This is a genomic window from Kibdelosporangium aridum (genome assembly GCF_900176515.1).
Taxonomy (GTDB): Bacteria; Actinomycetota; Actinomycetes; order Mycobacteriales; family Pseudonocardiaceae; genus Kibdelosporangium; species Kibdelosporangium aridum.
This window is the reverse complement of record NZ_FWXV01000001.1, coordinates 1,315,283-1,372,463: the sequence shown is the minus strand read 5'-3', so window position 1 is coordinate 1,372,463 and position 57,181 is coordinate 1,315,283. Positions and strand designations below refer to the sequence as shown.

53 protein-coding genes and 5 tRNA genes (2 of these 58 cut by a window edge) are annotated in these 57,181 nt (G+C 66.5%); 33 read left to right on the top strand and 25 right to left on the bottom strand.

Annotated elements, in window-relative coordinates; genetic code table 11:
- The 3 genes from B9C43_RS05785 to B9C43_RS05775 form a co-directional block, all read left to right on the top strand.
- Positions 1-249: the 3' end of a lytic polysaccharide monooxygenase auxiliary activity family 9 protein gene (locus B9C43_RS05785; RefSeq protein WP_033385286.1), read on the top strand. The gene continues 408 nt to the left of window position 1, outside the view; 249 of the gene's 657 nt are visible here — the last part of the coding sequence; the start codon falls outside the window, past its left edge; the stop codon is at positions 247-249.
- Between the two features lie 225 nt (positions 250-474).
- On the top strand, positions 475-1,875 hold the full coding sequence (locus B9C43_RS05780) for a beta-propeller fold lactonase family protein (protein WP_160096345.1): 1,401 nt from the start codon (positions 475-477) through the stop codon (positions 1,873-1,875).
- A gap of 67 nt (positions 1,876-1,942) precedes the next feature.
- Positions 1,943-2,836 carry a shikimate dehydrogenase gene (locus B9C43_RS05775; protein ID WP_084425608.1) on the top strand — a complete coding sequence of 298 codons (894 nt, stop codon included), beginning with the start codon at positions 1,943-1,945 and terminating at the stop codon, positions 2,834-2,836.
- Here the strand turns inward: B9C43_RS05775 and B9C43_RS05770 are convergent.
- On the bottom strand, positions 2,817-4,604 hold the full coding sequence (locus B9C43_RS05770; protein ID WP_084424965.1) for a bifunctional sugar phosphate isomerase/epimerase/4-hydroxyphenylpyruvate dioxygenase family protein: 1,788 nt from the start codon (positions 4,602-4,604) through the stop codon (positions 2,817-2,819). The two genes, B9C43_RS05775 and B9C43_RS05770, sit on opposite strands and share 20 nt — an antisense overlap.
- Before the next feature lie 102 nt (positions 4,605-4,706).
- Between B9C43_RS05770 and B9C43_RS05765 the strand changes: the two genes are divergently transcribed.
- A complete protein-coding gene (locus B9C43_RS05765) occupies positions 4,707-5,339 on the top strand; it encodes a TetR/AcrR family transcriptional regulator (RefSeq protein ID WP_033385293.1) in 633 nt (210 codons plus the stop codon).
- A 256-nt stretch (positions 5,340-5,595) separates the two neighbouring features.
- Entirely contained in the window at positions 5,596-6,921 is a 1,326-nt protein-coding gene (locus B9C43_RS05760) for an MFS transporter (RefSeq protein WP_084424964.1), read from the top strand.
- Between the two features lies 1 nt (position 6,922).
- Here B9C43_RS05760 and B9C43_RS05755 read toward each other — a convergent pair whose 3' ends face one another.
- Positions 6,923-7,813 (bottom strand): LysR family transcriptional regulator, encoded by an 891-nt coding sequence (locus tag B9C43_RS05755; RefSeq protein WP_084424963.1) that lies wholly within the window; start codon positions 7,811-7,813, stop codon positions 6,923-6,925.
- An 80-nt stretch (positions 7,814-7,893) separates the two neighbouring features.
- Here B9C43_RS05755 and B9C43_RS05750 point away from each other — a divergent pair, with 80 nt between their 5' ends.
- Positions 7,894-8,955: an alpha/beta fold hydrolase gene (locus tag B9C43_RS05750; RefSeq protein ID WP_084425607.1), complete on the top strand. Its 1,062-nt coding sequence runs from the start codon at positions 7,894-7,896 to the stop codon at positions 8,953-8,955.
- A 5-nt stretch (positions 8,956-8,960) separates the two neighbouring features.
- Here the strand turns inward: B9C43_RS05750 and B9C43_RS05745 are convergent, their stop codons facing one another.
- Both B9C43_RS05745 and B9C43_RS05740 read right to left on the bottom strand, forming a co-directional pair.
- Positions 8,961-9,836 carry a hypothetical protein gene (locus B9C43_RS05745; protein ID WP_033385319.1) on the bottom strand — a complete coding sequence of 292 codons (876 nt, stop codon included), beginning with the start codon at positions 9,834-9,836 and terminating at the stop codon, positions 8,961-8,963.
- A gap of 116 nt (positions 9,837-9,952) precedes the next feature.
- Positions 9,953-10,711, bottom strand: a complete 759-nt coding sequence (locus B9C43_RS05740) for a hypothetical protein (protein ID WP_084424962.1) — start codon at positions 10,709-10,711, stop codon at positions 9,953-9,955.
- 116 nt (positions 10,712-10,827) lie between these two features.
- Here B9C43_RS05740 and B9C43_RS05735 point away from each other — a divergent pair, with 116 nt between their 5' ends.
- Positions 10,828-11,145, top strand: coding sequence for an ArsR/SmtB family transcription factor (locus tag B9C43_RS05735; protein WP_033385302.1), 318 nt, complete (start codon positions 10,828-10,830; stop codon positions 11,143-11,145).
- Between the two features lie 103 nt (positions 11,146-11,248).
- Here B9C43_RS05735 and B9C43_RS05730 read toward each other — a convergent pair whose 3' ends face one another.
- From B9C43_RS05730 to B9C43_RS05715, 4 genes are all read right to left on the bottom strand, one after another.
- Positions 11,249-12,493, bottom strand: coding sequence for a vanadium-dependent haloperoxidase (locus B9C43_RS05730; RefSeq protein ID WP_200825430.1), 1,245 nt, complete (start codon positions 12,491-12,493; stop codon positions 11,249-11,251).
- A gap of 210 nt (positions 12,494-12,703) precedes the next feature.
- The gene (locus tag B9C43_RS05725) at positions 12,704-13,579 is read right to left on the bottom strand and encodes a universal stress protein (protein ID WP_235038445.1); all 876 of its coding nucleotides are present in this window, start codon (positions 13,577-13,579) and stop codon (positions 12,704-12,706) included.
- Positions 13,579-14,010, bottom strand: a complete 432-nt coding sequence (locus tag B9C43_RS05720; protein ID WP_084424961.1) for a YidB family protein — start codon at positions 14,008-14,010, stop codon at positions 13,579-13,581. The genes B9C43_RS05725 and B9C43_RS05720 overlap by 1 nt, the downstream gene beginning before the upstream one ends.
- A 37-nt stretch (positions 14,011-14,047) precedes the next feature.
- Entirely contained in the window at positions 14,048-15,229 is a 1,182-nt protein-coding gene (locus B9C43_RS05715; RefSeq protein WP_084424960.1) for an NAD(P)/FAD-dependent oxidoreductase, read from the bottom strand.
- Between the two features lie 126 nt (positions 15,230-15,355).
- On the opposite strand from B9C43_RS05715, the gene sigJ reads away from it, so the two are divergent.
- The 6 genes from sigJ (at position 15,356) to B9C43_RS05685 (ending at position 20,043) form a co-directional block, all read left to right on the top strand.
- Positions 15,356-16,294 (top strand): RNA polymerase sigma factor SigJ, encoded by a 939-nt coding sequence (sigJ, locus tag B9C43_RS05710; RefSeq protein ID WP_084424959.1) that lies wholly within the window; start codon positions 15,356-15,358, stop codon positions 16,292-16,294.
- Between the two features lie 322 nt (positions 16,295-16,616).
- A complete protein-coding gene (locus B9C43_RS05705; protein ID WP_051896170.1) occupies positions 16,617-17,567 on the top strand; it encodes an acyl-CoA desaturase in 951 nt (316 codons plus the stop codon).
- The gene (locus B9C43_RS05700; protein WP_033385344.1) at positions 17,567-17,746 is read left to right on the top strand and encodes a hypothetical protein; all 180 of its coding nucleotides are present in this window, start codon (positions 17,567-17,569) and stop codon (positions 17,744-17,746) included. The genes B9C43_RS05705 and B9C43_RS05700 overlap by 1 nt, the downstream gene beginning before the upstream one ends.
- Before the next feature lie 53 nt (positions 17,747-17,799).
- Entirely contained in the window at positions 17,800-18,825 is a 1,026-nt protein-coding gene (locus B9C43_RS05695; RefSeq protein ID WP_084424958.1) for a fatty acid desaturase family protein, read from the top strand.
- 159 nt (positions 18,826-18,984) lie between these two features.
- On the top strand, positions 18,985-19,542 hold the full coding sequence (locus B9C43_RS05690; RefSeq protein ID WP_407657080.1) for a hypothetical protein: 558 nt from the start codon (positions 18,985-18,987) through the stop codon (positions 19,540-19,542).
- Positions 19,543-19,560: 18 nt separating this feature from the next.
- Positions 19,561-20,043, top strand: coding sequence for a GNAT family N-acetyltransferase (locus B9C43_RS05685; RefSeq protein ID WP_051896172.1), 483 nt, complete (start codon positions 19,561-19,563; stop codon positions 20,041-20,043).
- A gap of 6 nt (positions 20,044-20,049) precedes the next feature.
- Here the strand turns inward: B9C43_RS05685 and B9C43_RS05680 are convergent, their stop codons facing one another.
- From B9C43_RS05680 to B9C43_RS05665, 4 genes are all read right to left on the bottom strand, one after another.
- Positions 20,050-20,448, bottom strand: a complete 399-nt coding sequence (locus B9C43_RS05680) for a hypothetical protein (RefSeq protein ID WP_143446138.1) — start codon at positions 20,446-20,448, stop codon at positions 20,050-20,052.
- 22 nt (positions 20,449-20,470) lie between these two features.
- Entirely contained in the window at positions 20,471-21,697 is a 1,227-nt protein-coding gene (locus B9C43_RS05675) for a kynureninase (protein WP_143446137.1), read from the bottom strand.
- A 70-nt stretch (positions 21,698-21,767) separates the two neighbouring features.
- Positions 21,768-22,592: a G1 family glutamic endopeptidase gene (locus tag B9C43_RS05670; protein ID WP_160096343.1), complete on the bottom strand. Its 825-nt coding sequence runs from the start codon at positions 22,590-22,592 to the stop codon at positions 21,768-21,770.
- Between the two features lie 137 nt (positions 22,593-22,729).
- Positions 22,730-23,890, bottom strand: a complete 1,161-nt coding sequence (locus tag B9C43_RS05665) for an oxygenase MpaB family protein (protein ID WP_084424953.1) — start codon at positions 23,888-23,890, stop codon at positions 22,730-22,732.
- Between the two features lie 121 nt (positions 23,891-24,011).
- Between B9C43_RS05665 and B9C43_RS05660 the strand changes: the two genes are divergently transcribed.
- The 9 genes from B9C43_RS05660 to B9C43_RS05620 all read left to right on the top strand — a co-directional run bounded on the left by B9C43_RS05660 (position 24,012) and on the right by B9C43_RS05620 (position 33,839).
- Complete coding sequence (locus B9C43_RS05660) at positions 24,012-24,653, top strand: TetR/AcrR family transcriptional regulator (protein ID WP_143446136.1); 642 nt, start codon at positions 24,012-24,014, stop codon at positions 24,651-24,653.
- 47 nt (positions 24,654-24,700) lie between these two features.
- Positions 24,701-26,686, top strand: a complete 1,986-nt coding sequence (gene ligA, locus B9C43_RS05655) for an NAD-dependent DNA ligase LigA (protein ID WP_084424951.1) — start codon at positions 24,701-24,703, stop codon at positions 26,684-26,686.
- Between the two features lie 220 nt (positions 26,687-26,906).
- Complete coding sequence (locus B9C43_RS05650; RefSeq protein ID WP_084424950.1) at positions 26,907-28,574, top strand: non-ribosomal peptide synthetase; 1,668 nt, start codon at positions 26,907-26,909, stop codon at positions 28,572-28,574.
- Positions 28,571-29,413 (top strand): 3-hydroxyacyl-CoA dehydrogenase family protein, encoded by an 843-nt coding sequence (locus B9C43_RS05645; protein WP_084424949.1) that lies wholly within the window; start codon positions 28,571-28,573, stop codon positions 29,411-29,413. The genes B9C43_RS05650 and B9C43_RS05645 overlap by 4 nt, the downstream gene beginning before the upstream one ends.
- Positions 29,410-29,661, top strand: coding sequence for an acyl carrier protein (locus B9C43_RS05640; protein ID WP_200825429.1), 252 nt, complete (start codon positions 29,410-29,412; stop codon positions 29,659-29,661). Before B9C43_RS05645 ends, B9C43_RS05640 begins: the two co-directional genes overlap by 4 nt.
- Positions 29,654-30,748: an acyl-CoA dehydrogenase family protein gene (locus B9C43_RS05635; protein ID WP_084424947.1), complete on the top strand. Its 1,095-nt coding sequence runs from the start codon at positions 29,654-29,656 to the stop codon at positions 30,746-30,748. The genes B9C43_RS05640 and B9C43_RS05635 overlap by 8 nt, the downstream gene beginning before the upstream one ends.
- Positions 30,745-31,707 carry a 3-oxoacyl-[acyl-carrier-protein] synthase III C-terminal domain-containing protein gene (locus B9C43_RS05630; protein WP_084425604.1) on the top strand — a complete coding sequence of 321 codons (963 nt, stop codon included), beginning with the start codon at positions 30,745-30,747 and terminating at the stop codon, positions 31,705-31,707. Before B9C43_RS05635 ends, B9C43_RS05630 begins: the two co-directional genes overlap by 4 nt.
- A complete protein-coding gene (locus B9C43_RS05625) occupies positions 31,707-32,795 on the top strand; it encodes an HAD-IIIC family phosphatase (RefSeq protein ID WP_084425603.1) in 1,089 nt (362 codons plus the stop codon). Before B9C43_RS05630 ends, B9C43_RS05625 begins: the two co-directional genes overlap by 1 nt.
- A gap of 192 nt (positions 32,796-32,987) precedes the next feature.
- Positions 32,988-33,839: a helix-turn-helix domain-containing protein gene (locus B9C43_RS05620; RefSeq protein ID WP_160096341.1), complete on the top strand. Its 852-nt coding sequence runs from the start codon at positions 32,988-32,990 to the stop codon at positions 33,837-33,839.
- A gap of 100 nt (positions 33,840-33,939) precedes the next feature.
- On the opposite strand, the gene B9C43_RS05615 is transcribed toward B9C43_RS05620, so the two are convergent.
- On the bottom strand, positions 33,940-34,458 hold the full coding sequence (locus B9C43_RS05615; RefSeq protein ID WP_084425602.1) for a pyridoxamine 5'-phosphate oxidase family protein: 519 nt from the start codon (positions 34,456-34,458) through the stop codon (positions 33,940-33,942).
- 80 nt (positions 34,459-34,538) lie between these two features.
- Here B9C43_RS05615 and B9C43_RS05610 point away from each other — a divergent pair, with 80 nt between their 5' ends.
- From B9C43_RS05610 to B9C43_RS05595, 4 genes are all read left to right on the top strand, one after another.
- The gene (locus B9C43_RS05610; RefSeq protein ID WP_200825428.1) at positions 34,539-35,210 is read left to right on the top strand and encodes an SDR family oxidoreductase; all 672 of its coding nucleotides are present in this window, start codon (positions 34,539-34,541) and stop codon (positions 35,208-35,210) included.
- Between the two features lie 46 nt (positions 35,211-35,256).
- Complete coding sequence (gene pip / locus B9C43_RS05605) at positions 35,257-36,240, top strand: prolyl aminopeptidase (protein ID WP_084424944.1); 984 nt, start codon at positions 35,257-35,259, stop codon at positions 36,238-36,240.
- A gap of 120 nt (positions 36,241-36,360) precedes the next feature.
- On the top strand, positions 36,361-38,328 hold the full coding sequence (gene ligD, locus B9C43_RS05600) for a DNA ligase D (protein ID WP_084424943.1): 1,968 nt from the start codon (positions 36,361-36,363) through the stop codon (positions 38,326-38,328).
- A 104-nt stretch (positions 38,329-38,432) separates the two neighbouring features.
- Positions 38,433-38,702 carry a hypothetical protein gene (locus tag B9C43_RS05595; RefSeq protein ID WP_084424942.1) on the top strand — a complete coding sequence of 90 codons (270 nt, stop codon included), beginning with the start codon at positions 38,433-38,435 and terminating at the stop codon, positions 38,700-38,702.
- 4 nt (positions 38,703-38,706) lie between these two features.
- On the opposite strand, the gene B9C43_RS05590 is transcribed toward B9C43_RS05595, so the two are convergent.
- The 3 genes from B9C43_RS05590 to B9C43_RS05580 are packed head-to-tail and all read right to left on the bottom strand — an operon-like array spanning position 38,707 to position 42,361.
- Positions 38,707-39,570: an amidohydrolase family protein gene (locus B9C43_RS05590; protein WP_084424941.1), complete on the bottom strand. Its 864-nt coding sequence runs from the start codon at positions 39,568-39,570 to the stop codon at positions 38,707-38,709.
- A 2-nt stretch (positions 39,571-39,572) separates the two neighbouring features.
- Complete coding sequence (locus B9C43_RS05585; RefSeq protein ID WP_084424940.1) at positions 39,573-41,483, bottom strand: acetoacetate--CoA ligase; 1,911 nt, start codon at positions 41,481-41,483, stop codon at positions 39,573-39,575.
- Positions 41,480-42,361: a polysaccharide deacetylase family protein gene (locus tag B9C43_RS05580; protein ID WP_084424939.1), complete on the bottom strand. Its 882-nt coding sequence runs from the start codon at positions 42,359-42,361 to the stop codon at positions 41,480-41,482. Before B9C43_RS05580 ends, B9C43_RS05585 begins: the two co-directional genes overlap by 4 nt.
- A 112-nt stretch (positions 42,362-42,473) precedes the next feature.
- Between B9C43_RS05580 and B9C43_RS05575 the strand changes: the two genes are divergently transcribed.
- Genes B9C43_RS05575 through B9C43_RS05565 form a run of 3 tightly spaced genes read left to right on the top strand, consistent with a single transcriptional unit; the run spans position 42,474 to position 44,867 of the window.
- Complete coding sequence (locus B9C43_RS05575) at positions 42,474-43,124, top strand: GOLPH3/VPS74 family protein (RefSeq protein ID WP_084424938.1); 651 nt, start codon at positions 42,474-42,476, stop codon at positions 43,122-43,124.
- Positions 43,125-43,141: 17 nt separating this feature from the next.
- On the top strand, positions 43,142-43,996 hold the full coding sequence (locus tag B9C43_RS05570) for an SCO6745 family protein (protein ID WP_084424937.1): 855 nt from the start codon (positions 43,142-43,144) through the stop codon (positions 43,994-43,996).
- Positions 43,997-44,045: 49 nt separating this feature from the next.
- Positions 44,046-44,867, top strand: a complete 822-nt coding sequence (locus B9C43_RS05565) for an SAM-dependent methyltransferase (RefSeq protein ID WP_084424936.1) — start codon at positions 44,046-44,048, stop codon at positions 44,865-44,867.
- A gap of 4 nt (positions 44,868-44,871) precedes the next feature.
- On the opposite strand, the gene B9C43_RS05560 is transcribed toward B9C43_RS05565, so the two are convergent.
- From B9C43_RS05560 to B9C43_RS56595, 5 genes are all read right to left on the bottom strand, one after another.
- A tRNA-His gene (locus B9C43_RS05560) sits at positions 44,872-44,949 on the bottom strand.
- Positions 44,950-44,951: 2 nt separating this feature from the next.
- Positions 44,952-45,025 (bottom strand) — tRNA-Val (locus tag B9C43_RS05555).
- Positions 45,026-45,098: 73 nt separating this feature from the next.
- A tRNA-Ile gene (locus tag B9C43_RS05550) sits at positions 45,099-45,173 on the bottom strand.
- Positions 45,174-45,179: 6 nt separating this feature from the next.
- Positions 45,180-45,252, bottom strand: a tRNA-Arg gene (locus B9C43_RS05545).
- A 6-nt stretch (positions 45,253-45,258) separates the two neighbouring features.
- A tRNA-Tyr gene (locus B9C43_RS56595) sits at positions 45,259-45,342 on the bottom strand.
- 449 nt (positions 45,343-45,791) lie between these two features.
- On the opposite strand from B9C43_RS56595, the gene B9C43_RS05540 reads away from it, so the two are divergent.
- The 4 genes from B9C43_RS05540 (at position 45,792) to B9C43_RS05530 (ending at position 50,149) form a co-directional block, all read left to right on the top strand.
- Positions 45,792-46,538 carry a hypothetical protein gene (locus B9C43_RS05540; protein ID WP_084424935.1) on the top strand — a complete coding sequence of 249 codons (747 nt, stop codon included), beginning with the start codon at positions 45,792-45,794 and terminating at the stop codon, positions 46,536-46,538.
- Positions 46,522-46,758, top strand: coding sequence for a hypothetical protein (locus B9C43_RS55420; protein WP_143446135.1), 237 nt, complete (start codon positions 46,522-46,524; stop codon positions 46,756-46,758). The genes B9C43_RS05540 and B9C43_RS55420 overlap by 17 nt, the downstream gene beginning before the upstream one ends.
- Positions 46,710-47,132: a hypothetical protein gene (locus tag B9C43_RS05535; protein WP_084424934.1), complete on the top strand. Its 423-nt coding sequence runs from the start codon at positions 46,710-46,712 to the stop codon at positions 47,130-47,132. The genes B9C43_RS55420 and B9C43_RS05535 overlap by 49 nt, the downstream gene beginning before the upstream one ends.
- Positions 47,133-47,350: 218 nt before the next feature.
- The gene (locus B9C43_RS05530) at positions 47,351-50,149 is read left to right on the top strand and encodes an AfsR/SARP family transcriptional regulator (protein WP_084424933.1); all 2,799 of its coding nucleotides are present in this window, start codon (positions 47,351-47,353) and stop codon (positions 50,147-50,149) included.
- Here B9C43_RS05530 and B9C43_RS05525 read toward each other — a convergent pair.
- The 4 genes in view from B9C43_RS05525 to B9C43_RS05510 are tightly spaced (at most 14 nt apart) and all read right to left on the bottom strand, a layout consistent with a single transcriptional unit that may run on beyond the window.
- Positions 50,115-51,314, bottom strand: coding sequence for a cytochrome P450 (locus tag B9C43_RS05525; RefSeq protein ID WP_084424932.1), 1,200 nt, complete (start codon positions 51,312-51,314; stop codon positions 50,115-50,117). The genes B9C43_RS05530 and B9C43_RS05525 overlap by 35 nt on opposite strands.
- Entirely contained in the window at positions 51,311-52,528 is a 1,218-nt protein-coding gene (locus tag B9C43_RS05520) for an MFS transporter (protein WP_160096339.1), read from the bottom strand. The genes B9C43_RS05525 and B9C43_RS05520 overlap by 4 nt, the downstream gene beginning before the upstream one ends.
- 9 nt (positions 52,529-52,537) lie before the next feature.
- Positions 52,538-53,512, bottom strand: coding sequence for a TauD/TfdA family dioxygenase (locus B9C43_RS05515; protein WP_200825426.1), 975 nt, complete (start codon positions 53,510-53,512; stop codon positions 52,538-52,540).
- Between the two features lie 14 nt (positions 53,513-53,526).
- Positions 53,527-57,181 carry the 3' end of a non-ribosomal peptide synthetase gene (locus tag B9C43_RS05510; protein WP_084424930.1) on the bottom strand. It continues 8,456 nt past the right edge of the window, so 3,655 of the gene's 12,111 nt are visible here — the last part of the coding sequence; the start codon falls outside the window, past its right edge — the gene reads right to left on this strand; the stop codon is at positions 53,527-53,529.

Genomic DNA, 57,181 nt, shown 5'->3' with positions numbered 1-57,181 from the left:
CAGGCCAGCCACGGTGCCGACTACTTCCGTGTCTACGTCAGCAAGAACGGGTTCAACCCGGCCACTCAGCGCCTCGGTTGGGGAAACCTCGACTTCATCACGCAGACGGGCCGATACCCGCCGGCGAAGGACATCACGTTCAACGTCCAGACCTCTGGCTACAGAGGACACCACATCGTCTTCACGATCTGGCAGGCTTCACACCTCGACCAGACCTACATGTGGTGCAGCGACGTGAACTTCGGCTGACCCACCGCAGTACCAAGCACCTCAGCCCGGCGCTGGCCGTAACAGCGCCGGGCTGTCCTTCAGTCGGTTGGCCCGGGCCATTGCCGTGCTTGATCGGTCAACCCCTTGACCGGATAAGCGCGACGGCGAAGCGTGGCTGACGGGCCCGGTCGGGGGCATCGGGCGACATGGGGGTGTGTCGTTGTGGTACGGCATGGTTTTGCGGCAGTTTTTCTGAGTGTAGTGGTGGGAAGCGGTCTGGTTGTCCCGACAGCCACAGCGGACGAACACGACGGTTCGGTTGGCCGGCCGGTGTACGTCACCACCAGCGGGCGCAACTTCACCGAGACCGGACCGCACAACGTCTCGGTCTACACAGTCGGCCGGGGCGGCACGCTTGATCCGCTTGGCGACCCGGTGGCGACCGGAGCGGGAGCGCGGGGAATCGTGTTCACCCCGAACGGCAAGTACGCCTACGTTGTGGCGCTTGAAGAGGACACGGTTCATCCATACGCCGTGGCCAGCGATGGCAGGCTTGCACGCAATGGCCAGCCGGTGGAGACCCGCGGCGACACGCCGATCGGAATCGCCATGGCCCCGAACGGCCACACCCTCTACGTCTCGAACCTACTGTCCGGGACCGTGACGGTTTTCGCTGTCCACCCAGATGGAACCATCGCCCGGCGCGGTGATCCGGTTCCCACGGGATTTCCTGAAGCCAGGAACGTCGCGGTCAGCCCGGACGGCCGATTTCTGTTCGTCAGCCACGGTATTCCGGTCGACCAAGACCCGGACGTGATCGTCACGTTCCCGCTGCGTCCGGACGGGACATTGGGTGCGGCCCGGCCCCCGGTGCCGATCGGCGCGGCAGGTGGCGGGATCGGCATCACGCCGAATGGCATGTTCCTGTACGTCGCATGTCTGGAAAGCGATGACGTGCACGGGTTCCGGATCGGGTACGACGGCTCGCTCACTCCGGTGCCAGGCTCACCGTTCCCGGCGCCGAGGACACCCGAAGGCGTCGCGGTTGCCCCCGACGGCGGCCACCTCTACGTCGCCAGTGTCGCCAGCCGTCCGGTGCACACGCCCGAGGAAGACGGCGTGTGGACGTTCTCCATAGACGACAAGGGAACCCTGCACCGCGTTCAGTCCCGGGTGGAGGCCGGAGTCGGTCCGGTGGGGATCAGCACGACGCCGGACGGAAAATGGCTGTACGTCAGCAACTTTGTCAGCAACAACGTGTCCGGGTTCGCCATCACACCCGTGCCACGCGAGGTCTCAGGCTCACCGTTCCCGGCCAACGGAATCGGACCAGCTTTCGACTCGGTCGCGGTCCTGCCCAACCAGGGACCTAAGGCGTCGTTCACTGCGATGCCAGGCCGCACAACCCGATTCGACGCCACCGCTTCACGCGATCCGGACGGCGAAATCGCCCGTTACGACTGGGACTTCGGCGACGGCACCACTCTGCGTGATGGCGGCCCCAAGCCGGAACACGTCTACAACCGGCCAGGCGTCTTCGTGGTCAAACTGGTGGTCACCGATGACGAAGGCTGCTCGGCACGTCAGGTGTTCACCGGCCATACAGCACTCTGCAACGGCTCGACCGCAGCTCGCACGGCCAAGTCCGTCGTCGTCCCCGAGTGATCAAGCCAACCCCGGATCCAACGCACTTCAGGTATAAGTAACTATCTAGTACGTTCATAGTATGGCGATGAGCAGGAGTGTGGCGGAACCACCCGACAACAGGCGATTCCTGGTCGGCCTTGTCGGCGCCGGGATCGAGACGTCACTGACCCCGGCACTGCACGAACGCGAAGCGGACGAACTGGGACTGCGCTACCTCTACCGCACGCTCGACCTGACCACGCTCGGGCTGCCGCCGGAAAACGTCGGCGAGCTCCTCGCCGCCGCCCGGCTGTCGGGCTACGACGGACTTAACATCACCCACCCGTGCAAGCAGCTCGTGCTCGACCACCTCGACGACCTCTCCCCCGAAGCGGACGCCCTGCACGCCGTCAACACAGTGGTCTTCTCCGACGGCAAAACCATCGGCCACAACACGGATCTCTCCGGCTTCGCCCGCAACCTCGCTCTTGGCCTGCCCGAAGTTTCGGTCGACAGGGTGGTTCTGCTCGGCGCGGGCGGGGCGGGCGCTGCCGCGGCACACGCCTTGCTGACCATGGGCACAGGAACTGTCCACGTCTTCGACACCGAGTGGGAGCGCGGTGATGCGCTCGCCCGCTCACTGCGTCGCCGTTTTGGCGACGATCGAGCCGAGATGGGGCGTGTGGACGACGATTTGCCGCGTGCCCTGGGCAAAGCCGATGGATTGGTGCACGCGACACCGACGGGAATGGCCGCATACCCGGGACTTCCCTTGCCCGCCAGCCTGATCATGCCGCATCTCTGGGTCGCTGACGTGGTGTACCGGCCGCTGAACACCGAATTGCTGGTCACCGCGCGGGCCAAGGGGTGCCGTGTGCTCGACGGCGGCGGCATGGTCGTTTTCCAGGCCGCCGACGCGTTCCGGCTGTTCACCGGGCGGGAACCCGACATCGCGCGGATGGTGCGCCACTTCGGCGACCTCACCCGTGCGTCAGCCTGAACTGCCGATGTGCGGCCATGCGCACCGGCGAGTTGGCAACGCCGTAGCCCGCGTAGCCGTCGATGCGTTGAACCACCTCGAAGAACACACGTGATCCCAGCATGCGCGTGTAGAAGTGGAGGAACTCACCGTGCTCGTCACGGTCGTAGAGCACTGAATGCTCGCGCAACACCTTCAGCCGCTCGGCCGAGAAGTCGAACCGCGCGAGGAGATCGTCGTAGTAATTGCCGGGAATGTCGAGCAGTGGTGCGCCAAGCTCGCGCATCGCCTTGGCACTGGCGACGACATCGTCCGACGTGAAGGCGATGTGCTGCGGCTCGGCGACGGCAGGCGCCCAATCACCGCGGCGCAGGGCGGCCACGTTCAGCGCGATACGGATCCGTCGATCCCGATCAGCCGAGGAACGGCTCCGGATCAGTCCGAACGGCGCCGCGAACTCGGTCTCCGGCTCCGCTTCCAGACCGAGCGCGGCGCGGTAGAACAAGGCGATCTGGTCGAAGTCGTCGAACGGCGCGGTCAGTGAGATGTGATCGATTCCGGTGATGCCGCAGGTGTTCACCAGCGCGGGGTCCGCGGGCGTGAACTCCGCCATCCAGTCGTTCTCCGGACGGTAGAAGACAACGCCGACGCCGTCGGGCGCTCGCACACCGGGATCGTCATAGTCCATATCAGACAGACGAGGAGCAAGCAGTCGCTCGGCGCGCTGCGCCGCGCCGAGGGGATCAGCAGTCGCCACGCCCAGTGCGTCGATCCGTACATCCGTGCCGGGACGGACCACGATCCGGGCGTCACCCTGGTGCCACAGCTGGGCTGGGCGGGAATCATGCTGTCCGGTGTAGACAAAACCCATCGAGGCAAGGACTCCGGCCGGATCCGGCGCGGTCAGCTCGACGAACGCGTATCCGTCTGGCGCCGGGACGACTGGCAAGTCGGCGACGCGCATCTCCGCCGTCCCCCTGCGTGCGGTTTCCTCCTGCAGGACAAGCAAGGACCGCATGGCGTCGACCGCGGTACGAGCCGGATCCGATTGCCTGAAGACGTCGTTGAACACCTCAAGCGACAGCGGGCCGGCATATCCGGTGGCCGCCACCGCGCCGAGAAAGGCACTCAGATCGAAATCACCGTGCCCAGGGAACAGCCGGTGGTGCCGGCTCCACTGCAGTACGTCCATCCGCAGCCGCGGAGCGTCCGCCAGTTGCAGGAAGAAGATCTTCCCGCCGGGGATCACCTTGATCCCGCCGATCTCGCTTCCCTTGGACAGCACGTGGAAGCTGTCAAGGCACAGCCCGAGCACGGGGTGGCCGGCGCGGCGGACGATCCGCCACGAATGCTCGTAGGTGTTCACGAACCGGCCCCACGCGAGCGCTTCGTACGCGATCCGGATGCCGCGGTCGGCCGCCCTGGCCGCCAGCTCGTGCAGCTGCTCGGCGGCAAGGTCGTCATCGTCGACCGCGTCCGGTGACACCGACGAGCACACCAGCATGGTGTCCGCGCCCAGTTGTGCCATCACGTCGAACTTGCGCTCAGCCCGGCGCAGGTTCGCCGCGAACACGTCCGGCGGCACCGCCTCGAAATCACGGAACGGCTGGTACAGGTCGATCGACAGGCCGAGATCGGCGCACCGCTGCCGGATCTCACCCGGCGACCACGGCGAGACGACCAGGTCGTTCTCGAAGATCTCCACACCGTGGAAGCCCGCGCGCCCCGCGGCGGCCAGTTTGTCGTCGAGAGTGCCGGACAAGCAGACCGTCGCGATGTCCAAACGCATCGTCGCCTCCCTCGGTAAGTGGGATGTAATGAACGTACCAGATAGTTACTTAGCCCCCGGCTACAGTGAACACACCCGTTCACCACCACGAAAGGCGAGTCGTTGGCCGCACCGGACCGCGGCCGGGATCCCGACCGGACCCGCGCCGACATCCTCGACGTCGCCACCGCCGAATTCGCCGACAAGGGCTACGCGGGCGCCCGGGTCGACGAGATCGCCGCCCGGATGAGCACCACCAAGCGGATGATCTACTACTACTTCGGCAACAAGGAACAGCTGTACATCGCCGTACTGGAGCGCGCGTACGCCGGTATCCGCAGCATCGAGCAGGAACTGGACGTCGAGCACCTCGACCCGGCCGACGCCATCCGCCAGCTGGCCGAGCTCACGTTCGACCACCACGAGTCGCACCCGGACTTCGTCCGGCTGGTCAGCATCGAGAACATCCACCGCGCCGAGCACATCGCCCGCTCGTCGGTGTTGCCCGGCCTGGCCAACCCCGCCTTGGACGTACTGGCCACGATCCTCGAGCGAGGCCGCGAGGCCGGCGTGTTCCGCGACGACGTGGACCCACTCGACGTGCACATGGTGATCAGCGCCTTCTGCGTGTTCCGCACCGCGAACCGGCACACCTTCAACGCGATCTTCAAGCGGGACATGCTGGACCCGGGACTCCGTGAGCACTACCGCAAGCTGCTCGGCGACCTCGTCCTCGCCCACCTCACCGCCCGCTGACCGACTCCCCGCTCGCCCGCCAAGCCCGTGTCCACCACTCCGACACAGTGAGTTGACCACTCCGGCACGGCGAAATCGCCGCCGCCGACCCGTGCGGCGACTTCGCTGTGCCGGAAAGTGCGTTTCATGATGCCGGAAAGGTGGACACGGCTTCCGGAGCGGCCTTGACAACCGACCCTCACCTCATCTTAATTAACTATCTAGTTCGTACCTAAGCCCCGCTGTTTCGCAACGCCGCCCGACAGAGGAGCACGACGTGACACCACCCGCGAGCACGCACCCGGTGGGCAAACCCAGGCAAGCCGCGATCGCCGCGTGGATCGGCAGCGCACTGGAGTACTACGACTTCTTCATCTACGGCACCGCCGCGGCTCTGGTGTTCAACAAGGTGTTCTTCCCCGCCTCCGATCCGGCCACTGGCACGCTGCTTGCCGTGGCCACGTTCGGCGTCGGCTACGCGGCTCGCCCGGTCGGCGCGTTCCTCCTCGGTCACATCGGCGACCGCTACGGCCGCAAGAAAGTGCTCGTGTTCACCCTGTTGCTGATGGGCGTCGCGACGTTCCTTGTCGGGTGCCTGCCCACGTACAACCAGGCTGGGGTGCTGGCTCCGGTTCTGCTGGTGGTGTTACGCCTGCTCCAAGGTTTGTCAGCGGCAGGTGAGCAGGCGGGCGCCAACTCCATGACTCTCGAACACGCCCCGGCGCACCGCCGCGCGTACTACACGAGCTTCACCCTGAGCGGCACGCAGGCAGGCCAAATCCTTGCCACAGCGGTCTTCCTGCCCGTGGCCGCGCTCCCGGAACAGGCCCTGCTGTCCTGGGGATGGCGAATTCCGTTCTGGGCCAGCTTCATCGTCGTCGTCGCCGGGTACGTCATCCGGCGCAAGCTGGACGAGACCCCGGTGTTCGAACGACAGGTCGCCACCGAAGGCGTCGCCAGGCTTCCGGTCGCAGTGCTGTTCCGCGACCACTGGCGTGACGTCCTGCGCGTGGTGTTCGCGTCGATCATCGCTTCGGTCAGCACGATCTTCAGCGTCTACGCGCTGAGCTACGCCGTGAACACCGTCCACCTTGATCGGTCGGCCATGTTGTGGGTCGGTGTGCTCGCCAACGTCGCCGCGCTGATCGCGCTTCCCTTGTGCGCCACCATCGCCGATCGGATCGGCCGCAAACCGGTCTTCATCGCCGGATCCGTTGGCTGCGCCGCATTGATGTTCGCCTATCTCGGCGCCATCTCGGCCGGGAACTACCCGATGATCTTCGTGGTCGGCATCCTGATGTTCGGCGTGGTCTACAGCGCGACCAACGGTATCTGGCCCGCCTTCTACGGCGAGATGTTCACAACCGAGGTCCGGTTGTCCGGCATGGCGATCGGTACGCAGATCGGCTTCGCCATCGCGGGGTTCGCACCGACCATCGCCGCCGCGATCGACGGCTCAGGCTGGACCATCGTCGCGGTGTTCACCGCGGCCCTGTGCGCCGTCAACATCGTCGCTGTCGCCAGCGGCCGCGAGACGTACCACGTACCGACCGAGGAGCTCGGCCTGCGAACTGCCAAGCAAGCCGTCAAGGCCGGGACCTGACTCACCGGCGGAGAACCTCGCGGGTCACCGCCACGAAGTTCGCCACCACCGGAGGCACGGGACCGACGCGACGAGCCAGCGCCAGGTCGACCAGCCGTGTGGTCGGGCTGACCGGCTTGAACACGACGTCCGGCCGGCTGAGCCCAGCGACCGAGCCGGGGACGATGCTGACGCCGCACCCCGACGCGACGAGCCCGACAATTGTCTGCATCTGTACCGCCTCCTGTCCGACACGTGGCTCGAACCCGGCCCGTCGGCACAGCGCGGTGATCTCGTCGAACAGGCCCGGCCCGAGGTGACGTGGGAAACGTACGAACGGCTCATCGGCCAACGCGCGCACCGCGACCCGCTCCCGGCCCGCGAGCCGATGGTCGGCGGGCAACACCGCGATCAGCGGCTCACGTGACACCGGCAGCAGAGCCAAGTCGTCGGCCGGAGCTGGCAACGGCGGGCGGAGGAACCCGACGTCCACTGTGTCCGCGCGCAGCCTGGCTACCTGCTCCAGGGTCGGCAGTTCGGCGAAACGCAGCGTGACCTCCGGATACCGTGCACGAAACGCTCGCACCACGGCTGGCAGCGGGTGCACAACGGCCGAGCCGACCACGCCGATCGCGATGACCCCCGTCTCACCGCGCCCGGCGGCCCGCGCCCGCTCGCTCGCGACGTCCACAGTAGACAGGGCGGTGCGGGCGCCGGTGACGAACGCCTCGCCTGCCGCGGTGAGCCGCACATTCCTGGTGTCACGGTCGAACAACGCGACGCCGAGGTCGGTTTCCAGAGCCTTGACGAGTTGACTCAGCCGCGGCTGGGCGATGCCGAGCGCGGCGGCCGCATTGCCGAAGTGAAGATGCTCCGCAACGGCTACCGCGGCCCGCAGGTGACGCAACTCCATCTCATAGGGATATCAGATCAATCAGGGTCGATTGAGTGAAGAATCCGACATTGTCCGCCAACCGCGTGCAGCCTGGAACCATGCGAACAGTGCGCACCGCCTTCGCGGTACTTGCTCTGATGGCCACGGCGCCGGTGATGGTCGCCGCCGAGTCAGCCGGTGAACGACATCGCCTGGTACGCAAGGACTTCCACGTGCGTGGCCCGGACGGCATGGCGATCGGCGTCCGCGAAGTGCGCGCCGAACGATCGCCACGGGGCCGCCCGCTGCTGCTCGTACACGGCGCCCGGGTACCCGGAGTCGCGTCGTTCGACCTGCCGGTCGACGGCGGCTCACTCGCCGGCGACCTCGCCAACTCCGGACGCCGCGTGTACGTCGTGGACGCGCGCGGGTACGGCGCGTCGGACCGGCCACCGGAGATGAACCGGCCACCAGACGCCAGCTTGCCACTGATGACCGGCGACCACGTGGTGCGCGACCTCGACGCGGTGGTCGACTGGCTCGACGTGCCCGCAGTCGACCTGCTCGGCTGGGCTACCGGCGGGCACTGGGCGGCCTGGTACGCGAGCACGCGCCCCGAGCGGGTGGCGAACCTGGTCGTCTACAACAGCCTCTACGGCGCCGTCGACGGGCACGGCATGCTCGGCCGCGGTTCGCAATTCGAGGACCCGAACCGGCCGGGCGAGTTCAACGACGCGCTCGGCGGCTACCGCGTGTCCAGCGGACCAGACCTGTTGCCCAACTGGGACGACAGCATTCCCGTCGCGGACAAGACAAAGTGGCACGATCCGCGCGTCGTCGCGCACTACCAGCGCGCGGCACTGGCGAGCGACCCGACATCGGACGACCGCACGCCGCCGAGTTTCCGGGCTCCCAACGGCGCGATGAAGGACAGCTTCTACCTGGCCACGGGCCGTCAGTTGTGGGACGCGGGCGCCATCACCGCGCGCACACTCGTGCTGCGCGGTGAGTACGACTTCTGGTCCCGCGAGCAAGATGTGCCGACGCTTACCGCCGACCTGACGGCGGCGGCGGACGTCCGTGCCGTGACCCTGCGCCACGGCACCCACTTCGCCCATCTCGACCGCGCCCACCGCGGCCGAACCCAACTGCTGGCCGAGGTCGGCGCCTGGCTGCGATGAATCGTTCATTCGATGTGGCCGACAACGGTACGTGGAGTCAGACGGCCCTTCACGGGCTCACGGGTGACGCCGCCCGCCGCGGCCTCCGCGGTCAGCGCACCAATTGCGTCTGCGGGACGGTAGATCGTCTCGAGCAGGGTGTGCTGCTGTAGCTCAGCGACGGTACAACTGCCCCGCCGTGCCAATTCGGCCAGCAACACCCTGCGCAAGGGCCGAAGCTGCGGCGTCAGCGAGATGTCAACGGCAGTGCGCTCGATATCCAGCGGATCGCGGTATCGGATCCCCGCGAACTCGTCGACCGCCCACAACTCGTTCTTGAACGTCGCGAGATGCTTGCTGTCGCCGGTGGCGAACACCAACAGCTGGGCGCGGCCATCGTCGGCAACCAACTCGACGGTGACCATGCAGGCCGAGCCCGCCGCCCGAAGTCGCTCGCGGTGATTCTCCGTCTGCTCCGCCGCGGGCAACGCAAGCAGCACCTCCCGCGCCCTGCCACGAGCCAGCGACGTGACCAGCTGCCATGCGTCCTGCTCGGTAAGGGCGCTGTCCACGACGTCCAAGTACGCCAGCGCCGGTCCGGCCACCGAGAGGTTCGCTGGATCGGCGACTGACCGCACGGACAGCCCTGCGGGCGCCTCCCCCACCATCACCTGGCCGGTTTCTGGCCCGACAATCAGCATGTCCAGATGATGTCCGTCGAGGCGGTCGGCGAACTCACCGAAGACCTGAAACGCGTCCGCGAAGACAGTGGTCCCGGATTCGACGTAAGTGGCACTGCGGTGCGATCGCAGCACGGACACAGTCCAGGCATCGAGGTACCGCACCAGCACCTCACGCTTCACCGCGAGATGCGGGTCAGGACGCCGGACGCGCTCGGACATACATCGGTTGTACCGTGGCCGGCCTCCGAACACCAGACCTTCCACTCGCGGCAAACCGGTTCAACCTGTCCACAATGCACATTGGCGGCGCGTGCCGCCAATGTGCATTGGCGCCGTCAAGGCCGGGTGATCGTGCCCTCGACGAGGGTGGTCTGGCCGGTCACGTACTCACTCCACACGCCGACGGCCAGTTCCGCTCCCGGACGCGCGAAGCTGCGCACATAGCTCTGTCCCTTGTAGACGGCATCGAAGGTCACGTAGAACTCCTTGGTGCTCGGCCGTTCCTGCGGCGGAACGTCGCTCACCGGCAGGATCTCGTTCAGCCCCCAGCCATAGTTGTCGCGGTAGTGACCGACCACGCGTTCCAAGGTGTTCTCAAGGATGGCGCCGGTGACCGGGATGTGGATAAGCACGCCGCGCCTTCCCTTGTCGAAGGCGGTGTTGAAGACCAGTACTTCGCCCTCGCCGCCACGGTAGAACACCGCCCGGCCGGAGCCGACCTGTGAGCCCTCCGGACAGGCCGCCGCACCGTGTTTCTCGATGACCGACCGGTCGCAGGTCGGGAACATGTAGGGGTTGAAGTGCACCGAACGGTCGAACAGGAATACGAACTCCCGTGCCGCGGCCGGCTCCACGCCTGTGGTCGTGAAGCGTTGGCTGGTGAAGGAGATCCGCACGCCGTACCGAGAACCGCCGTCCTCGGTGTAGGCCACTGATCCCCTGTCGATGTTCACTGGGCCCGCCACGTCAGGCTCGTACGGCCGCTGCGGGCCGAACGGCGTTGGGTGCGGGTACGACTCGCTGGCCAAGGCCACCGCAGGTGTGGCGACGAGCGCCAACACAGCGGTGAGGCCGATCAGATTACGGGCACGCATGGGTGATACCTCCCAGTCTGCCTCTTTTCGATACCCATCGAATAGACCGGGTCAGGAGTAGAGTCTTCGTGAGGTATCGAAGAGAACCAGGAACATCGACAGCGAAAGGACAGCTTGTGCCCTTCGGCCGCTGGGCCGCCGTCTCCCACCCCGAACTCGACGAAATCACCGTCGACGACGTGCTGCACGCCCTCGCAGACCCCACCCGGCGCGCGATCGTCCGGCTGCTGCAGGCCGAGGGCGACCGGCCCTGTGGCACATTCGGGCTGCCGGTAGCCGCTTCGACGCTGAGCCACCACTTCCGAGCCCTGCGCAAAGGCGGCATCATCCGCCAGTACGACGAGGGCAGGCAGCGCATGAACACGTTGCGCACCGACGAGCTGGACAAGAAGTTCCCTGGCCTCGTCGCCGCCGTGCTCGCCGCCGGAAACTGACAGCGACCGGACGGCTGCCTACCAAAACACGCTTCGCATCAGCCGATGGTCCGCGGGCAACGCCGCGACACCGTCGGCAGCCCGTCACCAGAAACGATCAGGGTTATCGGCGCGGCTGGAAGTACCGCTTCGCGATGTGCTTGCCGACGGCCGTGCCGAGTGTGGTGCCGTCGACATCCGCGGAGCGGAAGTGGATACCGGCCCAGATGCGTGCTCCGACGACTTCGGCGGTCGCCTGCGAGAAGCTGGTGAAGTGCCGCGTTGTGCCGCTGTCGACGCTGAACGCGCTGAAGGAAACGTTGTCCCGGCCGAAGAAGTACGCGTACGCCGTCATCTGCGCGGCGGTGCGGCAGGTGTGGCCGGAAGGGTAGTCGGGGTTCGGCGGGGTGACGACCAGCGGAGTCCAGTTCGGGTCGGCCGTGGTGGCGGGGTTTCCGTCGGTGTCGGCGGACCGGATGGCGGTGACCGGCCGCCAGAAGTGCCAGAACTCCTTGTCGTTGGCGCAGGCGATCGCGCCGTCTGTGCCGGTGAAATCCGCGAGAGCGTAGAAGCGCGCGGTCTCCAGCACGCTGAGTCTCTGGGTGACGGCAAGGTCGCGCTTCATCCCCCAGCTGACGGATCGGCGGTCGTGCCACCAGAGCGCAGCATCGGTCTGGTCGGCGGTACGGACGGTGCTCTCCTTCGAACCGAGCACCTTGACCTCGTTGAAATCGCGGGTGTAGGTGTGGCTCGTGACCGCGGGCGGCCCCGGGGTGCGGAACATCGTGGCGTCCGGAATGCCAAACGGCTTCAGGAAACCAACCCAGGCGCCGGTGTTCTCGAAGCCCGGCGGAGTGGTGCGGTACTCCCCCGGCTTGGTGCCGACGGTCCACAGCCGGGGGTCGAAGGCACCGTCGTTCTGCCGCGACTTGATCATCGCGGTCGCGGCTTCCGCACCGACTCGCACGCCACCACGCTTCGCCGGTCCGTCCGGGATGCCGGCGAGCCACTCGTCGTACTGCGCACGCAGTCTATCCTTCTGTGCCGGGAAAATGGCGTCCAGCACCCGGTAGGCGGCTGTGCCGACGGCTGCGTCCGTCGACTCGCGACCATTGGCTCGCGGTGCGACGAGGTAGGGATCGTATGGCGTGCCAGCGATTGCGTTGACCGCGTCGTAGACCGCACCGCTGACCATCGTGAAGCCGCGCCCGGCGATTTGCGGCGGCGCCTGCTGCGCGACGTCCCAGATCGCAGTCTGCGCGTTGATATCCCACACGACGACCGCGTTCGGTGACACCTCCGCATCAGCGGCAGTCGGTGGAGCGAGTGTGAGCGGCGCTGCCAAAGCGAAAGCTACGAAAACCGCCATGCGACGCGTGATGACCATCGTCAACCCCAGACACATCCAAACGGCATCGGCACCGCTACGCAACGTATCGCCATGCGTCCCACGGGCGCAATACCACGCTTCCCGTCAGCACCTGCCGTTGACAGTCCACAAAGGACACCGGATGTCGAAGAACGCCGGAAACAGTCCGAACGGTTCCGCGGCAGCGACGGCGACACACCGCCCTCTGGGCTAGTTGTCCGTACGGGCGCGGACGACGGCGACCGGGCACGGGGAATGGTGCAGCACCGCGTGGCTGACCGAGCCGAGTACGAGACCGGCCGCGCTCCCCCGGCCGTGTGACCCGACGACCACGAGCTGGGCACCGGTCGCATGCTCGATCAAGGTGTGCGCGGGCCGGTCCCGCACCACCACGCGCCGCACCACCACGTCGGGATACTTCTCGCCCCAGCCAGCCAGCCGCTCAGCGAGCAGCCGATGCTCCTCGGCCTCGACGGCGTCCCAATCCACCATGAACGCAGCGGCGGTTTCCAGAGCTCTGTCGCTCCAGGCGTGCACCGCGATCAAGGGCACCGCGCGTGCATCCGCTGCCTCGAAGGCAAACTCCAGTGCCGCTTCGCTGACCGGCGAGCCGTCGATGCCGACCACGACAGGACCGGCCGATCGTTGCCCGCGGACCACGACAACCGGGCATTCCGCCCGCGCGGCCAGCCCGATCGCCACCGAACCGACCAGCAAGGAAGTAAATCCGCCAAGGCCGCGGTCGCCGATCACGATCAGTCCCGCGCGGCGCGACTCGGAAACCAGTATCGGCACCGGAAAGCCGTCGACGACGTGTTCACTGATCTCGACGCCTCCACCGGCTGCCGAGGCAGCCGCCGACACGGCTTCACGGGTGCTTTCCAGCATCGCCTCGCGGTACTGACCGCCAAGCCCGAGGTCGCCGACGTGTTTGGCGCCAGACCAGCCAAAAGCACTGATCAACCGCACCGAAGTCCCGCGCAGTGCGGCTTCCTGAGCTGCCCATCGGGCGGCCTCGATCGCCGACGACGATCCGTCGATGCCCACAACGATCGGCGCGTGTCGTCCCATCTGGCTGGCGTCCATCAGTGCACCCGGGAGCCGAAGGATCCGGCCGAGCGGTCGTCATCCGCGCTCGCTTCAGCGATCTCCCGGGCAAGCCGGTCCGCGTCGACAACCGCCCCGCCAGGACTGACCGCGTCCACGAGGTCCGGCAGTACGGCGGCGAGCTGCCAGGCGACAATGCCCGGACTGGCGCTCATCAGCTGAGCGAGGTCGTCGATCGCGCTGTCACCGATCGTCATCCGAACCTGTTCGACGGTGATGGCCTTGTTGACCGCACCGTCGGAAAGCCAGCTGCCGTACTGCTCTTTGGTCGTCGTTTCGGCGAGGTGGAGCAGTACGGCGTGCAGGCGTGCCGCGGCGGAGCCGCCGGATGGTGGCGTCACCGACGCCATGGCGAAGATCAGTTCCCGTACTTCGGGATCGTCGAGCAATGTGGACAGTTTGCCGTTCATGGTCCTGCTCCGTTTCGCCACTCCGTCGCGTCACCACTTACGACAAGGCAACGCCGCGATCTGTGACAGCTGGCGTCACGGGGCGAGGGCCGCCCTTCAAGTAGATGACCGAACCCGGCTTGCGGGCCTCGCGGCGGATCCGTGACACCGCGAGCTTGCAGGTCATCTCCTTGATCGCCGCGCCCATACGGCCGCCGATGTACGCGTTCACCGCGGTGTCGTCCTTGCGGGCGAACTGTCGTATGCCGGCACGTCGGCCAATGCTGACACATGCCCCGGAGAAGCCCAGGTTGATCACCGTCGGTTCGGTTCCCGCGATGCGACTCAGCACGGTGTCGGCCGCCTGTGCCCCGAGCGGCCCGGCGGCGTAGCAGCTCATCCGCAGCGGCTGGCCCGATGGTGCGGCTGCGTCCCCGGCGGCGATGATCCGATCGTCGTCGACGCTGGTCAGCGTCTCGTCGGTGAGCAGACGGCCGAGCGCGTCGGTACGCAGCCCGCTCGCGGCAGCCAGCCCCGGCACGCCGAAACCACCCGCCCAGATGGTCAGTGCGCTCGTACGCACGCCGCCGTCGGCAAAGACGACCGAATCCGCTCGGACCTCGCTCACCACGGCGCCCTCGATCACTGCGACACCGTGCCGGGACATCCACTTGGCAATGTGCCGGCGACCCGGTGCACCAAATGACGGCGCCAGGGTCTGGCCGCACACAAGCGTCACCCGGCGTCCTTGTTCGGCAAGCTCAGCGGCCGTCTCAATGCCGGTCAACCCACCGCCGACCACCGTGACCGGAGCGTCGAGGGGCAAGTCCGCGAGCCTGGCACGCAGCCGCCGCGCGGGCTCGAATTCAGCGATGTCGAACGCGAACTCGGCTGCGCCGGGCACCGATGGCGGTACCGCCGCGGTGCTGCCGACGGCGTAGATGACGTAGTCGTAGTCCAGCGCGCTGCCCGACGCCAGCCGCACCGCACGGGCAGCGGTGTCGATGCGCGTGACGCTGTCGACGACCAAGCGGACGCCCTCGCCAAGTAGCGTGCCGTAGTCGACCGTGGCCTCGCCGGTACCGGCCACGAACTGGTGCAGCCGGACTCGGTCGACGAACTCCGGGCGGGGGTTGACCAGGGTGATGTCGACGTCGGGGCGCATCCGCAGATGGTTGGCCGCGAGCGTGCCGGCGTAACCGCCGCCGATGACGACGACCTTGTTGGGTGTGTAGTGCATGGTGAGGTTCCCTTCTCGATCTCACCACACCGACAACCCACCACCGCGGAATGTGAGGCCTCACAGTTCACCGCGCTGTCTTGTCGGATGGGTGAGTGAGGACGCGATCAAGGGAGCCGACGACACATGACCAGCCAGTCCGAGCCGGAAGATGGCCAGCTGAGCGCGATCGTCAACGAACGGCGCCAGCTGATCAACCTCGCGTACCGGCTCCTCGGCTCCCTGGCCGACGCCGAAGATGTCCTGCAGGAGACCTACGCCCGCTGGTACGCCCTGTCCCGCGAACAGCAGGACGCCATCGAGTCCCCCGGCGCCTGGATGTCCAAGGTCGCCAGCCGGATCTGCCTCAACATGCTCACCTCGGCACGGGCCCGCCGCGAGAGCTACGTGGGCGAATGGGTGCCCGAGCCACTGCCCGAAGCGCTGCCCGAACCCGCGGAGTGGATCATCGACCCGGCCGACCGGGTCACCCTCGACGAGTCGGTCAACATGGCCTTCCTCGTCGTGCTCGAATCGATGACCCCGGCCGAGCGCGTCGCGTTCGTCCTGCACGATGTCTTCCGGTACTCCTTCGCCGAAGTGGCCGAGATCGTCGGCCGTACGCCGGCGGCGTGCCGCCAGCTGGCCTCCTCGGCCCGCCGTCGCATCCGCACCGTGCGGGCTCCCGCGACACCGGCAACCCACCAGGCCCGCATCGTCAGGGACTTCAAGCAGGCCTGGGAGGCCAAGGACATCAACGCCCTGATCAGCCTGCTCGACCCCGATGTCACGGCGATCTCCGACGGCGGCGGCCTGGTCAGCACCGTGCTGCACCCGATCGAAGGCGCCGAAAAGATCATGCGCTCGCTGATCCTTCTTCAGGGCAGGCTCCGCGATCTGACGCTCCTTGAGCGGACGGTCAACGGCCAGCCCGGCCTGATCGCGCAGGAAGACGGCGTCACCGTGTCGGTGTACGCGTTCGAGGTCGCCGGCGACCGGATCAAGCGCATCTGGGCGGTACGCAACCCCGACAAGCTCCGGCCGTGGACAACGGGACCTCGGATTCCCGGCTCGCCCACCCGGTGACCTGATGTGCTCGCCGCCGAGCGCTCCTGGCGGGGCCCGTACACCGATTTGCCAGCGCTCGGCAGCACCAGGGGCAAATTTCGGCCTTCTCCGCAGTGACCGCTCGGCGAATTCAAGATTCCCTGACGGGTTGTCTGGCCGCTGATGCCGTATCGTCGATGCTACGACGGGCCTGCCGAACGCTGACGGCAGTGCCTTGCTCCCTGCTACGGCGTGTCGCGCCGACCTGGCGGAGGTCAAGCCAGGGTTCTTCCTTCCGCAGCGATCGCGCGTGCCGACTTTCCTGGCTGCGGACCCACCGAGACAAAGGTAATTAGTGACGATAACCGCCCCTACCCGCAACGTCCCCAAGCCGTTGTTGTCCAGCCGCGCCACCCGCGCGGAGCTGGTCACCATCCGGGCTTTTCTGATCATCCCGTTCGTGGTTCTGCTCGCCGCCATACCGTTGGTCTGGGGGTGGGGGATCACATGGGTCGATCTGACCGTCGCCGCGGTGTTCTATGTGGTGTCGTCGCTGGGTATCACGGTTGGGTACCACCGCTATTTCACGCACGGCTCGTTCAAAGCGAACCGTCCACTGAGGATCATGCTGGCGATCGCGGGTAGTTTCGCCGCGCAGGGGCCGGTGATCACGTGGGTGGCCGACCACCGGCGGCACCACGCTTTCTCCGACCGCGAAGGCGACCCGCATTCGCCGTGGTTGTTCGGCACGTCGCCGCTCGCACTGGCGAAGGGCTTCTGGCACGCGCACATGGGCTGGCTGTTCGGCCGCGACCGCACCAACATCGAACGGTTCGCCCCTGATCTGGCCGCGGATCCCGGGATCCGGTTGGTTGACCGGTTGTTCCCGTTGTGGGTCACGCTCAGCGTGCTGCTTCCCGCCGTGCTCGGCGGCGTGATCACGCTGTCCTGGTGGGGTGCGCTGACCGGGTTCCTCTGGGCCGGGCTGGCCAGGGTGGCGTTCCTGCACCACGTCACGTGGTCGGTGAACTCCGTCTGCCACATGATCGGCGATCGCCCGTTCACCAGCCGGGACAAGTCGGCCAACTTCTGGCCGCTGGCCATCCTGTCGATGGGCGAGTCATGGCACAACACCCATCACGCCGATCCGACGTCCGCGCGGCACGGTGTCCTCCGTGGACAGATCGACATCTCGGCCCGGCTGATCTGGGTGTTCGAGAAGCTGGGCTGGGCCCGCGGTGTCCGCTGGCCAACGCCGCAGCGGCTGGCCAGGCTCGCTCGACCGGCTGCGGCGCAACACGAGGGAGCCTGATGATCGGCAACGACCACGACCGGATCGCCGAAGCACGCGCCGACGAGCAGGCAAGGTTGACCCGCTTGGTCGACGGCCACGCCATCGACGCCCAGGACCGGGCGATGCTGATGGCGATGCTCGGCCTGGACGACCGGGCGCCCGCGCTCCGGACGCCGCACGTCGGACCGCTCAACTGAAGTCCTAACAGGGACACACCGTTCCCTCATCACGCGCAGAACGGCGGACACCCATGACTGGCGTACCGGTCGCACCCGTCACCACCCGAGGTAGCGATTTCGCCGACTTGGCTCGGCAGATCAAACAAGCTGGACTGTTGCAGCGCCGGATCGGCTACTACGTGGCCAGGATCGGCGCCAACGTCGTCCTGCTGGCAGCGGGTGCGGTCGCGTTCGTCATTCTGGGCGACACGTGGTGGCAGTTGCTCACCGCCGCGTACGTCGCGATCGTGCTGACGCAGTTCGCGTTCATCGGTCACGACGCCGGCCATCACCAGATTCTCCGAACCCGCCGTGGCAACGCCATCATCGGGTACGCACACGGTGCGTTCACCGGAATCAGCTACGGCTGGTGGATCGGCAAACACACGCGTCACCACGCCAACCCCAACCAGGAAGACGCCGATCCCGACATCGACATCCCCGCGCTGGCGTTCAGCGAGGAACAAGCTGTGGCGAAACAGGGATTCCTCCGCTGGATCGCCAAATACCAGGCCCTGCTGTTTCTGCCGTTGCTGATGACGCAGGCGATCATGTTGAAGGCAGCCGGTATCGAAGCGCTGATGCGAAAGCAGGTCAAAGCCGCCGCGGTCGAGGCAGCACTTCTGGTGGGTCATCTGGCGGTCTACACAACCGCTGTTTTCCTCGTGCTCTCACCGGCACAAGCGGTGTTGTTCATTGTTGTGCACCATGCCGTGATGGGCGTGTACCTGGGGCTCTCGTTCGCACCGAACCACAAGGGCATGCCGATCCTGCCGGCGGGACAGAAGGTGGACTTCCTGCGCAGGCAGGTGCTGACGTCCCGCAACATCACCGGCGGCCGATGGGTCGACTTCCTGCTCGGCGGGCTCAACTACCAGATCGAGCACCACTTGTTCCCGAACATGCCGCGCCCCAACCTGCGCCGCGCTCAACCACTCGTGCAGGCTTTCTGCCACCAACGCGCCGTGTCCTACACCCAATGCAGCATCGCGGCCTCGTACGCCTGGGTGCTACGACACCTGCACACAGTTGGCGCCCCACTGCGCGCACGCAGTTGAAATGCAGGGCACCAGTTTGTCCACATCGGATCTGAATTCGCACTGTGCCGCTTGGAAGTAGCTTCTGCTAGGTTCGCTGGAATGCGCTTAGCCTTGACGCAACAACGGAAAAGGGTCCCGTTCATCGGGACATTCGCGGCAATCGCGTCTGTTCTCGTAATGGGCCTGCTGGGCCCGGGAACAGTTGCCAACGCGACGCCCGCGCGGAACTGTGAGTGCGCGACGCCGTCAATCGACCGGCTGCAACAGTGGATCGCCAGCGGCGAGGGCACGACCGTGCCGGCGACTGGGAGCCTGCTTGTCCGCGAGGGCAGCAGGTACACGGCCAAGGTCGAGTTCCTCAACGTCGAGTGGCACGTGGTGGTCGTGTGGCTGGCCAACCAGTTCGAGGCACAGGTCGACCTTGGTAAGTCGTCGGGTTTCTGGATGACCTACAGCGCGACCGACGATCTCTATGTCCAGTTGCGCCCGGCGTCGCATTGGAGCGGCGGCGACAAGTGGCTCACGCTGGTGCCTTCGACGGGTGGGAAGGTCGTGCGGAAGTTCTTCAGCTTCTCCCCCAACGCCTGGATGACGCTGCCTGAACTGGGCACGCCGTCCTATTCGTTCGCGTCGGCGCTGCGCGAGGCACGCGGATTCGTTTTCGTTGGAAAAACGCCGAACAAGCTCCAGTTCCGTGGACTGCACATCGACGGCTACCGGCCACCCTGCCTATAGGCATCTAAAGTGCACTGTATGACTGTGCGCTCTGCGGAACCTGAGGACGCTGCTGCGGTGCTGTCATTGTTGGAGCAACTCGGCTATCCGGACAATGACGAGGAGAGTGTCCGGCAACGACTGGAAAGCTGGGCCGCTGAGCCTGCCGGCGCAGTGCTGGTCGCGGAGCACGACGGCCAGATCGCCGGTGTTGTCGCTGTGGCATCGTTGCCGTTTCTCGAACGGCCAGGCCGTTGGGGGCGCGTCGTGGCGATCGTGACGTCGGATGCCATGCGCGGGCAGGGAATCGGCAAAGTGCTGATGGCGCACGCGGAGGACATCGCGCGAGGTTTCGGCTGCATGCAGATGGAGGTGACAAGCGCGAACCGGCGGGCCGACGCACACGCCTTCTACCACAGCCTCGGCTATCAGAACTGGTCCGATCGGTCCGGGAGGTTCATGAAGGACCTTGTGCCGGGCTTCTCCTCCGGCAGCTACGCGGCCCGCTTCCCAGCCGAGTAGTCCGCCTCAGGTGGCCTGCTGCTTTCGGCTGTGTCGCCACTCGGCGGCCCGTCGGTAGTACTGGTTCGACGGGGTCATGTAGACGAGAACGGCACCTGTCCCGTAGAAGGCCGTGGCGATCAGGACGTAGATCGCGGCCTGCTGCGTTCTGGCTTCGTCCACGTACTCGACGGCGCCCGGCAGCCATTGGACCGTCAGGAAGGCCAGCACGATCACCGACACTGTCCGGGCCCAATTGAAGCGGATCGCGAGCAGGGAGAGCACCAGGGCCAGTGATGGCAGGCTCGTGTGCGTACTCCCCGAGCCGCCGAGGTTCGCCGCCGTCATACCGAACAGCAAAGCTGCCAGTGGCAGCGCCACGAGGGCGGCGATCAGCACGGGAGGGCGCTGGGGACGCTCGTTCATGCTCTCAGCGTGCCGTGTTACGTCAGGGACCGGTCCCGGCGACGTCGCTGATCACGCTCAGTGCGTGCCAGACCTCGGCGTAGCTGGTGGTGAGCGGGCTCAGCCCGACGCGGATCCCATCCGGGTTGCGGAAGTCGATGATGACGCCATTGTCGATCAGCCTCTGGGACAACCGTTCCGCATCGGGATGCCTGAGCATGACGTGCGCGCCCCGCAGTTCGTCCGACCGCGGTGAGGCCACCGTGAATCCCAGCGGAACCAGCCATTCGTCCGCCAACTCGATCACCAACCGGCCCAAGGCCTGCGCCTTCGTCCGCACTCGGCCGATCCCGGCCTCGGCCAGCAGGGCCACGCCCTCGTCGACGCCGACCATCCCGGTGATCGGCGGCGTGCCGGACAACGCACGGCGGATCCCGGGCGCCGGGCGGAATCGGTCGGCCATGGCGAAAATGTCCTCCGCGCCGATCCAGCCGGTGATCGGTTGCCGGAAACCGTTGTGGTGCTTGGAATTGACGTAGAGAAACGCGGGCGCACCCGGACCCGCGTTGAGGAACTTGTACGTGCAGCCGACCGCGAAGTCGACGCCGGCGGCGTCCAATTCGACTGGCATCGCTCCCGCGCTGTGGCAAAGGTCCCACACGACAAGCGCGCCACGGCCGTGCGCGATGCGGGTGATGGCAGCCATGTCCGCGACCGCCGCGGATCGGTAGTCCACATGGGACAACACAACGACCGCGGTGCCGTCACCGACGGCAGCGTCGACATCGTCGGGTCGGACACCGGTCAACGGGTCCGGGGAGATCCGCTTGACAGTCAACGCGAACTGCTCGGCAATACCGTCCACAACGAACCGGTCAGTCGGGAAGTTCGAGGTGTCCGTGACGATCTCGATCCGGCCTGGGCGCAGTGCGAGAGCGGCCCTGACGGTCTTGTACAGGCACACTGACGTCGAATCGGCGACAATCACCTGCCCCGGCGCGGCGCCAATGGCGACCCGGCCGAGCTCGTCGCCGACACGCTCGGGCAGCGTGAGCCATCCCTCTGACCACGAGCGGATCAGGCGGGAGCCCCACTCGTGGCGCACGAGGTGTTCAAGCCGCTCCGCCGTGGCCAGCAGCGGACGGCCCAGGGAGTTGCCGTCGAGGTAGGCCACCAGACCGGGGTCCACGATCGGGACAAAGCGGTCACGGTAGACGGCCAGTTCATCGTTGGCGTCGAGTTGTTCGGCCCAGTCACGCGTTGTCGCCACATAGATCTTCTACCAGGTCCGCGCCCCGCCTTGGTGGTGGATCGCTCCACCACCAAGGCCGCGCCGGGTTCTACTCGTGGATCACCTTGAACGCGAAGTCGTTCAGCCGCACCGGTGTCGCCAGCTTCGTCCCGTCGAAGTCGACCATCGTGGTCGGTGTGCCGTTGGTCAGCAGCACCGTCGGACCGGAGGCCGAGGCGGACAGCTCGTCGAAGTACACCGCACCGAACTTGGCCAACGGGCTGGGGCGGTCGGCGACCAGGCCGCGGCTCACCCCCGCGTTGATCGTGACCGCGGGCGGGAAGCCCGTCTCCATCTGCACGTTCACGGTCTGCTTCGTGGTCTGGTTGGCCAGGAAGTAGTGTGCTGTGCCGGTTTCGTTGGTCAGCAGGCACAGGGTCGCGCTGATGGTGTCACCGGGCCGCACCGGCAGCCCGACCTGCGCGCCGGTGTGGATCGTGATCGCCGATGTGACGTTCTGCGCCGGATCCACCGACATCGATACGTGCACGTCAAGAAACCCAAGGCCGAAGAACGTGCGGTAGCTGTTCGGCAGCTGGCCGAGGCCGGTGGTGTAGTTCAGATTCGGCACCGTCCACGTGCCGGAGAACATCGTGATCGGGCCGCCGTTGCTGAACAGTTCGAAGCCACACGACATCAGCTCCGGCAATTCCGCAATGGTCGGATCGACCGGTTGTGTCGCGGGTGTCAGCCGGGGCTCGAGGTGTTCGTACCCCTGATAGCGGCGGGCCCGTTGTTCCCACAACGCCGCGGGCACAGGTTGTGTCCGCGGGTCGGGACGTTGCGGCAAGCCGTAGCGCATCAGGTCGGTTTTGCTCGCCGTGAGTGCGTCGAATCCCGCTGGCGCGGGCGGGAAAATCGTCACGTCCGTCATCGCACGGCTCGATCGGTCAGGTAATTCATCACAGTCCCTCCCCTGAAACGTGTACAGCAGCGTAAACCGCCGCTTTCGTTGATCAGTAGGACTGTTCGTGCCACTCGAAACGGACAAAACGTTGTCAGCCATTGCATTCAGGAAGGCCGGTTGGCATCCGGTATCTCGATGCTGATCTGCTCGCCACCGGACAGGTAGAACAGGATGTACTTGCGGATGGCCTCGTCGAGGGTCCAGGCGATCTTGGGCACCAGCGGCAGCGGGGTCAGGTTCTCCCGCAACGCGATCCATGCCGGGACTCCGGTGCGGATCAGCGGTTCCCAGACCACTTCACGGGGAATCGCGGCCATGTCGGCGGCCCGGTCGCCGACCACGTAACGGGCGAGTGCGTTCAGCAACGGCCGCGTACTCCCGCCGGGAGTGATTCCCTTGGCGGAGATGTCCAGGATCCGGTCGGCCAGGTCGACGCCCTCGCGGGTGCGTCCCATCGCCGGGTCGAGCACCTGTTTGGACTGGGCGTTGGCCGCTTCCCATGTGGCGGGGATGAATTCGTCCCGGATGCCGAGCATGTGCGCGGTCACTTGCCAGACGTGCAGAAACGCCGCGGACTCGGCCGGAGTGACCCGCACGCGCCATTCGGTCAGCTTGCGCATCACATAAGTGGGCAGCGTGTGCCAGGTGACGAGCATGTCGTTCTGGCTGATCGGAATTCCCTGTTTCCAGTAAGGGGATTGTGGCAGCAGATGCCGGACGGCGGCGTGCACCAACCTGGTCTTGACCGCGGTCACCAGTAAGTGCCCGTCCGGCTGGAATGCGTTTCGCTCTTGGATGTCGTACCCGAGCTTGCCGGTCTTGGCCGCGCGATCCTTCAAATCCGCGCCACCCTTGGAGTAGTAGACCGCACGAGCCTCGTTGGGAATCGCACAGCTGAGCATGCCACCACCCAGCCCGTACAACAGGATCAGATAAGTACCTTTGGTCTCAACGAAATCGGCTGCGCGATCTAATGTGGACTGATTCGCCCACGACGGCAGCTCGCGGGCCTTGTCGATGAACGCCCGCAAGTCCGCGGGCAGCCCGGCGGGCAGCGGCTGGTCGTTGCGGGTCCAGGTGCGCAGCAGGCGGTTCACCTCGGGGACCTGACCGCGGTCAAGGATCGACGCGACCACCGGATCGGCCTCGGGGTCCCATATCCAGCGCGGATCGGAACCGCTTGCCTGTGCGGGCGTGGCCATGCTCAGCGCACCGAGCGCCCCACTGCCCATGATCAACATCTTGCGTCGGCTGATTCCCTCCATACCCCGACTCCTCCTTGAGTCCGGTGGAACGTCGCTGATACTGTGATACAAGATGTGTAACCGCGTATCTCCAGGAGACCACGAGCCAGGCCCCAGCACCAGCCCCAATCTTGGACAGGCCATGACAGCGGACTCGGATTCGTTGCTGGAACGCGCGTTCGCCGAAGCTGTCGAACGCGCCGACGACAGCGACGAGATCACCACACGCGTACTGGACGGCGCGTACGAACAGTTCTGCCGGATGGGCATCCGGCGGTCCACCATGGAGGACGTGGCCCGGCGAGCCGGCGTTTCCCGCATCACGGTCTACCGCCGCTTCACCACGAAGGACGCCTTGGTCGAACAGGTGGTGCGGCGCGAGTTCCGCCGGTACTTCGACCAGTTCCTGATCGACATCGAGCAAGCGAAAACCCTCGCCGACCGGGTTGTGCTCGGCTTCGTGAGCTCACTGCAGGCCATCCGGCGCAACCCGCTCATCGGTGGACTGCTGGCCATCGAGCCGGATGTGCTCCTGCCGTCCATGATGAGCGACGACGGCCGCACACTGGCGACCGTCCAGCGGTTCGTCGCAGGTCAACTCCGCCGCGAACAACACGCGGGAAACCTCGCCAGTGACGTGGACGTGGAACTCGCCGCCGAGATGATGGCCCGGGTGTCGGCCTCATTCCTGCTCATGCCCAGCCACGTGGTCGACCTCGACGACGACGAACAGCTGCGTACCGTCGCCCGGCGGTTCCTCGTGCCGATGCTGGAGCCGCGCTAGAGGTTGTCGCCGAATATTGTCGGTGGGCACCGGTAGCGTTGTGCGCTGTGAACGCTGGGGAACGGATTCAGGAACTCGCCGACCGGGTGATGGTGCTGCGTGACGCGTACTACCGGGGTTCGCCCTTGGTGGCGGACGCCGAGTACGACGCGGTCGAGGACGAGCTGCGGACGTTGATCGACGCCAACCCGGAGTTGGCGCCTGATCCCAACCCGCTGGAGCAGGTGGGCGCGCCCGCGGTCCTGCACGCGCCGATCCGGCATTCGCGGCCCATGCTCTCGCTGGAGAAGGCGACCAAGCCTGAGCAGGTCGCGGCGTTCTTCGGTCGGTTCCCCGGCCAGCCGGTGGTGGTCATGCCGAAGCTGGACGGGCTGTCATTGGCACTCGTCTACCAAGACGGGCGGTTGGCCCGGGCTGTCACCCGCGGCGACGGCACGACGGGCGACGACGTGACGGTTCTGGTGCGGGCGCTGACCGACGGCGTGCCTGATCGGATTCCGGCGACGGGCCAGGTCGAGGTACGGGGCGAGGCCGTGATGCTGCGGTCCACGTTCGCCGCATACAACGTGGCGCACCCTGACCGGCCGCTGATCAATCCGCGCAACGCGGCGGCCGGGACCCTGCGCGCGAAGGACCCGGCGACCGTCGCCGAGAGACGCCTGCAGTTCTTCGCCTTCGACCTGTACACCTCCGCTGACTCGGGTGATCTTGCCGAAGGGCTGCGCACGCTCGGTTTCACCGCTGCCGACATGCGGCACTGCGACGACGCGGAGGCGGCACAAGCGGTGATCGAGGCAATCGAACAACAGCGCAACGACCTGGACTACGACCTCGACGGTGCCGTGTTGCGCCTGGCCAACCGTGCCGCCTTCGCGGCCGCAGGCACCCGGTCGAGTTCGCCCCGCGGCGCGCTGGCCTACAAGTTCGCCGCCGAGGAGAAGACCACGGTGCTGTCCGATGTCCTCTGGGACGTCGGCAAGACGGGCAAGATCGCCCCGGTCGCCCAGTTGGAGCCGGTGTTCGTCGGTGGGACCACGGTCACTCGCGCGACGCTGGCCAACCAGGAGGTCATCCGCGCCCGCGACATCAAGATCGGCGACACCGTGCTGGTGCGTCGCGCCGGTGACGTGATCCCGTTCGTCGCGGGCGTGCTCGATGCCTCGAAACGCACCGGCGCCGAGCGCGACATCGTGCCGCCCAGCGCGTGCCCGTCGTGCGAGCAGCCGTTGACCGAGCAGGGAAACAGCCGCGAACTGTTCTGCACCAACGTCGCCTGTCCCGCTCAGACCGTGCGGCGATTGGTGCACTGGGCCTCACGGGCCGCGGCCGACATCGAGGCGATCGGTCCGATGTGGATCGAACGGCTCGCCGAGGCGGGGCTGCTTGAGCATCCGTCGGACTTCTACCAGCTGACCAAGGAGACGCTGCTGGAGTTCGACCGGATCGGTGACGTCTCGGCCACGCGCATGATCGAATCCATCGACGCCAGCCGCCAGGTCGGGCTGCGCCGGGCGCTGATCGGGCTGGCGATCCCGATGGCCTCCGAGGGCACCGCCACCCGGCTGTGCCGCGCGGGCTTCGGCTCACTCGAGGAAGTCGCCGACGCGGGCGAGGAACGACTCGTCGCCGTGGACGACATCGGCCCCAAGGTCGCCGCCTCGCTGTCGGCGCACCTCGCCCGGTTGCGCCCCGAACTCGAACGGCTCCGGGAGCGCGGCGTCTCGCTGGACGTCCGCGAAGAAGACCTGCCGCCTGTCGTCGCGTCCGACGCGCCGCTGGCCGGCAAGTCAGTGGTGATCACCGGCGCGATCAGCGATCCCCGCTCCGGCGAGAAAGTCGCCCGCCCGACCTTCCAGCGACTGTGCGAGAAAGCGGGCGCGACCACCGCCTCCTCGGTCTCGGCGAGCACCGACATGCTCATCACCGGCGCCGACGTCGGCGCCAGCAAACTCACCAAGGCCGAGAAACTCGATGTCGAGGTCGTCGACCAAGGCGTGATCTGGCAGCAGTTGATCGCGGCGGGCATCGTCTAACCTGTCCACATCAGACGGTCGCAGCAACTCCCCTTGTGGCGAACTGTCCGACGGGCTGCCTTGTCGGGCAACCGATGACCTGTCCGGTGGTGTCCGCATTGCCGTACTGGCGGCGCGGAAGCTCTCCCCTGCCCTGATCAATACTCGGGCTGAGCACCAAAGGGGAGGAAATGGGCTTATCGCAGGAAGTTCTTGGCGTGCACACGCTGTCCGCCGCTGGGTGGACGAGCGGCCGGACGCGGCCGCGGTGAGCGATCCGGCTACCGGTGTCACGGTGTCCTACCGTGAACTTTGGGAACGCTCGGGATTGCTCGCCCGCGGACTCGCGGCACAGGGTGTGGGCCACGGCGACATCGTGGCCGTATCCCACAATCGTTCCCCCGAACTGGTCGTCGCGATGCTCGGCATCGTCCGCGCGGGTGCGGCGTACCTTCCTCTCGACGCGCACGCCCCGCCCGACCGGATCGCGGCAATGCTCGCCGAGGCAGAGGTCAGCGTCGTTGTCGGCCCAGAAGACGAGGTCACGGCGGACGACGGGCCTCCGCCGATCGTGTCCGTCGGTGGCGACGACCCGTGCTTCGTGTTGTACACGTCGGGTTCGACCGGAACGCCCAAAGGCGTGATCACCCCGCACCGCGCGGTGATCCGCCTGGTTACACGGTCGCATCACTGCGTTGTGGCGCCGGGTGACCGCGTCGCGAGCGTGTCCAACCCCGCGTTCGACGCGACAACAGTCGAGGTCTGGGGCGCGCTGGCAGCGGGCGGCACAGTCGTGATCATGCCGTCTGTCCTGGACCTGCCGATCGACGACTGGGTCTGTTTGGTCCGTCGGGAACGAATCGACACGCTGCTGATAACCACGTCGCTGTTCCACACCGTGGCGGCGGAGCGGCCCGACGCGTTCAGTTCGTTGGCCACCCTGGTGGTAGGCGGCGAGCATTTGGGCATCGGTGCTGTTCGGCGTGTGCTGGCGGCCGGACCGCCGCGCAGACTTGTCAACGGGTACGGGCCGACCGAGACCGCGACGCACGCCAGCTACTTCGACTGCACCGAAAGCAGTCTCACCGGCCTCGACCGTGTCCCGGTCGGCTTTCCCGTGCAGGACACGACTTTGTTCATCGTCGACGAGGACTTGCGGCCGCTTCCGCCCGGCCGGACAGGTGAACTGTGCGTCGGCGGGCCGGGAGTGGCGCTGGGCTACCTGAACCGTCCCGACCTCACCGCCGAACGGTTCGTGACCATGCCCGATGGTGCACGGTTGTACCGGACCGGTGACCTCGCCAGGCAATTGCCGTCGGGGGCCATCGATCTGGTCGGCCGGCGTGATCGCCAGGTCAAACTCCGTGGTTACCGGATCGAACTCGAGGAGATCGAGCGGACGGCCATGGCCACGAACCTGTGTACGGCGGTCTTCGTCGAGAAAGTGGGTGAAGGACCGACGGCCTACCTCGCCGGGTTCGTCCTCCCTGCGGCAGGCCACGGCATCGACACGTTGTCGGCCAAGCTCGCCGAACGGTTGCCCGGCTACATGATCCCGGCTCGCTGGGTGCTGTTGGACGAACTGCGGACCGGCCCCACCGGGAAGGCCGACCGATCACATTTGCTCACGTTGCTCGACCAATCAACACCGAGAGTCGCCTCCGTTCGCACCGGACCGATCGACGAGGCCGTGCAAGGGATCTGGCAGGACGTCCTGGATGTGCCGCACGTCGTACCGGACGACAATTTCCTTGACCTCGGCGGCAATTCCCTGACGGCCGTCCAGGTCGCGGCCCGGATCAGGCAGCGGCTGGACATCGCCGTCGAACCCGCCGAGATCCTGTTGGCCGACTCGCTCGCCGAGTTCACCCGGCGATTACCCGAACTCATCACCAAGGGGGACGCATGACGCTGGCTGTGCTGGGCGCGGGTGTGATGGGCACCGGTATCGCGACCCTCGCGATCGGCCACGGGCTGCCCGTGATCATGGTCGACCTGGACGAGCAGACCCTCGGCAAGGCACGCGGCCAAGTGCGCCAGCAACTCCGGCTGGCCACCCTGATGGGTTCGTTCCCGTCCGGGATCGCGACCGGTGAGCTGACGGTCACCACCGACATCGCCGACGTGGCATCCGTGACCGCGGTGATCGAGTCGATCACCGAACGCCCCGAGCTCAAGGCAACGGTCCTCGCCGATGTGTCCACAGTGGTCACGCAGGGCACATTGCTGGTGTCGAACACCTCGGCCATCCCGATCGACGAGATGGCCGATTCGGTGGCCAGGCCGGAGGAATTCCTCGGCATCCACTTCATGAACCCGCCGTACCTGATCAAGACGGTCGAGCTGATCCGTGGCCCGAGAACCGGTGACGCGGCCGTCGCCGCCGCGCGGTCACTTCTGTCTACTTTGAACACAAAGGTCGTTGTCGTCGGTGACGGCCCTGGTTTCGTCATCAACCGCGTTCTGCAACGGATGATCAACGAAGCCGCCCGGATCGTGCAGGACGGCATCGCCACACCCGAGGCGGTCGACGCGGTGTTCACCGGCTGTCTCGGGCATCGCACCGGCCCGCTGGGCACGGCCGACCTGATCGGGCTGGACAACGTCGTCGATTCGCTGAACGTGCTGCTGGATCGGACCGGCGACGAGGGCTACCGGCCGTGTGACCTGTTGGTGGCCAAGGTGAAAGCGGGCGAACACGGCCGGAAGTCCGGTACGGGATTCTTCGAGCACGGAGGTACGCGGTGAACACGCAGACGATCGAGGCCAACCTGGTGGAGTTCCTCCAGCAGCGCACCAAGAGCACGGTCGGCACGGACGTCGACCTCTTCGCCGCGGGGCTGGTGTCGTCGCTGTTCGCGCTGGAACTGGTGACTCACCTGGAAAGCACGTTCGGTGTCGAGGTCAGCGGCGATGAGCTGAACCTGGACAACTTCCGCACGGTCGACGCGATGGCGGCGCTGGTGACCCGGTTACGCGGAGGCAGCGATGATTGACCACGCCGAGATCACCGACCTGGTCGGCGATCAGGCTGACGCATGGGACCGCGCCGGTCGGTTGCCGCTTGACCTGGTCGGCAAGCTTGCCGCCGCAGGTGTGTTGTGTCCGCAGGTGCCCGCCGAATACGGCGGACCAGGCATGTCCAGCTTGGCGGCTGGTGAGTTGACCGCGCACGTCGGCGCATTGTGCTCATCCCTGCGCAGCCTGATGACCTCGCAGGGGATGGCGGCGTGGACCATTCGGCGGTTCGGCAGCACGGAGCAGCGAGCCGAATACCTGCCACAGTTGGTCTCCGGCCAACTGGCGGGGGTTGCGTTCAGCGAGCCTGAGGCGGGCAGCGATCTGTCCGCAATGGCGACCACCATCGAGCGCGAAGGCGATCACGTCGTCATCACCGGCGGCAAGGTGTGGGTCACCGGCGCCACGTATGCCGACCTCTTGATCGTGTTCGGACGGAATGGCCAGGGCGCGGCGGCGGTCGTGGTGCCGACAACGACAGCCGGTGTCACGGTGACGGCAGTGCCGGATCCAATGGGTTGCCGCGCGGCCGGGCACGCCAACGTACAACTCGACAGTGTCCGACTGCCCGCTGATCATCTGCTCAGCGGCGCGGGTCTCCCGCTGGAATGGCTCGTCACCTCGGCTTTGACCTACGGCAGGCTGTCGGTGGCATGGGGCTGCGTGGGAATCCTGCGTTCCTGTCTGACCGCCACGACCAAACACGCGAGAACACGCCACCAATTCGGCAAACCGCTCGCCGAGCACCAACTCGTTGGGCGCCACGTGGCTGAACTGCTGGTCGCCGAGCAGGCCGCAACACGCGTGTGTGAGCATGCGAGTCGTTGCTGGGACGATGGAAAACCCGAACTGGTCCCGGCCGCCGTGCTGGCAAAGCACCTCGCCGCAGGCAATGCGGCCAGGGGTGCAGCCGCAGCAGTTCAGGTCATGGCGTCGGCGGGCGCCCTCGACGGACACCCGGTCGCCAGAGCGTACCGGGACGCCAAACTGATGGAGATCATCGAAGGCAGCAACGAGATCAGCCAGATCCTGCTCGCTGAGCACGCCATGGCGGTGTGGGCATGAGCATCGGGATCGGCGCGATCCACTGTGTACTTCCCAACAAGACAGTCCCAGTAGCACAACTCCCCGAACTCGCCATGCTCGGCCCGGACGAGACAGAATTCGTTGCGGGCAGCGGCATCGACTCTGTCGGCGTGTTCGAGGACATGACCAGTGCCGATCTCGCGGCACGGGCGTGCCAGGATTTGCTGAGCATCCATCCGTCCGAACCGGACATGTTGCTGATGGTCGCTCCCCGCGCCCCTGACGTGCTGCTCGGCTCGGACGTCTGCCGGGTACAGGCGGACACCAAACTCGCCGGCTCTTTCGCGTTCACTGTGGACGGCCTTGGCTGCACGGGTTCGAGTGCCGCCTGGGCGCTGGCCAACGATCTCCTGCTGGCCCAACCGTCCAGACAGAGCGTTCTGATCGCGCATGGCAGCCGGCCAACCGGAGCGGATCGCGTGCGCTACCCAGTGACGGTGATCGGCGACGGCGGCTACGCGATGACAATGGTCCGCGATGGACGACCGGCCTTGGTAGCACATCGAATGGAGACAGACGGCACGTTCCACGATCTGTTCCAGGTGGACTACAAGCAGGCGCCTTGGTACGAGTGGCGCGAGGAATGCCAGTCACCGGACCGGTACCGCTTCGAACTGGCCATGCACAGCCGGACCAGGCTCAGCCGAATGGTCACGGAAGTCCTCGCCCACGCCGATGTCCGCAAGGACCAGGTCCGTACCGCGATCATGCAGAACGTCACCGCGTCGGCGTACTCCTTCTACGAGTCGCTGCTCGGCATCGCCATCCACCCGGTGTGCCGAACGCACCTTTCCCGGTACGGGCACCTCGGCGCGATGGACGTCGTGCTGAACCTGGCCCACCTGCTGCGTTCGGACGAGCTCGCGCCGGGTGACCACGTCCTGGTATTGAACAACAGTCCGGTCGCCGCCTGGGCGGTAAGCCTGTGGGAGATCTGATGAGCACCGTGAAATGCCTTGTCTGGGACCTGGACAACACGTTGTGGCGCGGAACCCTGCTCGAGGACGGCGGAGTACAGGTGCCTGACGAGATCCTCAGTGTGGTCACCGAACTGGACCGCCGGGGCATCCTGCAGTCGGTGGCCAGCCGAAATGACCACGACCACGCATGGGAACGGCTGGAGAAGCTCGGCATCGCGGAGTATTTCGTCCTGCCCCAGATCGGCTGGGGCCGCAAATCCGACTCGGTGCGTGCGATCGCCGACGAGCTTGGCTTCGCACAGCACACGATCGCCTTCATCGACGACCAGCCGACCGAGCGCGCCGAGGTCAACCACCACCTGCCGGAAGTCCGGTGCTATCCGGCCGAAGACGCCGCGAGCCTCACCGCACTGGCCGAGTTCACCCCGGCGACGATCACCGCGGACTCGCAGCACCGGCGTGCGATGTACCAGGCCGGTTTCCGGCGTGCAGCGGAACGCGCCACGTTCGTCGGCGCTGACGACGACTTCCTGCGCACACTCGACCTGCGCATGGGAATTCACCGTGCGACGGAAGAGGATCTGTCCAGGGTCGAGGAGCTGACGCTGCGCACGAGCCAGATGAACGCCACCGGCGTGCACTACTCCGACTCGGTGCTCCGCTCCTTGCTCACCGACCCGGGCCACGAAGTGCTCGTCACCACGTTGACCGACCGATTCGGCCCGCACGGCGCGGTGGGGATCGTACTGCTGGCCAAGCACCCTGCCACGTGGCACCTCAAACTGCTGGCCACATCGTGCCGCGTGGTGTCCTTCGGTGCGGGCACAGTGCTCCTGCGGTGGCTCACCGGCCAAGCGGCCACCGCAGGCGTGCACCTTGCCGCGGATTTCCGGCGCACAGAACGAAACCGGATGATGGAAGTCGCTTACCGGTTCGCCGGGTTCACCATGGACGACTGCGCGTGCGTCGCGCGGCTACCGGCCGATGATGGTATTCATACCCTGCACTTGGCGCCGACTCCGCAGGAGCCGCCGAACACCATGCGGGTACACGCTCCCGTTTTGTCCAGTGTGGACGGTTCGGTTGCCGAGTGGCGATCGGCCTGACCTCGTTCACGTCAGCTGGTCCCGGTTCGACGTCGGATCAAAGCCATCGGTCAACGGCTGCTTCATTCACACCTCTCCCCGTTGGGTTACCCGGTCACCGGAAAGACTCTGATCACCGGGCCCTTGTCGTATTGGAAAAACGCGAAAGACGCAGGGTGTGGCGGGTGCCGCGGGCGTGCCATGGTGGTGGCGATGAGTGTCGAGGTGCTGGCCGGGCTTCGCCGGTCGAACGTGATGCAATGGGAACCGGGCTGGTACCGACCGGCCGAATGGCTGAGCCCTTATGTCCTCGGCTATGTCATCGAGGACACGCCTTCAGGTCCGGACTTACGGATCCGCTGCATCCCTAACGGCGTCGTGGTGATGACCTTAGACCTCTTCAGTCCACCCAGGCGGTCGCTTGCCGGCGCGAACGCCGACGTCTCGCCGTCACCGGTCGTCGGTATGCACGGCGGGGTTTACGTGCTCGACACGGCAGGGTCCCGCCGCTCGGCATCGGCCCTGCTCACGCCGTGGGGCGCGCACACCTTGTTCGGTCTTGGCATGCACGAGCTGACCGATCACATCGTGTCCGTGACCGACCTCGTCGGCCAGGAAGGCAGGCAGCTCGCCGAGCGGCTCGCGGAGCAATCCAGTGTGCCCGCTCGCCTGGCCATGCTGGACGAGACACTGTCGCGGTGGTTCGACACACGCCGGGAACCCTCGTCCACAGTGGTGTGGGCGTGGCGTCGATTGGAACAGCGGGCCGGCAAGATCTCGATCGACGCGTTGGCCAGGGAAGTGGGCTGGAGCAGACGGCTGCTGCAGGCCCGGTTTCGTGACCAGATCGGCCTTTCCCCGAAGAAGGTGGCGCGGATACTGCGCTTCCACCGCGCCGCCACGGCGTTGATCACCGGTCAGCCACGGCTTTCCGAGCTGGCCGTCGAGTGCGGCTACTGGGACCAGGCGCACCTCAATCTGGAATTCCGGAACATGTGCGGCCACACACCGCTCGATTTCGTCCGCGCGGTGCGCGGCGGACGCGCGTATCCCCAACGGGAATGATGTCACTACTCGGACCGCGCCCCTCGAATCCCGTCGCGCGCCGCGGGCTTGACCGGCGCGCGATTGCGTACGGTCGTCAACTACATCGCCGCACACGCCATTAGTGGGCGAAGTCCCAGCGGGTGGCGCCGTGCGGCTCGGCACCTGCCACACCGAAAGCGGTGTGCAACGTGAGGCGGTACAGGTGCCAGGGCGGCGGGCCTGCGCTGGGCGCGGTGAACGGGGCCGTAAGCGCGTCGCCTTCCACGGAGGCGGGCCAACCTCCATCGCGGTACACCCCGGCCACACGCTCCAAAGTGGAGGAGTCGGTCACCCGGTGAGCGTCACCTTCAAGCACCAGGTCGAGGCCGGGCAAGCGGACGGAAATACTGCACGCCGGGTTGACCGCGAGGTTGCGCGACCGGCGCGTGCCCGGCCCACCGACGAAGTACAGCGCGTCATCCACCCAGATCGCGCCGACCCCTGCCGAGTGCGGCCGTCCGTCAGGACGCACGGTCGCCACGAAGAACGTGAGGTCGGCTGTCGGGCTGTCGCTGGCGAGGATGTCGCGCGCACGGCTCCACGGCAGCTCCGCGGACCCGTACTGGTCGAGGTTACGTGTCGAGACTGGCTCGTTCATGTTGTCTGTCATACCGACGCGTCGATCGAGACGACAGCACATCGACACACAGCGGAAAAAGTTTGCCTATGCTGCCCGACGTGACGCGGACAGCGGTGGTCACCGGCGCGACGGGTGGGATCGGCACAGCTATCGTGCGGGCACTGGCCGCGCGGGGCGACCGTGTGCTGGCCGTTGGCCGGTCAGCGGTGAAGCTGGCTGCGCTGGCATCGCCGCAGGTGGTTCCGGTGGTCCTCGACCTCACCGACCCGATCGAACTGCCGCGGCCGTTGACGGAGCTGGAACGTCTCGACGCGCTCGTGCACTGCGCAGGCATCGCGGAGGTCGCGTCGGTCGAGGAAAGCCCACCCACGCTGTGGCAGAACACCTTCGCTGTCAACGTCATGGCCCCAGCAGAGCTGACCAGGGGCATGTTGCCTGCCTTGCGGGCAGCCAACGGCAGTGTTGTGTTCATCAACATCGCCGACGGTATGCACGCGGTTGCGAATTGGTCGGCCTATGTCGCAAGCAAAGCAGCCCTGAAGGAGTTCGCCGGTTCTTTGCGCGCCGAGGAGCGCCTTCGGGTCACGAGCATCTATCCATCTGGTGTGGACACTGAGCTGTTGCAGGAGGTCAGGGCCAAGTTCGGGCGTCCCTACGACCCTGACGCATGCGTGCGTCCCGAAACGCTCGCGTCGCTCGTGATCACCGCGCTGGACTGCCCAGCCGACGCGCAGGTGACCGAACTGACGGTCCGGCCTGCTCCGGCCTGAAGGCAGGCCTTTCTGGCGTCAGGCACCGGTGCGCGATCATGCCTGTATGGCGAGTACATCCGACGACAGGGGTTATCCATATCCATCGAACGAGCCATACGAGTCAGGCATGTTGGAGGTCGGCGACGGCCATTCGCTGTATTGGGAGGTGTCGGGCAACCCCGACGGCAAGCCGGCCGTCGCGCTGCACGGCGGTCCGGGCTCAGGGAGTTCTCCACGACTGCGAAGCCTGTTCGACCCGAACCGCTACCGCGTGGTCCTGTTCGACCAGCGCAACTCCGGGCGCAGCACCCCTTCGGCGACCGACCCGGTCGTCGACCTGTCGGCGAACACCACGCAGCACCTCATCGCCGACATCGAGGCGCTACGGGTCCACGTGGGAATCGAACGCTGGCTGGTGCAGGGTGGTTCGTGGGGCGTCACACTCGCTCTCGCCTACGCGCAGGCATATCCGGAGCGGGTGACCGAAATGGTGCTCGCGGCCGTGACCGACGGCGACCGGCGCGACACTGACTGGATCACTCGTGACATGGGCCGCGTTTTCCCGCGCGAGTGGGAACGGTTCCGCGACGGCGTACCCTCCGCCGAACGCGACGGCGACCTGTCAGCCGCCTACAGCCGGCTGCTCCACGATCCCGACCCCGAGGTGCGGGCCAAGGCCGCACGCGGGTGGTGCGAGTGGGAGGACACGCACATGTCGCTGGCCCCCGACGCCGCACCGTCCTTGTCGGTCGCCGACCCGGCATTTCAACTGGCCTTCGCCCGCCTCGTGACCCACTACTGGTCTCACGGCTGCTTTCTGGAAGAGGGGCAGCTGCTGCGTGACATCGAGCGGCTCCACGGGATTCCCGCCGTGTTGATCCACGGGCGTTACGACGTCAGCGGTCCACTCGGCACAGCCTGGGCACTGCACCGGGCCTGGCCCGGAAGCGAGCTCGTGGTTCTCGACGACACCGGTCACGGCGGCGGCAGCATGACCTCGGCGATCATCGCCGCCACCGACCGCTTCGCCCGGGATCAGGGCGAGTAGTCGTTGCGGCCTGTGGGTCGGCCACATCGATCCGGGTCGTGTTCGGCGCGTTTTCCCAGCTAGCAAGGTTGGGCCAGTCGAGTTACGGTCATCGGGACGATCCAGGCAAGGGTGGCTGCGATGGCAGGTTCAGCTCGCGATGACGCGGACGTGCCTGCGTGGGTCGAGCCGATGTTGGCCAAGCCGGACCGTGGTCGTATGCCGAGCGGTCCGAATTGGGCCTATGAGTACAAGCTCGACGGCTACCGCGCCGCCATGCGCATCGCTGCCGACGGCACCACCATTCTCACCAGTCGTAACGGCATCGACTTCACCGAGGAGTTCCCCACTCTGCTCGGCGTGCTCGATCTGGACGGGCAGGCCGCCGTGCTCGACGGCGAGATCGTGGTCTACAACCAGGCCGGACGGGTCGACTTCGGGCTGATGCAGGAGCGTCGTGGCCGCTACCGCAAGCACCAAACCGCTGGGCGGCTTGACGAGTTCGACGACTTGCCCGTCCGGTATCTGGTGTTCGACCTGCTGCAACTCGGTGATCAGCGCTTGCTTGACCTGTCCTACGACCAGCGCCGCGCGCAGCTCACCAAGCTCCCGATGCCCGATCCGCATCGCATCTCGGTCGTCCCGTCGATCACGTTCGACGAGCTGGCCGCGGACCGGCTCACCCCACAGCAGCTGCTCAACCGCGTGGCCACCGAGGGCCAAGAAGGACTGATCGCCAAACACCGCACCGCGCCCTACACGCCCGGCCGCCGGACGGACGCCTGGCTCAAACACGCTCTCACCCACACGCAGGAAGTCATCGTCTGCGGGTGGCGGCCAGGCCAGCGCGGCTTCGACAACACCCTCGGCGGCCTGATGCTCGGCGGGTACGACCCCAGCAGCGGCGACCTGGTCTACCTCGGCGACGTCGGCACCGGCTTCTCGCAGCGCGAACGCGCCGAGCTGAAAGCCCAGCTCCAGCCGATCGAACGGCGGACCCACCCGTTCGCCACCACCCCGCCGCGCGAGGACGTCGTGCGCGCGAGGTGGGTCGAGCCCATGCTGGTCGGCGAGGTCGAGTACCGCCAGTTCACCCACGGTGACGGCCGGCTGCGGCACACCAGCTGGCGTGGCCTGCGCCACGACAAATCCCCCGACGAGGTCATCGCCCCGCGCGCCACGTCCCGCGACCCCGACCCGCCACAGCAGCAACGGGTGACCGTCCGAGTCGGCGACAAGCAACTGCGTCTATCCAATCTGGACAAGCCGCTGTACCCGTCCGGGTTCACCAAAGCCCACGTGATCAGCTACTACACGCAGGTCGCGCCGGTGCTGCTGCCCCACCTCGCCAACCGGCCGGTCACCTTCATCCGCTTCCCCGACGGCGTCGACGGGGAACGGTTCTTCGAGAAGAACGTCGCCCGCGGCGCGCCCTCGTGGCTGCGTACGGTCTCATTGCCGAGCAGTGGGTCCCGTGGCAGCGGCGACACCATCAACTATCCCCTGATCGACGATCTGCCGTCGCTGGTGTGGGCCGCCAACCTGGCCGCACTCGAACTGCACACCCCACAGTGGACAGTCGGCCCGGACGGCAGCCGCGGTTCACCCGACCGGCTGGTCTTCGACCTCGATCCCGGCGAGGGCACCACCATCGTCGACTGCGCGCGGGTCGCCCTGCGGCTGCACGACCTGCTGGTTGCCGACGGACTCACGCCGTTGGCGACGACCTCCGGCTCCAAGGGAATGCAGCTCTACGCGGGCATTCACACCACGAACGCGAAAGCCCCGGCCGCGTACGCCAAAACACTCGCCGAACGCCTCGCGCGGGAAACTCCGGACCTGGTCACCGCCAAGATGACCAAAGCACTGCGGACAAACCGGGTTTTCATCGACTGGAGCCAGAACAACCCGGCCAAGACCACGATCAGCCCGTACTCCCTGCGCGGCCGCGCGCAGCCCACTGTTGCCACGCCCATCACCTGGGACGAGGTCCGCGACTGCGGGGCGCCGGAAGACCTCACGTTCGCCACGGACACGGTCCTCGAACGTGTCGGCCTGCTCGGCGACCTCTTCACCGAACTGACCGCCACCCGGGCCGCTCTGCCATGACTGTTCTGACCTGAATGTGGCGACACGCCGACCGGCCTGCGCAACGTCGGCGACACACCGAAAGGCCTAGAACGCATGTTCGACAGGGGCTACGATCCTTCCCCATGACGACACCTTTGACCAGCAACAACATCCCATCGCACGGTCCAGCTCGCTATCGCGCCACCGCCCACGGTCTGCAAGTCGTCATACCCAATCGCTGCCCCAGCGGCAGGCATGTGCTGACCAGCGAGACGTGCCGCATTTACGAGACCGTCGACACCCTGCACATCACGTGCCCGTCGTGCGCGAACGACCCGAAGGTGGAAAGTACGTGGTCGTTGACGACTCACGGCCGCACCGCGCAGTCCGCGGTTTTCGAGAACCTTCCATGACCAGTCAGGACAGTCGCAGCACTCGGGCGGCGTTGTACTTGAGGATCAGCGGCCGGACTTCCGGCTTGAGGTCGAGGCCGGCGAAGTCGGCCAGCCAGCGGTCCGGGGTGATCAGCGGGAAGTCGGAGCCGAACATGACCTTGTGGCGCAGCAACGAGTTCGACGCGCGAACCAGCTGGGCCGGGAAGTACTTCGGTGACCAGCCCGACAGGTCGATGTAGACGTTAGCCTTGTGCGTGGCGACGGAGATCGCCTCGTCCTGCCAGGGAACGGACGGGTGGGCCAGGATGATGGTCAGGCCGGGAAAGTCGGCGGCCACGTCGTCGACGAGCATCGGATTGGAGTACCCCAGCTTGATGCCCCGCCCGCCCGGCAGGCCCGCACCGATCCCAGTCTGTCCACTGTGGAACAAAACGGGGACGGCGAGTTCCTGGATGGTCTCGTAGAGCGGGTAGAACCGAGTGTGGTTCGGTGCGAACGCCTGCAGGCTCGGGTGGAATTTGAAGCCGCGCACACCGTGCTCGGTCACCAGCCGCCGGGCTCGGTCGGCCGCATCGGGGTGATGCGGGTCGACCGAGCCGAACGGGATCAGAACGTCCGCGTGGCGCGCGGCCGCGTCGGCGATTTCCGCACTGCACAAAGGCGGGTGCCCGGTCGCGGTGAACGCGTCCACCGCGAACACGACCGCCGCGATCCCACGGGATCGGTAGTACGAGGCGATATCGTCGATCGTCGGCGTCCGGTCCTCGGTCGACTTGAAGTACGCCGCCGAGGCGGCCATGAGTTCGTCGTCGATCGAGAAACCGCCGTGCTCGTCCTGTTCGACGTGCACGTGCACGTCGATCGCCTTCATTGAGCCGAGATCCACGCTCATCGCGGGTTCTTCGCGTAGGAGACGAAAGCGTCCAACGAAGTCGGCTCGGCCAGGACGTCGCGACTCACGACATCCTCGGCGGCAGCGCCCTGCAGGATCCGTTTCACCGGCACTTCCAGCTTCTTTCCCGTACGGTTACGGGGAATCGAGGGCACGGCCAGCACGGTGTCGGGACCGTGCCGCGGTGAGAGCGCGCTGCGCAACGCCTTGCCGATCCTTTGGCGCAGTGCGTCATCCAACACGTAACCAGGCCGTATGGTCACGAACAACAGCAGTTCCCCGGAGCCGCCGTCAGTGTCCTCCAGGTGCACGATCAAGCTGTCGGCGATCTCGTCGAACTCCTCCACCACCGCGTAGAACTCGGCCGTGCCCAGCCTGACGCCGCCCCGGTTGAGGGTGGCGTCCGAGCGTCCGGTCACCACGCAACTTCCGGTATCGCTGAACCGGATCCAGTCGCCGTGCCGCCACACTCCGGGATATTCGGCGAAGTACGCTGCCCGGTAGCGGCTTGTATCCGTATCTCCCCAGAAGCCGACCGGCATGGACGGCATTGGCGACGTGATGACCAGCTCGCCGAGCTGGCCGACGACCTCGCGGCCGTGCTCGTCGAACGCCTTCGCGTCAACACCGAGACACCGCCCGGAAATCTCACCGGTGACCACCGGCTGCCACGGTCCACCTTGGACGATTCCGGTGCACACATCGGTACCGCCGGAACCGACGTTCAGCAGCACATCCGGCCCGAGTTCCTCCTGCACCCAACGGAACCCGTCGGCGTGCAGCGGACTGCCCACCGCACCGAGCTGCCGGAGCCGGGACAGGTCGAACTCCTTGGCTGGGTGCACACCTGCTTTGCGGCACGCCATCAGGAAACCGGGACTGGCGCCCATCATCGTCGTGCCGGCCTGCTCGGCGATCCGCCACGGGTGGACCAGGTCAGGATACTGCGGATCGCCGTCGATCAGCACGATCGACGCCCGCACCAGCAGCGCCGAGACGAGGGCGTTCCACACCATCCACGTCGTGGTGGTGAACCACTGCAACCGGTCGCCGGGGTGCAGGTCGAAGCTCAGCAGGTGGTTCTTCAGGTGTTCGACCAGCACCCCGCCGTGGCTGTGCACGATGGCCTTGGGTTTTCCGGTGGTGCCGGACGAGAACAACACGCACAAGGGGTGGTCGAACGGCAACGGGTCGAACCCTGGATCGGCTGGCCCGTCGAGAATGTCGGACCACGAACCGTCAGCATCACCGTAGGGAACAATGAAAGCGTGCTCGACAGTCGGCAACCCGGCGCAGATCTCGGCGACTTCCGCCTTACGGTCGAAATACCGCTCGCCGTAACGGTATCCGGTGACGGCGAGCAGCACCTTGGGTTCCAGCTGAGCGAACCGGTCGATCACACTGCGGGCACCGAATTCCGGGGCGCAGCAAGCCCAAATCGCGCCAAGACTCGCTGCCGCGAGGTAACCGACCACCGCCTCAGGGATGTTCGGCAGATACGCCACGATCCGATCACCGCGCCCCACTCCTAGCTTGCGCAGTCCGTACCGCACCCGGGCGACCTGGTCACGCAACTGCCCGAACGTGAGCTCGATGTGTTGACGCGTCTGGGAATACGCGACGATGGCGACCTGGTCGGCATCGGCAGGTGTTCCGACTGCGTGCTCGGCGTAGTTGAGCGTGGCTCCGGTGAACCACTGCGCACCCGGCATCTCCCGGCTGCCAAGGACTTGCTCATACGGCGTGTGCGCACGCACTCCGCAGAAGTCCCAAATGGACGACCAGAATCCCGCCAGGTCGGTGACCGACCAGCGCCACAACTGCTGGTAGTCAGCGAAGTGCTGGCCACGCTCGTCGGCCAGCCAACGCAGATACCGCCCGAGTTCGGTGCCGTCGAGAGCACTCACTGTGTCACCGAGTCGTAGTACTCACGGTAGTACCACTCGGCGATCTCGTCGCTCGTGGTCAGCCACACATCGTCGTGGCCAGTGATGTACTCCAGGGCGCGGGCCAGGTACTTGTGCCGGAACGGCTGGTTGATGACGAACGGGTGCAGCGCGAGGCCCATCACCCGGCCGGTCTGCGCTCCCTCGGCGTAGAGCTGGTCGAACTGGTCGACCACTGCCTGGTAGAACTGCTCGCCGGTGTATCCCTTGGTGACGAACATCGGGATGTCGTTGACCTCGATGGAATAGGGCACGCTGATCATCCGGCCCTGCTTGACCTTCATCGGGTACGGCTGGTCGTCGTTGCACCAGTCCAGCACGTAGTCGACGCCGAGCTCGGCGAGGATGTCCGGGGTGTTGAAGGTCTCGGTGAGCGCAGGCCCGAGCCATCCCCTCGGCTGTTTGCCGGTGCTGTCCTTGATCGTGGTGATCACGTCGGTCAGGTAGGCGCGCTCGTCCTCCGGTGACATGCCGGTTTGGAAGATCGAGTTGTTCTTGCCGTGTGCGAGCCAGATCCAGTCGAGTTTGTTGCCTTCTTCGATGATCTGCGGGTAGCGGGCGCACACGTCCGAGTTGAGCGTGACGCTGGCCCGGATGTTGTGCCTGCTCAACAGGTCCATCATCCGCCAGACGCCGACCCTGGCGCCGTAGTCGCGCCAGCCGAAGTTCAGCGGGTCCGGCTGCAGCATCGCGGTGCCGTCGAAGATGCTGGTCGAGGGCTTGTCCACCTCGAAGTGCTCGATGTTGTACCCGATCCAGAACGCCAGCCGGGCGCCGTTGGGCAGTTCCAGCCGGGGACGGTGGATCAGCGGCCAGTACTCGTACCGAGTGTTGTCCATCGCGAGCGTTTCCCTCCGTTACTGGGATGTGTGCGCGAAGGTAGCCCACTCGGTGCCGACCAACTGGTGACCTCGGCGGCGCCTGGGCCGGTTCCCGGCTACTCTCGCGATCATGCTGACCGCTCATGACCTCCTGCTGCTGGTGCTCGACGACGAGACGGGCCGGATCACCCCTGGCGTGTCCGAACCGGACAAGGCGATGGCCGGAGCGGTGCTGGTCGACCTGGCCGCCCGCGGTCTGGTCGACGTCACGGACAAGGGTCGGTTGGTGATGCTCTCCGCCGAACCGCCGACCGAACCGGTGCTGCGGCGGGGGTTGGCTGTCGTCGAGGAGTTCGACGGCCGCAAACCGGAAGCCGCGCTTGGGCGGCTGGCGAAGGGCCTGCGTGAGCAACTGGCCGGCGAATTGGTGGACGGCGGCATCCTGCGCCGTGAGGAACACAAGGTGATGGGCCTGTTCCGGACGAACCGCCTGCCGGCCAACAACAACTCCTACGAGAGCGAGATGCGGTCCCGTCTTTCGCTTGTGCTGTCCGGTGAACGGCAGCCCGACGCACGGACCGGCCCCTTGATCGCGTTGCTGCACGCCATGGACGCGGTGACCAAGGTGCTGGTCGTCGGCGACAAGAAAACGGCCAAGCGGCGGGCGAAAGAGATCGCTCAAGGCGACTGGGCCGCCACGGCGGTCCGCAAGGCCGTCCAAGCCATGCAGGCGGCCGTGATCGCCTCGGTTGTCGTCGCCAGCACCGCGGCGAGCAGCTGATCCGCTACGTTGGCCGCATGATCAAGACGGCGCGCGACACCTGGCGGACGCTCGAGCCCATCCACGGGATGATCTACTTCGCACCCGAGGCGACCGAGGCCTACAAGGCGTTAGGTCTGTCGTATCACGCTGGGTATTTCGCCTCGCGGTCAGCGGGGTTCGGCACCGTGCCCGCCTCAGTCGTCACCGCGACCTTCTACAACTTCAACCCACGCCTGGTGACGGACTCGATCACCACGGCGTGGGCCACCACCGACCCGGCGTCCGTCCTGGCAGCACGGCGCACCGCCGCCGACCAGACACTGCGCCGAGTCCTTGGCCACGACGCCGTCGAATCGCCCGAGATAGCCCGCGCGGCGACGCTTCTGCGGGAAGCGGCGGAGACCGTTGCCGACGACGTCACCGGGCGTCCCCTCTACGCCGCACACGCCGCACTCCCCTGGCCGGATGAGCCTCACCTGGTGCTGTGGCACGCGCAGACCTTGCTGCGCGAATACCGCGGCGACGCCCACGTCGCCGCCCTGCTGACCGCCGGTCTCAGCGGCATCGAAGCGCTCATCACCCACGCCGCGACCGGCACAGTGAGTGCCGAAACGCTCCGCACCACGCGCGGCTGGGCCGAAGTGGACTGGCACAACGCCGTCGACGGACTGCGTGAACGCGACTGGCTCACCGACGCCCCCGAACTCACCTTCACGGCCGCTGGCCAGGCACGACGCGCCGAGATCGAGCGAGTCACCGACGAGAACAGCGCGAAACCGTATGTCAGCCTCGGCGAGTCCCGCTGTCTCGAGCTCCAATCCCTGGCCAAGCCCTACAGCCGAGCGTTGGCCGAGGCGCTGATGCCGTGGTTGCTTGCCAGAAAATCATGACCATCTACGCTATGACCTGTCGAAACGCTCCACACTCCCAGGCGGCTCCGTGTCAGATCCCCAAGACCAGCGCAACCCGGCGTCTTCCATCGACCCGAACCGCCCCAACGTCGCCCGCATTTTCAACGCCCTGCTCGGCGGCAAGGACAACTACCAGGTCGACCGGGACGTGCGGGACAAGCTGCTGAAACGGGCACCCGCACTGGGTGATCTGGCCCGGGACGTCCGTGCGTTCGCCGGCCGGGTGACGCGGTTCCTCGCGGCCCACCGGGGCGTCCAGCAGTTCCTGGACTGTGCGCCGGGCCTGCCCAACACCGACAACACCCACGAGATCGTCCAGCGGGAGAACCGCGAGGCCACGGTCGTCTACGCGGCGACCGACCCGGTCGTGCTCGCACACGGCCGCGCACTTCTGGCCGAGAACGACCAGACACACTTCGTCGAAGCGGACTTCCGGAATCCCGAGCGGCTCTTCGAGCATCCGACGATCCGCAAGTTCCTTGACCTGTCGGAGCCGGTCGCTGTCTTCCACATCGGCTCTGTGCAGTACGTCAGCGACGCCCGGAACCCCAGGGACATCGTCGCCGGTTACATCGACCGGATCCCGTCCGGGTCGTACATCGTGCTCGCCCACGCCTACGACCCCGAGGACGGGTCCTTCACGCCTGAACTGCGGGAGATCTACCAGAACAGCGAGGTCGGTCTCGGGCATTTCCGCACCCGGGCGGAGATCCTGTCGTACCTCGACGGCCTTGAACTGGTCGAACCTGGCCTGGTCGCCGTCTCCGACTGGTGGCCCGACGGCCCCCGGCTTAAGCCTCAGGACCCCGTTCAACGGCTCGCGCTGGGTGCTGTCGCGCGCAAACCGTGACGTTTGGGGTGGCCGACCGGACTCGCACCGGCTAATACCCGGGTTCACAGTCCGGGGCCTCGACTACTTCGGCTTCGGTCACCGTCGTCCCGCCAGGACTTGAACCTGGGACCTTCCGCGTGTCGGGCGGACGCTCTGCCAGCCTGAGCTACGGGACGTTGTGGAGAACGAGGGTGTCGAACCCTCCACGGCGATCTTGCAAGGATCGTCTGCGCACCGGCGCGTCCCCCGTGGTCGAGGTGCCAGGAGTCGAACCTGGTCCTGCGCCTTATCAGGGCGCTGCACAGACCGCCATGCTCCACCTCGTCCGCGTGCCCCCAGCAGGAGTCGAACCTGCGCCCGTCGGCTTAGAAGGCCGCTGCTCTATCCACTGAGCTACGGGGGCCAAACGTGGTGGAGGAGGGAGTCGAACCCTCTGTGCCGCGCAGGGCGTCCGGTTTACAGCCGGGTGGGGCTCCGCAACCCCATCTCCACCATATTTTTTGTGTTCAGCACCGGCGGCGGGAGTCGAACCCACTGACGAACGGATTTGGAAGCCATTCCGCTTTCCGAAGCTCGCCGATTTGTTTTTTCGACACGACAAATAGAGAAAGCCGCCCGGATCGGTTTATCCGATGGGCGGCTCCCTTGGCGCATGACACCAGCTATGTCATGGCGGGGAGCCCACGCCGATAATCACGGCGTGCTGGTAGAAGGCGACTCTGCGATAGACCGACGGGCACGCGGCAGCGATCGCGACGGCCGCATGATGGCGCCACGCCTCTCGCTCCCACGTGTTCATGATGACCGCTCCTTCTAACCGTTGATGTAGCTCAATCATTACCTATTCCGCAGCGCGGGTCAATCACATTATCGAGCAGTTCGACTCGGTGCCGGGCACGTCACGAAATTCCGACCAGCGAGCAGCGGAGTCTGGCCACCCTCATGAACGACATCCTCGGCGGGGCGCCGCGGCAGCCGCTGGCAAGGACGGGCGAAGCGACGAGAAGCTTCGCATCCGCCATCGGTGCCGCGGCCAACCCGAATGTCCTGTTGGCCGGCATGTACTGGTGGTCGGTGTTGCACGGGCCCGCGGCGCAAAGAGAGTTGCGCGTCACCGATCGCGCGGACCGTCTGCTCGTCGCACACGCCGATGGAACGCGACTGAGCCTGCTCGCGCTGACGCGGGATGATTCGGTGACCGAGCCGGTCAAACTCGACTTCTCGGTCTCGACCGGGGAGATCCTGGGCCTGAGCGGTTCCGACGACCGAAGGGCTTCCGTTGGCCTGGTGCTACGTTGCCTGATCCGCTTTGACCAGACGCCGTCCATCGCGGTCGCGGACAACTTCGCGGGGTTCTACGACGGCGAGGTTCCGCGCGATTTCCAGAAGGTCCGGTTCCACCGGCTCGACGGGGAATGCGTCCACACCAAGGTGATCTCCACCGACATGGACGCCTACGACCCTGATCCGTCGGGACGGGTCCGGTCGTACACCGACCCTGTGACGATACCGAGCGACTCCGGTGTGGCGTTGCTGGACGAAAGCGACGTGGGGGTCGGCTTCGCGTACAAGCGGACCAAACGCAACGCGTACGTGCAGTTCTCCAGCTGGATCTGGGCACAACAGGTCGTGACCGAACTCGGTATCGCCGAGCGTCTCCAGGAGGGCTGCCATGGGCTGGTGGACTAAGGCGATCCGAGAACCCGCGGAAAGCTGGTTCTTCACGCGAATCGGAACGGACACACCACCCCCGGTCGAGCCGGAGACCACGTACATCCACGCTTTCCTGCGTTCGATGCGGCTGGCCGACAGCCGCATCGGCTCGATCACCTACCGCGGATCGGCGATGTCGACGTCGAGGTGGGACTGTTCTCGATACCGCAGTCCGACCTCGTCGAGCCGTATCTGACGGTGCTCGACGAGCTGTCCACATTGGCCGGTGTCAGCCTGGCGGACCCGGTGATGCCGTTGGTGAACACGGTCAAGTCCGCGCTCAACCTCCTCGTCGGCGCGCAGAACGGCACCGAACTGCAGGTCGGCGTACTCACGACGCTCAGCCCGTTGCTGCCAGGCGACTATTGCGCCATCAGGGCGCCGAGGGACTTCGCCTTCCGCCGGATTGCGACGACATGCGACGACTTGCTGATCCAGGACGGGATCCGGCTGGCCGAGATGGTCAACAAGGGGATCGATGCCGCGTTCGGCGAGAGCGTGCTGACCTCCGCGCCCGGCCGGATCTACGAAATGCCCGACCTGGACCGTATTCCCCTCTACGACGTATGACGTTCGCGGCCGAGCACGCCAGGCACGGCCCACGGTGCCGAGGTCGGACTTCGGGGTCCGTTGAGCGCTGAACCTCTCAGAACGGCCATGTTCGGCATCACAGCACAGGAGCCTGCAACCCCCAGCTGTTGACCGGTCGTGATCAAGTTGGTACTGGTGAGTTATCAACTAATTCCGGTGTGCCCGCGTTACCCTGCCACGCGGGCTGTGGGGGTGAAATGCGTTTTCGGGCCCTTGGTCCCTTGGAAATCCTGGACGCCGGTGAATGGCACGCCGTGCGCGCCCCCAAGTGGCGGGTGTTGCTCGCGCTGCTGCTCAGCGAGGCCGACCAAGTTCTGTCGGTCGACCGGATCGCGACCGAGCTCTGGGGTGATGACCAGCCGAAAACCGTCGGCAACCAGGTCCACGGTTACGTGTCCCGGCTCCGCAAGCTCTTGTCCGACCCCGACGGCCAGCTGCTCGTCACCCAGGCACCCGGCTACAAGCTGCGGATCGAGCCCCAGGACACGGATCTCGGGCGGTTCATGGACCTGGCCGACCGTGGCCGCACCGAATGGCGGGCAGGACGGCCCGACGAGGCGGCGGCGCTGCTCACGGACGCGCTCGCGTTGTGGCGCGGTTCAGCGCTGCAGGATGTGCCTGCGACGCCGCTCGTCCAAGCGGAGGCCGACCGGTTGAACGAGCTGCGGGTGTGCCTGCAGGAAGATCTCGCCGAGATCAACCTGCTGCGTGGTGAACACACCCGGGTGGCAACCGAGTTGTCCGATCTGGTCACCGAACACCCGCTCCGGGAACACCTGCGCGAGCTGCAGATGCTCGCCCTGTACCGGCAAGGGCGGCAAGCCGAGGCGTTGACCGCGTACACCGACCTACGAGACCGTCTCGCCGATGAACTGGGCGTCGATCCCAGTCCCCCCTTGCGGCGGCTGCATGAACAGATCCTGCGTGCCGACGGGTCCCTCGCTCCGGCCACGCCGCCACGTCAGGATATGGATCCAGCGAGCCCGGTGCACCAACTCCCACCTGACATTCCCGACTTCACCGCCCGTGAGGAGCAGCTTGCCGCGATCGCCAAGGTGATCGCGGAACGGTCGGACAGTGGACCGCCTCCCGTGGCGGTCGTGGTCGGCGGCCCGGGTGTCGGCAAGTCGACGCTGGCCATTCATGCCGCGCACACCACAACCGAGGAGTTCCCCGACGGGGAGTTCTACCTCGATCTGGCCGGAACGTCCGGCGAGCCGCGGGCCGCCGCCGTGGTATTGGCCGAAATGCTGCACGCACTGGGCATCACAGGCGTCTGGCTGCCGGACAGCCTGCACGCACGGGCCACGCTCTACCGCACGCTGATGGCGCGGCGGCGGATGCTGCTCGTGCTGGACGACGCCGCGTCGGCGGACCAGGTCAAGCCGCTGCTGCCGTCCGCGGGCAGTTGCGCGGTCGTGGTCACGAGCCGCACTCAGCTGACCGATCTGCCCGGTGCCAAGCACATCGACCTTGACGTGTTCCGCCCGCAGGAGGCGCACCGGCTGTTCACCGCGATTGTCGGCCGTGACCGGGTGGCCGCGGAACCCGGTGACGCCAAGGCGATCGTGCGGTCCTGCGGCTATTTGCCGTTGGCGATCCGGATCAGCGGCGGCAAACTGGCCGGCCGGGCCTCGTGGCCGTTGCGGGTTCTTCGGCAACGCCTTGCCAACGAGTCGAAGCGGCTCAGCGAGCTGCGGGTCGGCGAGCTCGACGTGCGGGCGAGCTTCGGGCTGAGCCTGCGGTCGTTGCCGTCCGATGTGGTGCGGGCCTTCGCGCTGCTCGGGCACCTTGGCATGCGCACTTTTCCCGGCTGGGTCATCGGCCCGTTGCTGGACCGGGCCCACAGCGACGACGTGCTGGACGCGCTGCTCGACGCGAACCTGTTGCAGCTCACCGACACCGACAAAGCCGGCCAGCCGCGTTACCGGCTGCAAGGTCTATTGAGGACATACGCGCTGGAGACCGCCGAGAACTACTCGGTCCAGACCCGGCAAGCGGCTGTGGCCAGGCTGCTGGGTGCGGGGCTGACGATGCTGAAGACAGCCGTCGACCGGCTGCCACCGAGCTTGTTCGAGCCACTGCCGGGAAAGGCGCCGCGGCTGGAGCTGCCGCCCGAAGCGGTGGGTCCCGTTGTCGCCGCGCCGCTGGACTGGCTCGACGCCGAGCGGGGCATGCTGATCGGCGCGGTGAAGATGGCGGCCGAATGGCAGATGGACGAGGCCGCGTGGGAGATCGCCGCGTTGACCGTCTCGTACTACGACATCCGAAGTCTGCACGAGGACTGGAAGCAGAGCCACGAACTCGCACTGAAAGCCGTCCGTGCCAACGGGAACAGGCGAGGCGAGGCCGTGTTGCTGCGTGGCCTCGCGCAGGTGCAGATCTACCGGGAGACCTTCGACGAGGCCGTTCTCAACCTTGGCCGGTCGCTGGCCCTTGCCCGTGACGTCGCCGACCGCCGCGGTGAGGCGCTCGCTGTCAGCGGGCTGGCCACGGTTGCCCGCATCCGTGGCGAGAACGACCGTGCGCTGCAGCTCATCCAGCGGTCGATCGACCTGGCTTCCGGCGATCGGAACATCGAGGCCCAGTTCCACAACGGAATGGCCGGGATCTACCTGGCGCAGGGCCGTCTCGACCAGGCTGAGGCGTCCTACGGTGACGCGTTGAGACTTTCCCGTCAGCACGGCGACATCCATCGTGAAGCCGTGGTGTTACGCGAGATGAGCCGCTTGCATTGCAAGAAAGGTGCCACCGCGCAGGCAATGGACTGCCTGCGCGACGCCTTGGCAGTCTTCGAGAAACTCGAAGACGAGCGGTGTGGCGCGTTCACCCTGATGGAAACGGGCGCGGTGCACCTTCAGCGTGCCGAGTCCGAGGAAGCCGACAAGGCCTTCGAATCGGCGGCGAGATTGTTCATCTCGGTCGGCGACCACATGGAAGCAGCCGCGTGCCGACGTCGCCTCACCGGGCACGCAGACGCACCGGCAGGCGGCTGATGCCCGCGAACAACGTCGAATAGATCCGTTCGCTCGGCCCGCACCGCTCGATCCGGGACACCTGGCGGCGCAACGAGTCCAGCAGCGCCTGGATTTCCACCCTCGCCAGGTACGCGCCGATGCAGAAGTGCGGACCGTATCCGAAAGTCAGGTGGTTGTTGGGCGTCCGCGACAGGTCGAACTCGTCGGGCCGGTCGAACACCGTTTCGTCCCGGTTCGCCGAACACGACCACAGGGTCACGATGTCGCCTGCGGGGATCTGCTGGCCCGCGATCACCACGTCCTCGGTGGCCACTCGGCCGTAGTGCTGGGCAGGCGTGGTCCAGCGCAGGATTTCCTCGACCGCGGTCGCCGGTTCGACATCGGCCAACGCATCCCATTGGTCCGGGAATTCGAGGAACGCGTCGATCGCGCCGACCATCGCCAGCCGGGTTGTCTCGTCGCCGCCGAGAATGAGGTTGTAGCAGTTGAGAACCACCTCGCTCTGGCTGAGGTACCTGCCGTCCACCTCGCTCGCGGCCAGCAGGCTGACGATGTCGGCGTGCGGGTTGTCCTTGCGCTCCTCGGCGAGTTCCGCGAAGTAGTAGAGGATGTCGTTCTTCGCCATCCAGGCATCCGTGCTGGTGGCGTCCGGGGAGTCGGAACTGACCGCGGACTTGGTCAGCCGCAGCAGCTCGGCGCGGTCGGGTCCCGGGATGTCGAGCAGGTCGCAGATCGTGGCCAGCGGGACGTGGGCCGCCACGTCCGCCGCGACATCGCACTCCCCCTGCCGTACGGCGTCCGCGACCAGCTGCTCGGTGGTCGCACGCACCCGCTCGACGATGATCTGCAGGGCGCGCGGCGCGAACGACCGCAGCAACAGTTTGCGCAAGTGTGTGTGCCAAGGCGGATCTGTCGTCGTCAGCATCTTCCCGCCAGCCGGATCGCTGCCTGCCAGCAAGGTGTCCAGCGAGTTGCCGCGTTCCGAGGTGTACCGCTTGACGTCACGGGCCGCTGCCTGCACATCGGCGTACCTGCTGACGACCCAGAACGCCGGTCCGCGCGAGGTCTCCGGGTGCAGGTACACCGGTTGTTCGGCGCGCAGCCGCCGCCATGTCCCGGTGAGATCGTTGCGTACGAACGTGTGTGGATCGGTGAGATCCAGCTGCTCAAGGGCGGTGGTCACACAGTCTCCTCAACGGGTTGGAAGGCGCGCAGGGCCGGGCTGAGCGACGCGGCCAGTGCGGGCACCGAGATCATCGCGGCGCAGATGAGCAAAGCCGTCCGGCCACCCGCGAACTGGACGAGCGCCGCACCCACCATCGGTGCCAGCGACTCGGCGAGGTTGCTGAACACACCCATCGCTCCGGACACCCTGCCCCGCAAGTCATCCGGGGTCAGCAGCAGCTGATACGTGATCACGGTGGTGTTCGCCAGCGGCACCAGGGCGCCGATAACCACGAGTACGACCGCCGCGACAATCATGTTCGTGGTGATCGCGAAGACCGGTGTCAGCAACGCGGTCACCCAGAGCACGCCCGTGATCGAGACGTACGGCCGGACCACTCCGTGCAACCGGCTCGCAAGAAGCGCGCCGAGCAGCGCCCCGCCGCCGAGCATGGCCACCACGAGCCCGATCTGGGCTTCGGATATCCCCCGTTGCCGGGAGAACATGATGAACGCCAGCAAGGTGGCGCCGAAAGCCATGTTCAGACCGACCGCGCACAGGCTGATCACCCGCAACGACGGGTGCCGCGCGATCCACCGCAGGCCCGCGATCAGCTCTGGCCAGAACGGTTTCGCCTGCCCAGTGGACTGACCGGAATGCTTGGGAATACGAGCGAACAGCAACGCGATCGAAGCACCGAGCTGGATCACGGTGTTGGCCAGGAACGGCATTGCCCTCGCCACGCCGAACAAGGCCGCGCCCAGGCTGGTTCCGGCCATCTGCCCGGCCGAGGCCCGAGCGGTGTTCAAGGCGACCGCGGTAGGCAGCTGGGTGGCCGGAACGACCTGGGGCAGCACGGCTTCCTCGGCGGGGAACGCCACCGCGAGCGCCAAGCCTTCGACCACCGCGACCACGAGCAGGTGCACGAAGGACGCCGCATCCAGCCAGATCGCCACGGCCAAGCTGCCATGGGCGAGCGCTCGGGCCAACCCGGCCAGCACAAGGATCGTTTTCCGGTCGTACCGGTCGGCCAGCAGGCCCGCAGGCAGTCCGCAGACCATCTGCACACCGGTGGCGACGAACCCCACCAGCCCCGCGGCGATCGGCAGGTCCGTCAGCGCGATCGCGAGCAACGGATAGACGATCAGGAACATGTGCTGGCCGAGCTCGGACCCGGCTTGGGACACCCAGAGCAGGTGGAAGGCCCGATTGCGGCCAAGCGGCACCGCCACGCCCACTCCTCAGGCGATGATGCGTGAGCGCGTGTCGCTCATCGCGTAAAGCCGACGGACATCGCGGATCAGGTTGAGCCGCTTGAGCCAACGGTCATTGCCGTCGTAGCGCGGAACGAAAGGCTCACGGCCGTGCACGACCCGGTAGTTGTCCACGAACACCGCGTCACCTGGTTCGAGGATCACGCGCTCGACCGAACGCGCCAGACAGTCCACTGTGGTCTGAATGGCCTGCTCGGCTTCCGTGTCGCCACCTGCCGCGGACATGAAGTCCACATCGAACCGCAGGTACGGCCGTTCCGCCGGGCCGAAGATGACCGAGCCGGGGTCGAAGACCCGGTCGCGCACTTCGCCCTCGACCAGATCCACGATCGCGCCGATGTGCGAGTCGTCCGGGTGGAAACGGAAGCGGTTCTGCGCCAGGACTTCCCTGGTCCCGGCGGGCAGGTCGAGCGCGGCGATCCGGACGAACGTGGTGCCGACCGCATCGGGGTTGCGCAGGCAGAACAGCGACACGTAGTCGCCGCGGCACGGGTGATGCACGTCCTCGGTGTGCAGTGTCAGCGGAGCCGCACTGCTCGCGCTGGTCAGCGAGTTCTCCATGCCCGGCGCGGGACAGACGTCGTGCACGACCCGGCCGTCCTGCTGGGTGGCCCAGCCGAACGGGTCGGCCAATGCCGTTCCGCACAGCAGCAGCACTAGTTCTTCCCGTTGCCCGGCGCCGGTTTTGGCCGCCAGGTCCCAGCCGATCGGGGTCGGCACGAGGTTCTCGTCCACCGGAAGGTTGGCCACCACCGTGACATCGGCTTCCGCCATCCTCGAGTTCACCAGGAACTCCCGCAGCCGCAACGGAAGCCGCTCGGCCAAGCCGGGAACTTCGTCGACCATCGCGACCGGGTCCCACACGTCGACCCGGTCGAACACCTCGTCAACGAGCGCGGAAACGACAGCCCGCTCCGCGTCGGTCAACACGATCTTGTTCACGTTCCAGCTCCTTCTCAGAGTTCGCGGGTCAGCGCCCGCAGCGCCGCGGTGACCGTGTCGGCGAGCGAACGAACCGTGGCCTCGTCGTGGACGTTGCGCGAGTACGTCCACTGCAGCCGGAGTTCACCGCCCTGCACGCCGCCGGTCACCTCAAGCAGATGGGTCCTGGCTTCGGCGGGTGCCAGGTCTTCGCCGAGTTCCGGCAACTGCCCGCGTACCACGCTGTCCACGGATGTCGCGGTGTCCCATTGGCCGAGGTAGTTGACCGCGATCTGGGCTTGCGGCGTGCTGGGCACCTTGTCGCCCAAGTACTTCAGTGCGCCGAAGCCGACTCCCTTGCCGGGCACGGCACGCAGCTGCTTCTTCACCGTCCGGGCGAGTCGCGGCCAGTCGAGCTCGGTGCCGACCGACAGCGCGACCGGGTAGATCGAGGTGAACCAGCCGACAGTCCTGGACAGGTCCACGCCGTCGATGAAGTCCTCGCGGCCGTGTCCTTCGGCGTCGATCGCAACCGAGTCACGCCCGGTCCACACCGTCAGCCCGTGCGCGACCGCGCCGAACAGCACTTCGTCGATCCTGGTCCGGAACCGGCCAGGGACCTTGCGCAGCAACACTTCCGTCTCGTCCGCAGTGAGCTGCGTGGAGACGGTCGCCGCCGACGAGACGGTGTTCGGCCCGGTGTGGTCGACCGGCAACGGCTCGACCCGCACCGAACGCCAGTGGTCCAGTTCGTGATCCAGGTTCCCCGCGGCGACGTATTCGCTCAACTTCCGCGACCAGTCCAGATAGGACGTGGTCTTCGGACCGAGATCGACCGGTTGACCGGCCAGTAGCTGCTGGTAGGCGGTGTCGAAGTCCTCCAAGAGGATGCGCCACGAGACGGCGTCCACAACGACGTGGTGCACGCCGAAGAACAGCGAAGGAGCACCGTCACCGACGAACATCACGGTCCGGACCAGTCGTCCGTCGGTAAGGCTCATGCCCGTTTGAGCCGCTCGCACCTGTTCCAGAACGGTCTTCGACCGGACTTCATCGTCCATCGCGGACAGGTCAACCACGTCGAGCACCACGTCGGATGCAGGCAGGACCCGTTGCACCCTGCCGTCGAACCTGGCACGCAGGCCGTCGTGGTGTTCGACCAACGCGTTGACAGTCGCCTTGACAAGGTCCGGTGTCACGTCATCGGCGAGCTGGAGGAACTGCGACATACCGAACTGGTCCGGACGTACGGGGTGATGTTCGAGGAACCAGTGCTGGATGGGAGTCAACGGCCCTTCGCCGACCACCGGCCCAGCCGGCTGCGGCCTCGACGCCACCGATGCCCGCGCTGCCAGTTCGGCGATCGTCTGATGGACGAACATGTCCTTTGTAGACATCTGGATCCCGGCTTTGCGCGCAAGGGAGACCACCTGGATGCTCAGGATCGAGTCGCCGCCGAGGTCGAAGAAGTTGTCGTGCGCGCCGATCCGGCCGACCCCGAGGACCTGAGCCCAGATCCGCGCCAGCACCCGTTCGGTCTCGTCACGCGGTTCGACGTGGGCCTGCCCGGCTGCGTCGGCGTTCGTGCCCAAAGCGACCAGCGCACGACGGTCCACCTTGCCGCTCGGGGTCACCGGGAGTTCGTCAACCAGTACGACCGCCGACGGAACCATGTAGTCGGGCAACGACCGGCCAGCGAACGCACGCAACTGCGCCGCATCCGGCCGCTCCTGAGCCGCGACGACATACGCGACCAGCCTGGCAGTGGTGCTCTCCTTGACCGCAGCGACCGCGACCGCACGGACCAGCGGATGGGCGGCCAACGCCGTCTCGACCTCGCCGAGCTCGATCCGGAAACCGCGGATCTTGACCTGGTCGTCGCACCGGCCCCAGTACTCCAGCCTGCCGTCCGGCAGGTACCGGCCGAGGTCACCCGTGCGATACAGCCGCTCACCGGCGACGAACGGACTGTCGACGAACCGCTGTGCGGTCAGGTCCGCCCGATTCAGGTACCCGCGGGCCACCCCTGCGCCACCGACGTAGATCTCCCCTGGCACGCCGACCGGGACCTGCGTGCCGTTCTGGTCGAGGAGATACATCCGGTAGTTCGGCAGTGGCCGCCCCAGCCGCACCCGCCCGCACGACTCCACTTCGGACCAGTCCAGCGGCTGATAGGTCACGTGCACTGTGGTCTCGGTGATGCCGTACATGTTCACCAGGCGCGTCGGCTGGTCAGCGAACCGTTCGAACCAGTCGCGCACATGTCCCGGTTCGAGCGCCTCGCCGCCGAAGATCACGAGCCGAAGGTCCGCCGGAGCCTGCTTGCCCTGGTCGATCGCGGTACGCACCAGGCCGCGGAAGCTCGACGGCGTCTGGTTCAGGACGGTCACGCCCTGCTCGTCCAGCAGCCGCCAGAACGCCTCGGGCGCACGGGCCACGGACCGCGGCACCACGACCACGCGGCCGCCGAACGCGAGCGCGCCCCACAGTTCCCAGACCGAGAAGTCGAAGGCGTACGAGTGGAACATCGTCCACACGTCCGAAGCCCCGAACTCGAACCGTTCCCTGGTGGTGAGCAGCAGGTTGGCCACCGAGCGGTGCTCGACCATCACTCCCTTCGGCTTGCCGGTCGATCCCGATGTGTAGATCACGTAGGCCAAGTTGTGCGGCCCGACGCCGGTTTGGGGTGCTGTGCTCGGCTGTGGCGGCACGTCCTCGACGCAAACGATCGAGGCGTCACCCGAAGGCAGTCGTGTCAGCAGGTCCGCGCTGGTGATCAGGACAGGCGCGGCCGAGTCCGCCAGTACCATGGCAAGCCGGTCGGCCGGGTAGTCCGGGTCAAGCGGAACGTAGGCACCACCGGCTTTGAGCACTCCCAGCAACGCCACCGGAAGGTCAAGCCCGCGTTCCAGGCAGACGCCAACGAGTACGTCCGGCCCAACGCCCTTGGCAACAAGGTGATGTGCCAGCCGGTTGGCGCGAGCATCCAGCTCCGCGTACGTCAGCGTTTCACCGTCGAACGTGACAGCAGGCTGATCGGGATGCGCCAAGGCCTGCGCGGCGACGAGTTCGTGCACGCACCGGCTGGTGTCGGCGCTGACTGTCGTCTGGTTCCAGTCCACTGTCAGCTCATGCCGCTCGGCATTGGACAGCATCGGCAAGGCGGCCAGCGCCTTGCTTGGTGTGTCGGCGATCCCCTGGAGCAGGGTGACCAAATGGCCGGCCAGCCGGTCGATCGTGGCCGCGTCGAACAGATCGGTGTTGTACTCGATCACGCCGAGCAGTGCCGAATCCCGTTCGGTGAACTCGACCGACAGGTCGAAGATCGCCAGCGCGCTCGGCAGTTCGATCTCCTCGATCGTCAATTCGTCGAGCCGTAGCCGGTCGCTTGGCGTGTTCTGCAGGACGACCAACGCCTGCACCAACGGCGACCTGCTGGGGTCACGGACTGGGGCGAGCATGTCGACCAGGTGCTCGAACGGCACGTCGGCGTGCTCGAACGCGGCCACCGAGGTATCCCTGACCCCGCGCAAGAAGTCGAGGAACCCGACTGACGTGTCCACAGTAGAACGCAGGATGAGCGTGTTGACGAAGAAACCGACCAGCCGCTCCACCTCGGCGCGTTCACGACCCGAAGTCACCGTCCCGACAGCGATGTCGCTCTGGCCGGTGTACCGGGCGAACAGCACC

What these genes read in the sequence shown, in the direction of transcription:
- B9C43_RS05775 (WP_084425608.1), top strand. Translation starts at nt 1,943, where the DNA reads ATGAGCAGGAGTGTGGCGGAACCACCCGACAACAGGCGATTCCTGGTC.
- B9C43_RS05770 (WP_084424965.1), bottom strand. Translation starts at nt 4,604, where the DNA reads ATGCGTTTGGACATCGCGACGGTCTGCTTGTCCGGCACTCTCGACGAC.
- B9C43_RS05755 (WP_084424963.1), bottom strand. Translation starts at nt 7,813, where the DNA reads ATGGAGTTGCGTCACCTGCGGGCCGCGGTAGCCGTTGCGGAGCATCTT.
- B9C43_RS05750 (WP_084425607.1), top strand. Translation starts at nt 7,894, where the DNA reads ATGCGAACAGTGCGCACCGCCTTCGCGGTACTTGCTCTGATGGCCACG.
- B9C43_RS05745 (WP_033385319.1), bottom strand. Translation starts at nt 9,836, where the DNA reads ATGTCCGAGCGCGTCCGGCGTCCTGACCCGCATCTCGCGGTGAAGCGT.
- B9C43_RS05740 (WP_084424962.1), bottom strand. Translation starts at nt 10,711, where the DNA reads ATGCGTGCCCGTAATCTGATCGGCCTCACCGCTGTGTTGGCGCTCGTC.
- B9C43_RS05730 (WP_200825430.1), bottom strand. Translation starts at nt 12,493, where the DNA reads ATGGCGGTTTTCGTAGCTTTCGCTTTGGCAGCGCCGCTCACACTCGCT.
- B9C43_RS05725 (WP_235038445.1), bottom strand. Translation starts at nt 13,579, where the DNA reads ATGGACGCCAGCCAGATGGGACGACACGCGCCGATCGTTGTGGGCATC.
- B9C43_RS05720 (WP_084424961.1), bottom strand. Translation starts at nt 14,010, where the DNA reads ATGAACGGCAAACTGTCCACATTGCTCGACGATCCCGAAGTACGGGAA.
- B9C43_RS05715 (WP_084424960.1), bottom strand. Translation starts at nt 15,229, where the DNA reads ATGCACTACACACCCAACAAGGTCGTCGTCATCGGCGGCGGTTACGCC.
- sigJ (WP_084424959.1), top strand. Translation starts at nt 15,356, where the DNA reads ATGACCAGCCAGTCCGAGCCGGAAGATGGCCAGCTGAGCGCGATCGTC.
- B9C43_RS05700 (WP_033385344.1), top strand. Translation starts at nt 17,567, where the DNA reads ATGATCGGCAACGACCACGACCGGATCGCCGAAGCACGCGCCGACGAG.
- B9C43_RS05695 (WP_084424958.1), top strand. Translation starts at nt 17,800, where the DNA reads ATGACTGGCGTACCGGTCGCACCCGTCACCACCCGAGGTAGCGATTTC.
- B9C43_RS05690 (WP_407657080.1), top strand. Translation starts at nt 18,985, where the DNA reads ATGGGCCTGCTGGGCCCGGGAACAGTTGCCAACGCGACGCCCGCGCGG.
- B9C43_RS05685 (WP_051896172.1), top strand. Translation starts at nt 19,561, where the DNA reads ATGACTGTGCGCTCTGCGGAACCTGAGGACGCTGCTGCGGTGCTGTCA.
- B9C43_RS05680 (WP_143446138.1), bottom strand. Translation starts at nt 20,448, where the DNA reads ATGAACGAGCGTCCCCAGCGCCCTCCCGTGCTGATCGCCGCCCTCGTG.
- B9C43_RS05670 (WP_160096343.1), bottom strand. Translation starts at nt 22,592, where the DNA reads ATGACGGACGTGACGATTTTCCCGCCCGCGCCAGCGGGATTCGACGCA.
- B9C43_RS05665 (WP_084424953.1), bottom strand. Translation starts at nt 23,890, where the DNA reads ATGGAGGGAATCAGCCGACGCAAGATGTTGATCATGGGCAGTGGGGCG.
- B9C43_RS05660 (WP_143446136.1), top strand. Translation starts at nt 24,012, where the DNA reads ATGACAGCGGACTCGGATTCGTTGCTGGAACGCGCGTTCGCCGAAGCT.
- B9C43_RS05645 (WP_084424949.1), top strand. Translation starts at nt 28,571, where the DNA reads ATGACGCTGGCTGTGCTGGGCGCGGGTGTGATGGGCACCGGTATCGCG.
- B9C43_RS05635 (WP_084424947.1), top strand. Translation starts at nt 29,654, where the DNA reads ATGATTGACCACGCCGAGATCACCGACCTGGTCGGCGATCAGGCTGAC.
- B9C43_RS05630 (WP_084425604.1), top strand. Translation starts at nt 30,745, where the DNA reads ATGAGCATCGGGATCGGCGCGATCCACTGTGTACTTCCCAACAAGACA.
- B9C43_RS05625 (WP_084425603.1), top strand. Translation starts at nt 31,707, where the DNA reads ATGAGCACCGTGAAATGCCTTGTCTGGGACCTGGACAACACGTTGTGG.
- B9C43_RS05620 (WP_160096341.1), top strand. Translation starts at nt 32,988, where the DNA reads ATGAGTGTCGAGGTGCTGGCCGGGCTTCGCCGGTCGAACGTGATGCAA.
- B9C43_RS05615 (WP_084425602.1), bottom strand. Translation starts at nt 34,458, where the DNA reads ATGAACGAGCCAGTCTCGACACGTAACCTCGACCAGTACGGGTCCGCG.
- pip (WP_084424944.1), top strand. Translation starts at nt 35,257, where the DNA reads ATGGCGAGTACATCCGACGACAGGGGTTATCCATATCCATCGAACGAG.
- ligD (WP_084424943.1), top strand. Translation starts at nt 36,361, where the DNA reads ATGGCAGGTTCAGCTCGCGATGACGCGGACGTGCCTGCGTGGGTCGAG.
- B9C43_RS05595 (WP_084424942.1), top strand. Translation starts at nt 38,433, where the DNA reads ATGACGACACCTTTGACCAGCAACAACATCCCATCGCACGGTCCAGCT.
- B9C43_RS05580 (WP_084424939.1), bottom strand. Translation starts at nt 42,361, where the DNA reads ATGGACAACACTCGGTACGAGTACTGGCCGCTGATCCACCGTCCCCGG.
- B9C43_RS05575 (WP_084424938.1), top strand. Translation starts at nt 42,474, where the DNA reads ATGCTGACCGCTCATGACCTCCTGCTGCTGGTGCTCGACGACGAGACG.
- B9C43_RS05570 (WP_084424937.1), top strand. Translation starts at nt 43,142, where the DNA reads ATGATCAAGACGGCGCGCGACACCTGGCGGACGCTCGAGCCCATCCAC.
- B9C43_RS05540 (WP_084424935.1), top strand. Translation starts at nt 45,792, where the DNA reads ATGAACGACATCCTCGGCGGGGCGCCGCGGCAGCCGCTGGCAAGGACG.
- B9C43_RS55420 (WP_143446135.1), top strand. Translation starts at nt 46,522, where the DNA reads ATGGGCTGGTGGACTAAGGCGATCCGAGAACCCGCGGAAAGCTGGTTC.
- B9C43_RS05530 (WP_084424933.1), top strand. Translation starts at nt 47,351, where the DNA reads ATGCGTTTTCGGGCCCTTGGTCCCTTGGAAATCCTGGACGCCGGTGAA.